Below are 54372 nucleotides of genomic sequence, written 5' to 3' on the forward strand. Positions count from 1 at the left end.
CGTCGTGACGCCGCTCGACGGCAGGCAGCAGGCCGAGGTGAGCGACGCAGTCCGGGGCGGCAGTGGTGAGAAGGCCCGGCTCGCCGGGGTAGCCGCGGCCGCATCAGCGCAGCGTCTCGACCAGGCCCACCGCCGCGAGCGCCACCACGAGCCCGACGAAGGCCGCTGCGCGGCCGGGCCCGAGCGGCGCCCGGTGCAGGCGGGAGGCGACGGCGACCACGGCCACCACCAGGCACACCAGCGCCGCGGCCGGCCAGCTCGACAGCGCGGCGCGGCCGACGATCGCCGCGGTCAGGAGCACCGCGACGACCGTGCGCACCCGGGCGAGCTGGGTCCGCTCCGCGGCCAGGGTCGACGGTGCGCTCACGTCACCAGCAGCGACACCGCCAGGACGCCGCCCGCGACCAGGATCAGCGCCGCGAGGACGAGCGTGGCGGGGGAGCCGCGCAGCTCCCGGCCGGTCCGCATCGCACCCTCGACCGACACCCAGCGGACGAAGGCGAACCCCGCCAGGCCGGCGGCGACGAGCAGCAGCACCACGACCAGCGGCGTGCGCACGGGCGAGGGCACGACATGCGGTGCGAAGGCCTCCAGACCGACCGCCGCCGCGACCAGCCCGAGCGCGGTGCGGATCCACGCGAGGAAGGTCCGCTCGTTCGCCAGAGTGAACCGCGCGTCCGGCGCCTCACCATCGGTGAGGGCGCGCGGCGGCCACAGTCGTCCCACGCCGACAACGCTAGCGGGGTGCATAGAGATTCGCCCGTCACATTCACAGGCCCGTCTCAGACACGACGAATAGTTTCGCGCAGGGCGCGCTCGACGAGGCGCACGATGAGGACGGGAACGCATGCGAGGAGGTGGTCGCCGTGGGTGGTGACGCGCGCTCCCGCGGCCCCTGGCCCGCCGTGGTCCTGTGTCTCCTGGGGATCGGTGTCGTCGGCGCGGGCATCGCATACGCGTTGCACATGTCCGCCGACCTGGGCAGTGCCCGCCGCGTGCTCCCCGCGGCCCAGTCCGCCGGCGTCTCCGTCAGCGATCAGCGCTCCGTCGCCATCACGCCGGGGCGGGAGGTCATCGGCGCGGTGATCTCCGTCGGCGACGGCGCCGTGACGGTGCGCTCGGCGCCCGACGGCCGCACCGTCGTCCTGCGCACCGGCCCCACCACCCAGGTGACCACCACGCACGGCAGCACGCTGTCCGATATCGAGGTCGGCGACGTGGTCATGATCCAGGTGAGCGCCGACGGGAAGTCGGCCCTGGCGATCTACGCGGGTCAGATCTCGGTCGCCGGAACTCCGTCGGTCGGGTGAAGTCCCCGGTCGACGCGCTACTGTAGTGGCGATGTCGTACGTAGTGTTCCTGATCCTCGCGGTGGTCTGCGCGGCGCTCGCCGCCGCGCTCATCTGGTATGAGCGCAACCACACGCCCGCCATGAACTCCGAACGCGCCGACTGGGCCGCCGAGCGCGAGTTCGTCTACAGCGCGGCCGACCCGTCCCTGCACGACGAGTTCCACCGGGGCGGCATGGCCGTCGCCGGTGACCCGCCGATCGTCGACGTCGCCTACGGCAGCTACTTCGGTGCGGCCGCCTACGTCTTCGACCTGCAGGACACCGTCACGGTCGTGGCCGTGAGCCGGGGCGCGACGTCGGGCGCCCTGCTCGACCTGCGGCCCGAGGGCCGGCCCGGTCCCGCCGAGCCCGGCATGGAGCCGCTCGGCGCGCTGGGGCCGCGCGTGCTGTACACGAACAACGCCGAGGTCGCGCGCCGCGTCGCCGATCGCCGCATGATCACGTTCGCCGAGCAGGTGCCCGACTACATCGAGTCGCTGTGGAACGAGGGCGAGTGGACGCTGGCGTCCACGGCCGTGACCGACGACCCCGACGACCTCGACGAGGCGCTCGAAGCCGTGCGCCGCTTCGGCGACCTGCTCCGCGTCCTCCCGCCGGAGGGCCACGCGCGCGTCGTCACGTCGGGCGGGCCCCGCGACCCGGGCCAGCCCGTGCCCGTCCGCTCCGGCAAGGAGTCCGGACGGTGACCGGCGCCGGGAACGGAGTGAGCGGATCGAACGTGAGCGCATCGCTCGACCCGACGGCCACGGCCCGGCTCGCCGAGCTGGTCCGCGCGCTGGCCGTCGTGCACGGCAAGGTCACGCTCTCCAGCGGCCGTGAGGCGGACTATTACGTCGACCTGCGCCGCGCGACGCTGCACCACGAGGCCTCCCCGCTGATCGGCGCGCTGCTGCGCGAGCTCACCGCCGACTGGGACTTCACCGCCGTCGGCGGCCTCACCCTGGGCGCCGATCCGGTCGCCACCGCCGTCATGCACGCGCCCGGCCGTCCGATCGACGCTTTCGTCGTGAGGAAGGCCGCGAAGGCGCACGGCATGCAGCGCCAGGTCGAGGGCCCCGACGTCGTCGGCAAGCGCGTCCTCGTCGTCGAGGACACCACGACCACCGGCAACTCGCCCCTCACGGCCGTCCGTGCGCTCCGCGACATCGGCGCCGAGGTCGTGGGCGTCGCGACCGTCGTCGACCGCGCCACCGGCGCCGCCGACGTCATCGCCGCCGAGGGCCTCGAGTACCGCTCGGTGCTCGGCCTCGCCGACCTGGGGCTGTGACCTCCTCGTCCGACGCCGCGGGGGGCCCGGACGAGCAACTCGGGCCGACCGAGTGGGTGACGGGCCTGCCCGGACCGCACACCGTCGGGCTGGGGCCGTGGGCCGACGAGCACCCCGGCGAGCCCGCCCCGACCGATCCCCGGTACGACCCGCAGCTGCTCGCCGAGGGCGATCGCCGCAACGTGGTCGACGCCTACCGGTACTGGACGCGGGAGGCGATCGTCGCCGACCTGGATGCGCGCCGGCACCCCTTCGAGGTGGCGATCGAGAACCTGGGCCACGACGCCAACATCGGCACCGTCGTGCGCACCGCCAACGCCTTCGGCGCCCGGGCCGTGCACATCGTCGGGCGTCGGCGGTGGAACCGGCGCGGCGCCATGGTCACCGACCGCTACCAGCACCTGCACCACCACGCGGACGTCGACGCCCTCGCCGCCTGGTGCGCGGAGCGCGACCTGCCGATCGTCGCCGTCGACAACCTGCCGGGCTCCGTGCCGTTGGAACGCGCCCCGCTGCCCCGGCGCTGCCTGCTCCTGTTCGGACAGGAGGGACCGGGGGTCTCCGGGGGCGCGCGGCACGTCGCCGGCACGACGGTGTCGATCGCCCAGTTCGGGTCGACCCGCTCGATCAACGTCGGCGTCGCGGCCGGTATCGCCATGCACGCCTGGGTCCGCGAGCACGCCGACCTCGACGCGGCGTGGTGACCGCTCGCTGACCTGCGCGGACGTGCACACGTCGGTGACCCGTGATGTGATGTCATCATGAGTTCGGTCGAGTGGAATCAGCGTGCGGCCGCGGCGCAGGCCGCGGTCGTGGAGCGGCACCTGAAACCCGTCTGGGGCATCCCCGGCACCCTGCTCGGCACCCCCGCGTACCCGGCGACCCGGCGTGATGCGCTGTTCGTCAGCTGGAACTACTGGTGGCAGGCGCACCTGCTCGACGTGGCCGTGGACGCCTACGTGCGGGACGGCGCACCGTCGACCCGGAAGCTGGTGCTGCGCATCGCCCGCGGCCACCGGCTGCGCAACCTGCTGCGCGTCACCAACTCCTACTACGACGACATGGCATGGATGGGGCTCGCGCTGGAGCGCGCGCAGCGGCACGCCGGGCTGAACGCGCACCGCCGGCTGCGGGTGCTGCGCGACGTCCTCTACGACGCCTGGGTGCCCGACGCCGGCGGCGGCATCACCTGGCGGACGAAGGGGCTCTTCCTCAACGCGCCCGCCAACGGCCCGGCCGGGATCTTCCTCGCCCGGATGGGGCGCTTCGAGCGCGCGGAGGAGACCTCCGACTGGCTGTACCGGCGGCTGCTCGACCTGGAGACGGGGCTGATCAACGACGGGGTCGACGGCGACTACGACAGCCCCGAGGTCGGCAAGATCTACCCGGAGAAGTACTCCTACAACCAGGGCGTCACGATCGGCCTGGACACGGAGCTCTCCTCGGACCTGGCGCCCACGCACGCGGTCCGCGCCGCGGGACTCATCGCTGCGGTCGCCGAGCACATGACCGAGGGCGACGTCATCATCGGCGGTGACGGGGGCGACGGCGGCCTGTTCAACGGCATCCTCATCCGTTACCTGGCGCTCGCGGCGCGGTCCCTGCGCGGCCCGGGCGCGGAGGACGCGCGGGACACGGCGTCGGCGATCGTCTTCGCGTCCGCGGAGGCGGCCTGGCGCGGGACCCGCGAGCTGGACGGGCGCGTGTTGTTCTCCGCGGACTGGACCCGCGACGCCCGGATCCCGGGCACTACGGACGCGCCCGCCTACTTCACCGGCGGCACCGTGCGGTCCAGCGAGACCCCGGAACGCGACCTGTCGGTGCAGGTCGGTGGTTGGATGGCGATGGAGGCCGCGGCGGCGCTCGCACGGAGCTGAGCCGGGCGCCGGGACCGAGGAGGTCGCCATGCAGGTCATCGAGGTCGACGGTGCCGCGCTCGCGGTCGACGCGACGGGGCCGGCCCACGGCCCGACGGTGCTGCTCGTCGCCGGCGGCGGGCAGTCGATGGACTGGTGGACACCGGAGTTCTGCGCGCTACTCGCGGGCGACGACCTGCGGGTGATCCGCTACGACCATCGCGACACCGGGCAGTCCGCGGCCTCGCCGCCCGGGGCCCCGGACTACACCGGCACCGACCTCGCGGCCGACCCCGTGCGGATCCTCGACGCGCTCGGCATCGACGCCGCGCACCTCGTCGGCATGTCGATGGGCGCAGGGATCGGCCAGACGGTGGCGGTACGGGAACCCGGCAGGGTGCTGTCGCTGACGCTGATCGAGTCCAGCCCGGCCGGCGGCGACCGCGGCCCGCTGCCCGGCCCGGCGCCCGCAGTGGCCGCGAGCTTCGAGGAGGCGCCGCCGGAGATCGACTGGTCCGACGAGGCGGCGGTCATCGACTACCGCGTCGCCGTCGAACGACCCTACGCCGGCCCCGGTGGCCTCGACGAGGAACGGACGCGGACGATCGCGGCGCGCGAGGTGCGCCGGACGCGGAACATGGCGTCGTCGCTGAACAACCACTTCCTCGCGGAGCCCGCGCCGCCCGTCGATCCCGCGGCGATCGCCGCCCCGGCGCTCGTGATCCACAGTGCCGACGACCCGATGTTCCCGCTGCCGCACGGCGAGGCGCTGGCGCGGATGATCCCGGACGCGCGACTACTCGCACTGCACGGGCCGGGGCACGAGATCCCACCGCCCGCGACATGGGACGTGGTGATCCCCGCACTCCGCGCTCACGTCCTCGGCCGGGAGGCGTGAGCGGCGCCTAGCCCGCTTCCAGGTGCGGGGCGTCCGCGGCGGTGGCCCCGGCCGCGGTGCCGCGGTGCACCGGGCAACCCGGGGCGAAGGTGCCCAGCGCCTCGGTGCGGAAACCCTTCGGGTAGCTGCGGATCCGATGATTGTTCCGCACCAGTGCGGGTGTGCGCCGCGACGGCATCACGGCGAGGAAGCGGGCCCGCAGCGTCATCGCGGCGGTCGAGAGCCGCCGCACGAGCGGCCCGGGATCGTCGTAATGGAAGGCGCGCAGCAGCGGCGGGTCCATGAGGGCGCGGCTGAAGACGCCGATCGCCGGGCGCACGGGCGCGAGGTAGAAGCTCTTGAGTAGTGCGAGGGTCGAGTCGGCGACGCGGCGGGCGCCCTCGTCGAAGGCGAAGTGCTCGGCCTCGTAGCGGTCCATGTAGTCGGCGAACTCGTCGTACGTCGCGGGGATGTTCGGGATCGCCATGTGCTTGCCGAGCGACTGGTAGTAGCGGACCGTCGCCAGCTTCTCGGCCTCGGTGAGCTCGCGCCAGCCGTAGTCGGCGATCCACCGGACCGGCACCACGACGAAGGTGCACAGCACGTAGCGCATGTCGTCGTCGGAGATGTCGTACATCTTGTGCATCTGGTTGATGCGCCGGATCGCGGACTTGCCCTCCGGGCTGGCGAAGCCCTTGAGCAGCGGGACCTCGAGGAGGAGCGCGGTGTCGTCGTAGCGTTTCTGGACCCGCTCGGTGAACTCGCCAGTGTCGGCCAACAGGCGGCCGATGCTGGGCACCGCGTACGTCCGGAACAACGCGAAGCTCAGTGCCTGGGTGATGTCCCACGGGAAGTCGTAGGTCCCGAGGTTCCGGGAGATCTCGACGAAGTCGGTCTCCGGGTCCAGGCCGCGGTTGCGGTCGATCTTCCAGGGCCGCAGCGAGCGGGCCGCAGGTAACTGCATGACGTCTCCTCCGTGGGCTGACCTCACTGTAAGTCGACTTATACAGATGTGCAAGAGGTCACACTCGGTGTGACAACGTGCGTGGCCTGGACCTGATGGCCACATGTACCAATCATTGGTAATCTGCGGGACATGGCGACGAACACTTCGATCAGCCTCGATGACCACATGACCGAGTTCCTCGCTCGAGAGGTGGCGACGGGCCGCTACCGATCCGCGAGCGAGGTCGTCCGTGCGGGACTCCGCATGCTCGAGGATCACGAGACCCGAATGGCCTCGCTCCGCGACGCATTGATCGCCGGCGAGCAGAGCGGTGACCCGGAGCCCTTCGACTTCGACGACTTCTTCGCCGCCAAGAAAGCGTGAACGCGTTTCGGCTCACCCCTGCCGCGCGGCACGACCTCTCCTCGATCTGGGATTACACGGAGGAGCGCTGGGACGTTCGGCAGGCGGAGGCGTACCTCGTCGAGATCCGTGCCGCGATCGAGCGCATTGCCGAGGATCCCGACCGGGGTCGGGCGTGCGACGACGTCCGTGACGGCTATCGGCGATACGCGATCGGGAGCCACCTGATCTTCTATCGAGCACGCAGCGGTGGGATCGATGTCGTCCGCGTCCTGCATCAGCGCATGGACCCCACGCGGCACCTCTGACGGAGCTTCAGTCCTCGGTCAGGGCACCGTCGGCCATGCGCCAGCGCCGCGTCGCGCGGACGGTGTCGAGCATGCGCCGGTCGTGCGTGACGAGGACGACGGTGCCGTCGAAGGATTCGACGGCCTGCTCCAACTGCTCGATGGCGGGCAGGTCGAGGTGGTTGGTCGGCTCGTCGAGCACCAGCAGGTTCACGCCGCGTGCCTGCAGCAGTGCGAGCGCGGCGCGGGTCCGCTCGCCGGGGGAGAGTGACGAGGCCGGACGCAGCACGTGATGCCCGCGCAGCCCGAACTTCGCGAGCAGGGTCCGCACGTCGGCGGGCGGCGTCTCCGGCACCTCCGCGCAGAAGGCGTCCAGCAGCGGACCGTCGGACAGGAAGCGGCCCCGGGCCTGGTCGACCTCGCCCACCTCGACCCCGGCACCGAGTGCGACCGAACCCGCGGACGGGGCCAGACGCCCGAGCAGCAGCCCCAGCAGCGTGGACTTCCCGGCCCCGTTCGGGCCGGTGAGCAGGATCCGGTCGCCGTACTCGACGCTCACCGACACCGGCCCGACGGTGAGTCCCGGGTAGGACACCGTGGCCCCGGACGCGGTCACCACGACCGTCCCGCTGCGCGGAGCGGCCGCGATCTCCATCCGCAGCTCCCACTCCTTGCGCGGCTCCGCGACGACCTCGAGCCGCTCGATGGCGCGCTCGGTCTGCCGCGCCTTCGACGCCTGCTTCTCCGTCGATTCCAGCCGCGCCTTGCGGCCCGCCTTGTCGGGGTCGGAGCCGTTCTTCATCTTCCGGCGGGCGTTGCGGACGCCGTGCTCCATCCAGTTGCGCTGCATCTGCGCGCGCTCCTGCAGGTCGGAGAGCCTGCCCGCGTACTCGTCGTACTCCTCGCGCGCGTGCCGCCGCGCGACCTCCCGCTCCACCAGGTAGGCCTCGTAACCGCCGCCGTAGACGCCGATCTGCTGCTGCGCGAGGTCCAGCTCCACGACGACGGTCACCGTCCGCGCCAGGAACTCGCGGTCGTGCGAGACCACGACGATCGCGGTCGCCGCCTCGGCCACGAAGCGCTCCAGCAGCTCGAGGCCGGCCAGGTCCAGGTCGTTGGTCGGCTCGTCGAGCAGCAGCACGTCGTAGCGCGACGCGAGCACCGCCGCGAGGCCCGCACGGGCGGCCTGCCCGCCCGAGAGCCCCGTCATCGCGGCGTCCGCGTCGTCGAGGCCCACGTCGGACAGGATCGTCGCGAGCCGCTGGTCCAGGTCGGCGCCGCCGAGCGCGAGCGCTGCGGCGTCCATCGCCTCCTGCGCCGCGGCGACACCGGTCCGTCGGGCGACGAACTCCGCGACCGTCTCGCCCGGGCGGCGCTCGTGCTCCTGCGCCAGGTATCCGACCTCTGCGTCGGCGGGGGAGAGCTCGACGGTGCCGGTGACGTCGGGGCCGCCATCCGCGCCCACCCCGGCGAGCAGCTTGAGCAGCGTGGACTTGCCGGCGCCGTTCGCGCCCACGAGCCCGACCACGTCGCCCGGTGCGATCACGAGGTCGAGCCCGGAGAACAGGGTGCGGTCGGCGTATGCGACGGACAGGTCGCGGGTCTGCAGGACGGTCATGCCGGTCGCCCGGACGGCGAGCGGTCAGTCATCGAGGTCGACGGTGACGTTCGGCTTCGACATCTCCCGCCGGTAGCCGACGATCCCGACGATCGTGCCGACCACCAGCATGACGATCATCCCGCGCAGCGCCCAGTCGAGGACCCACTTGTAGTCCTGCAGCGCGGACGAGGCGTAGTAGCCCACGAGCAGCAGGAACGGCGCCCAGATCAGCGAGCCCAGAACCGAGGCGACGGTGAACTTCCGCTTGTCCATGCCGACCGCGCCGGCGACCAGCGGGCACAGCGTGCGGACCCACGGGATCCAGCGGGCGATGAGCACGGAGAAGAATCCGTGCTTGTCCATCAGCTCCTTGACCCGGTGCAGGTTGTGCGCGTTGAGATACCGGCCGTCCTTCTTGGCGAGCACGTGATCGCCCATTCTGACGCCGATGCCGTAGCCCACGTGGTTACCGGCGATCGCTGCGAGGAACGCGGCCACCGCGAGGCCCCAGACGGACATCGCCGAGTGGCCGGTGGTCGCCATCGCGAGCCCCGCGGTGAGGAGCAGCGAGTCGCCGGGCAGGAACAGTCCGATGATGAAGGCGCACTCGCAGAAGACGAACCCGGCCACGACGAGCCAGATCATCACCGGCCCGGCGGTCTGGACGAATTCGAGCACGGACGGGCCTAGGCGCCGGAATCGGCGGCAGCGGCGCGCCGCCCCGCGAGGTACTTCTTCGCGACGCCCCACACGATCGGCAACACCGAGACCAGCACGATGCCGATGAAGATCTTGTCGATGTTCTCGCGGACCCAGTCGATCTTGCCGAGCCAGACGCCGAGCAGCAGGATGCCGTCGGCCCAGATCACGGCGCCCACCGCGTTCCAGATGACGAACTTGGCGTAGTGCATCTTCGCGGCGCCGGCGGCGATCGGCGCGAAGGTGCGCACGAACGGCACGAAGCGGGCGAGGATCAGCGTCGCGGGGCCGTACTTCTCGAAGAACTCGTGCGACTCGTCGAGGTACTTGGTCTTGAGGAAACGCGCATCGGGCTTGAAGAACTTCTCGCCGCCGAACCGGCCGATGAAGTAGCCCACTTGCGAGCCGAGGATCGCCGCGATGGGCGTCGCGATCAGCAGCACCGGCAGCGACATCGCCGAGCCGGTGTACGTCGCCTCGCCGACGGCGGTGCCGGTCCCGGCGGCGGTCAGCAGGCCGGCGACGAACAGCAGCGAGTCACCCGGGAGCACCGGGAACAGCACGCCGGATTCGATGAACACCACCAGCAGCAGGCCCACGAGGGCGATGCCGCCGAAGGCGTTGAGGACGGCCACCGGATCGGTGATGTCCTTGAGGGCGAACGCCTGCATGGTGGTCGAGGCGGCCAGAGTCAGGTCGTTGAGAGGCACGCCGACCAGAATACCGGCCCGGACGCGGGTTCTACTTCAACAGTTCGTCGATGTAGCACCAGCGCCAGGACTCGCCCGGCTGGAAGCTGCGGATCACCGGGTGATTGGTGAGTTCGTGATGGACCGTCGCGTGCTTGCCCTCGGAGGAGTCGCAGCAGCCCACGTGTCCGCAGGTCAGGCACAGTCGCAGGGCGACGGGGTTCTGTCCGGATTCCACGCACTCGAGGCAGTCGGAGCTGAGCGGCACCGGGTCGGCGAGTTCGTCCGAAACGCGAAGATGGTCACATTCGTCCTGCGCCCACGGCGGCGTGAGCAGTTCGGCCACCGCGATGCGCTCGCTGCGCACCGCCGAGACCTCCAGCATCGCCTCCTCCACGTCGAAGTTCGAGAGCACCTGCTCGAGCACCTCGTGATCGCCCTGGCCGGCGTCGCGCATCCGCAGCACCTCGTCGCGCTCGGCGGCGATCATCTGCAGCCGGACCGCGCGCAGCTGCGCGGCCGGGGTGTTCGCGGAGTCCGGGCCGAGGCGCTCCCAGAACGCCCGCTCGCGGTTGATGGTGTGCTCGCGCACCCCGTCGAGCACGGTGGCGGGGACGGTGTTCTCCGGACTCGCGGCGATCTCGTCGAGCCGCGCGAGGCCCGCGTTGAGTGCGGACCGCATCACGACGGCCTGCTGCAGGGCGTCGGTGCGGGCGTTCGGCCCCTGCACGCGCAGCAGTGTGGCGAGCGCGGGCAGCGTCGAGCCCTGGATCAGGAGGCTGCCCGCCACCACGACCATGGCGGCGAAGACGAGGACCTCGCGGTCGGGGAAGTCCATCGGGAGGATGAAGGCGGCGGCCAGGGTGACCACGCCGCGCATCCCGGCCCAGGACAGCACCGTCGTCTCGCCGGCGGTGAGTCGTTCGTTCGCGTCGTCCACCTTGATCGCGATGAGGGCCGACGGCGCGCACCACACCATGCGCGCGAGGATCACCGTGAGCATCACGGCGACGCAGGTGGTGATGATGAGCGGCCAGCCGATGGGGGAGCGGTCAGCGCCCTCGAAGATGGTCCGCATCTGCAGGCCGATGAGGAGGAAGACGGCGTTCTCGAGCAGGAACTGGATGGTGTTCCAGTTGATCCGCGCCGACATCCGGCCGATCGCCGTCTGGTCGGTGGGCGCCTTGTACGCGACGACGAGCCCCGCGACGACCGTCGCCACCACGCCCGACGCGTGGATGTGCTCCGCGGGCAGGTACGCGATCCACGGGCTGATGAGGCTGATGCCGGTGGTGAGCACCGGATCCGTCAGGCGCCGGAGCGCGAACCGGATCAGCAGGGCGGCGGCCACGCCGCCGACCACGCCGCCGACCGCGCTGAGCGCGAACGAGCCCACCACCTGCCAGAATCCGATGGTGCCCGCGACCGCCGCGATGGCGGTGCGGAGCAGCACGATCGACGTCGCGTCGTTGAACAGCGACTCGCCTTCGAGCAGCGTCGTGACGCGGCGCGGCAGGCCGATGCGCCGGCCCACCGCCGTCGCCGCCACCGCATCGGGCGGCCCGACGATGGCGCCCAGCGCCAGCCCGGCGGCGAACGGGATGTCCAGCAGGTACGACGCCACGACGCCGACGGCGGCGGCGGTGAACAGCACCAGCCCGACGGACAGCATCCCGATCGGGCGGATGTTCTCCTTGAAGTCGACGAGCGAGGCCTTCGACGCCGCCGCGTACAGCAGCGGCGGCAGCAACCCCAGCAACACCACGTCGGGGTTGAGCGGCACGTCGGGCACCGCGGGGATGAACGACGCCCCGATGCCGACCACCGTCAGCACCAACGGTGCGGCGAGACCGAGGCGATCACAGAATGCACTGACCACCAGAACCGTGGCGACGAGGGCGACCAGCCCAACAGCGAGCTCCATGGGCGATAGTCTTTCACTGAAACGCCGAACCGCTCAGGAGGACAGACATGCCCATCGCAACCCCCGAGGCCTACCGGGAGATGCTGGACCGCGCCCGCGAGGGCGGCTACGCCTACCCGGCGATCAACTGCACGTCGAGCGAGACGATCAACGCGGCGATCAAGGGCTTCGCCGATGCGGGCAGCGACGGCATCATCCAGTTCTCCACCGGCGGCGCCGAGTTCGGCTCCGGCCTGGCCGTCAAGGACATGGTGGTCGGTGCGGTCGCGCTCGCGGAGTTCGCGCACGTGGTGGCCGCGCAGTACGACGTGACGGTCGCGCTGCACACCGACCACTGCCCGAAGGACAAGCTCGATTCCTACGTGCGCCCGCTGCTCGCCATCTCGCAGGAGCGGGTGGACAAGGGCCAGAACCCGCTGTTCCAGTCCCACATGTGGGACGGCTCGGCCGTGCCGCTGGACGAGAACCTCGAGATCGCGCAGGAACTGCTGGCGAAGTCGAAGGCCGCGAAGATCATCCTCGAGATCGAGATCGGCGTGGTCGGCGGCGAGGAGGACGGCGTCGAGAACGAGATCAACGACAAGCTGTTCACCAGCAACGAGGACTTCGCGAAGACCGTCGACGCGCTGGGGGCCGAGGGCTACCTGCTCGCCGCGACGTTCGGCAACGTCCACGGCGTGTACAAGCCGGGCAACGTGAAGCTGCGGCCCGAGGTCCTCCGCGACGGCCAGACCGTCGCCTCGGAGAAGCTTGGCCTGCCCGCGGGCAGCAAGCCCTTCGACTTCGTCTTCCACGGCGGTTCGGGCTCGCTGAAGAGCGAGATCGAGGAGTCGCTGAGCTACGGCGTGGTGAAGATGAACGTCGACACCGATACCCAGTACGCGTTCACCCGTCCGGTCGCGGGGCACATGTTCAGCAATTACGACGGGGTCCTCAAGATCGACGGCGAGGTCGGCAACAAGAAGACCTACGATCCGCGGTCCTACCTGAAGAAGGCCGAGACCGCGATGGCTGAGCGTGTGGTGGAGGCGTGCAACGACCTGCACTCCGCCGGCAAGTCGATCAGCAAGAAGTAGCTCAGGCCAGGGCCAGTCCGAGGAGGACGGCCAGGACCAGCACGATCATGGCCGCGGCCGCCGCCCATTCCGGGCCGGTGAGCCGCGGCCGTGCGCGTTTCGGAGCGGAGTCGTGCGCCGGCGGGACCGCCGGCGCTGCGGGCGCCGCCCCGGCGGGGGGCGCGGGCCGGGCGGGCGCGTGCGGCGCCTGCGCGGGCCGGGGCTGCTGCGCGCGCGCCTGCTGAGCGGGCGGCCGGTGCTGCTGCGGGCCGTGCGGTGTGTGCGGGCGCGGCGCCATCCGGTGCGGGGCCGCCATGGGCGGGGTCGCCGTGCGCCGCGGAGGCGTCACGCGACCCGCGCCGCGCGCGATCCGGTCGGTCCGGGGCGTCTGCCGTTCCGGCACCTCGGAGTACGCGAGCTTGGGCTCCGACGGTGCCGGCCGCGGCCCCGGCGCGGCCGGAGTCCCGGTCTGGGGTGCGGTCGTGGGCGCGGCCTGCGGCGCGGGTTTCGGGTTGCGGAGAGTGGGCTTGTCCGACGGGGTGCTCATCGCGCTCCGACCCGGGTGCACACCTTCCAGGTGTCCGCGTCCTTCTCCAGGGTCAGCGTGTTGCGCACCTTCGCGCTGGGGTTGTTCGCGTAGTGCACCTGGACCTGCACCTCGGCCTTGTCGCCGCGTACCTCCACCGCCTGCAGCCCGTCGAGCTCGGGGAGCAGGCCGTCGGCCTTGGCGTTGCCGTAGACGCGCTGCCACTGACCGTCGTCCATGCCCGCGTAGTAGGTCTGGGCGTTGCCGCAGGTCTGCTCGCGCAGCGCGGCGAGATCGCCGCGGCCCACGGCGTCGATGAACGACGTCGTCGCGGTGGCCGCCTGCTGCCGAGGATCGCTCGACGAACCCGACCCCGACTTGGGCACGAGCAGCAGGATCGCGCCGACGATGACCACGACCGCCACCACCGCGGCCGCGACGATCCACAGCGTGCGCCTGCTCTTCGGCGGCGCGTCCTGCCCGCCGGACGGGGCGTAGTACTCGGGCGACGGCCGCTCCGCCTGCGGGGCCTCGGCGGCCGCGGGCGGCGCGGGCTCGGGTGCGGACGGCGTCGGCGCGTCGGGGGCTCCGGAGGCTCCGGCCAGCGGTGAGAGCGGCAGCACCTCGGTCTCGGGCGTCGCGTCCGGCAGCTCGTTCTGCTCGGTGTCGATGGTGGCCTGGTCGGGCCGCGGCGCGGTCGGGATCGCCGTCGTCGCGGCGGCGTCGTCGCTCCCGCGCGCCTCGTCCTCGCGCGCCTCGGTCTCCTCCGGCGCGGACGCAGCGGTTTCGACCGGCCCGACGGTGCGCAACGGCGATGCCGCTTCGTCGCTCCCCCCGTCGGTCTCCGGCTCGTCCGCTTCCGCCTCGCCCGCAGTGGCGTCCTCGGTGCCGTCCTGAGCATCGGCGTCAGCGGTCGGCGCGTCCGCGGTCTCGCTGTCGGCGGTCGGCTCGTCGTCGGTGCCGGGCTCCGGCGTGGCGTCACCCTCACCCTCGGGCTCGGACTCGTCGGTCTCCGGTGCGGCGTCCTGGCGGTCGCCCGCGAGCGCTGCGGCGCCGGCGACCACCGCGGCGGTTCCCGCGACGCCGACAGTCGCAGCGCCGACCGACGGTCCGTCGTCGGCGTCCTCCGTGCCGTCCGGGTCGTCCACGGCCTCGGCCTCCTCGGCCTCGGCCTCCTCGGTCGCCTCAGCCTCGGCTTCAACCTCGTCGGTTCCGGCGGTCTCCTCGGTCGCGTCGCTCTCCGACTCCGCAGTGTCGTCGGTCTGCGGGTCCGTGGCCTCGTCGGTGACGGGCTCGGCGGCCGTTTCGTCGGCGCTCGGGTCCGCGCTCTCCTGGTCCGGGCCCGCCTCCGCGACGGCCGGCGCGTCCTCGGCGGGCTCCTCGGGAGCCTCCTCGTCGGGACGGCTCTGCGCGGCGAAAGCGGTGGTCTCGGCGGTGCTGGGGCGTTGCGCGACGGGCAGCACGGTGGTCTCCGACTCGTCGGCGCCGGGGGAAGTGGTCACCACCGGCCCGACGGTGCGCAACGGCGACGCCGCCTCCTCGTTCGTGCCCGTCTCTTCGTCCTCTGTGCCCGTCTCGGCGTCGGCAGGAGCCTCGCTCTCCGCGTCCTCGCCGGCCGAGCTCTCCGCCGCGCCCTCGTCCTCGGCGTCCGCAGCGGCACCGTCGTCCGCAGCAGCGGAGGCGTCCTCGTCGCCCAGCCCGCGACCGGCGGCGGGCAGCACCCGCGTCTCGGCCTCGGACGCGCCGGACGGACCGGGGGTGGCGGCACCGTCGACGGGGATGGCGGTGGTCTCGGCCTCACCGGGCGACGGCGCCGGGGCGGTGTCCTCGACGAGCTTCGCGAGGGAATCGGAGTGCGAGGGCGTCACCGCGTCCGCGGGCGCGCTGCCCAGCGTGCCGGCGGTCTCGGCCTGGTGGTCGTGCAGCGGGGCGGCGGGCCAGGACGCCAGGCGTCCGCGCAGGTCACGAAGTCGAGACAGGGGTCCCCGGTTGTCGTCCCGCGCCATCGCCTCTGCCATCCCCTCGCTCGTGAATCGTTCCTCCTCCGCGGCGGCGCGCCGCACGCGGAACACTTGACACCCTAGCGGGCGCGTACGCGCGGAGACCGGCCCATCGCCCCGCGTCGCACGTCGTCCGCCCGTGCCCCCGCGCAGCATGGAAGACTGGAGCAATGACGTCCTTCGGAGATCTCCTCGGCCCGCCCCCGGTCCTGCTCGACATCGACGAAGAGCCGGAACTGCAACTGCATCAGGGCCGCCCGGCGGTCGAGGTCGCCGCCGATGCGCCGACCTCGTCGCTCGCGTGGGCCGTGCTCGCGGAGAGCGCGCTCGAGGACGGCCAGGCCGTCACCGCGTACGCCTACGCACGCACCGGCTATCACCGCGGCCTCGACCAGTTGCGTCGCCAGGGCTGGCGGGGCTTCGGTCCCGTGCCCTACAGCCACGAGAACAATCGCGGCTTCCTGCGAGCCGTGGCCGCCCTGGCTCGCGCCGCCCAGTCGATCGGCGAGGAAGACGAGTACCTCCGCTGCCTGGACCTGTTGAACGACTGTGACCCCGAAGCCGCCGGCGCCCTCGGACTCGGCGCGTAGCCGGCTCCTCCGGCGGCACAACGCGCTGCCGCAGGTGATCCAGAGCCGCACCAAGCGGCTCTGGAACGCCAAACTGCCGATCCTCCAGTGCGCGGTCGCCGCCGGCATCGCGTGGTTCATCGCGAACGACGTGATCGGGCACGTCTCGCCCTTCTTCGCGCCGATCGCCGCGATCATCTCGTTGGGCCTGTCCCTGCAGCAGCGGCTGCGTCGCTCGCTGGAGCTGGTCGGCGGCGTCACGGTCGGCATCGGCGTGGGCGATCTGCTCATCTCCGTGATCGGCACCGGGCCCTGGCAGCTGGCGCTCGTCGTCGCGATCGCGATGGCCGTCGCGGTGCTCGCCGATCGCGGCCCGCTCGTGCCCATGCAGGCCGCGTCCTCGGCCGTCTTGGTCGCGACCCTGATCCCGCCCGGTTCCACGGGCGGCTGGACCCGGATGCTCGACGCGCTCATCGGCGGCCTCGTCGGTGTCGTGATCGCCGCACTGATCCCGAACAATCCCGCCCGACGGCCCCGCAAGGACGCGGCCAAGGTGCTCGACACCATGCGCCGCGTCGTCGCGTCGATCGCTGCGGGCCTCACCGACCGCGACATCTCCTCGCTCGAGTGGGCCCTCGAGACCGCCCGCGCCACCCAGCCCGACCTGGACCAGCTCACCAGCGATCTCGCCGGCGGCCTCGAGATCGCGAGGGTCTCGCCGCTGTTCTGGAGCTCGCGGCCCCGGATGGACAAGCTGCAGGCGATCGCCGATCCTCTCGACAACGCCGTGCGCAACGTGCGCGTACTGGCCCGCCGCGCGCTCGCCTCGAATCAGAACGGCGAGCGGATCGACCCGGCGCTGGTCACCGAGGTCGGCCGCCTGGCCGAGTCCTTCAAGATCATGCGCGACGTGGTGCTCGCCGAACCCGGCACGCATCCCGACCAGGCCGACGGTGCGCGGGTTCTCCGGTCCGCCGCGCGACGCGCCAATGCGCTGCCCATGCACGACGAGATCTCCGAGAGCGAGTCGCTCAACGAGGTGATGATCTACGGGCAGCTGCGTTCGACGATCGTCGACCTGCTGCAGGTCGCGGGCCTCTCGCGCACGTCGGCCGTCGCGCAGATGCGCGACACGCGCGCCGTCACGAAGCCGCAGCCCGTGATCGATGCCGACCCGGACGTCAGCTGATGAGCAGCCAGTCGTCGGTGTTGCGGTAGAAGGTCGCGCGGGTCACGACGCTGGGATCGGTGCGGCCGTCGCGGGTCACGACGAGCTCGAGCCCGCCGGTCTGCGCGGCGCGACCGGACAGCCACCGTCGGCGCACGCCCTTCGCGAGCCGGGCGCGGACCCCGCCCCCATCGGTCGAGCCGGTCGGCTCGACGATGACGGCCTTCGCCTGTCCCGTGAACAGCTTCTCCGAGTCCACGAAGGTCTCGCCGGTGAGCGGCCCGCCGTCGGGACCCGTGATCTTGGCCTTGCCGACGAGCACGAAACCGCGGTCGTCGCGGATCAGGGGCACGGCGCGCGGGGTGCCGGTGAGCGGATCGCCCGGCGGGTAGATGGCGGAGGCGTGCGAGTTCTCGGTGGGCGAGTACGCCACCTCGACGTCGAGCCGCTCCGACGCCATGAGCCGGGCGATCACCGCCGCCAGCAGCTCATCGGGGCCCGCGACCACGATCCGATGGGGGAACGTCAGCTTCTGCTTCAGTTCCGACTTCACGGAGTCGAGGTCCACGGTGATCGTTTCGAGGTCGCGGAGGCTGCCCGGGATGCGGACATCGGGGGCGCGCACCACGACGGTGCTCTGGGTCACGGAGCTCACCGCACCTACTGTAAGGTTGCGGCACGGCTCGACGTTATCCAGGGGAATCCATCGAGGTGAGTGCGGGCCGGAAGGAGATCGTCCATGCCTGCGATCGTGCTGATCGGCGCCCAGTGGGGCGATGAAGGTAAGGGAAAGGCCACCGATCTGCTGGGGGAGAAGCTCCAGTGGGTGGTTCGCTACCAGGGCGGCAACAACGCCGGCCACACGGTGGTCCTGCCGAACGGCGACAAGTTCGCTCTGCATCTCATCCCGTCGGGCATTCTGACCCCGGGTGTGAAGAACGTCATCGGTAACGGCGTCGTCGTGGACCCCTCGGTCCTGCTCGCCGAGCTCGACGGCCTCGAGGCGCGCGACGTGGACACGTCGAACCTGCTGCTCTCGGCCGACGCGCACCTGCTCATGCCGTACCACGTGGCCATCGACAAGGTCACCGAGCGCTTCCTCGGCAACAAGAAGATCGGCACCACCGGCCGCGGCATCGGTCCCTGCTACCAGGACAAGATCGCCCGTGTCGGCGTCCGCGCGCAGGACGTGCTGGACGAGTCGATCCTCACCCAGAAGGTCGAGGCGGCACTGGAGTTCAAGAACCAGGTGCTCACCAAGATCTACAACCGCCGCGCGCTCGACCCGCGCCAGGTGGTCGACGAGACGCTGGAGCTCGCGGAGAGCTTCAAGCGCCGCATCGCCGACACCCGCCTCGAGCTCAACCTCGCGCTGGAGCGCGGCGAGACGGTGCTGCTGGAGGGCTCGCAGGGCACCCTGCTCGACGTCGACCACGGCACCTACCCGTACGTCACCTCGTCGAACCCCACCTCGGGCGGCGCGTCGGTGGGCTCGGGCATCGGCCCCACCCGCATCACGACCGTGCTGGGCATCCTCAAGGCGTACACCACCCGCGTCGGCTCGGGCCCGTTCCCGACGGAGCTCTTCGACGAGTGGGGCGAGTACCTCGCCAAGCACGGCGGCGAGGTGGGGGTCACCACCGGTCGCGCGCGCCGCTGCGGCTGGTTCGACGCCGTGATCGCCCGCTACGCGACCCGCGTCAACGGCATCACCGACTACTTCCTCACCAAGCTCGACGTGCTCAGTTCCATCGAGAACGTGCCGATCTGCGTGGCCTACGAGATCGACGGCGTGCGGTACGACGAGATGCCGCCCAACCAGACCGATTTCCATCACGCGAAGCCGATCTTCGAGACGATGCCCGGCTGGTGGGAGGACATCTCCGGCTGCCGCACCTTCGAGGACCTGCCGAAGAACGCCCAGGACTACGTGCTGCGGCTCGAGGAGCTCTCCGGCGCGCACATCTCGTGCATCGGCGTCGGGCCGGGCCGCGACGAGACCATCGTCCGCCGCGCCATCGTCTGAGTCGCGCTAGGGCGTCGGGGCCGGGGTGGGCGTCACCGAGGTCGCGGGGGCGCCGGTCGTGGGGGTCACGCGGTGCATCCGCGGTCCCTCGCCGCGGCCGGGGCCGTGCTGCTTGGCGTCGGGGCCGCCCGGCCCGCGGTGGTGCACGGAGTGGGCCTTGTGCGTGCCGGTGACCTCGTTGACCCAGTAGCCGGCGGTGAAACTGACGCCGCTGATCCCGATGAGTCCGAAGACGATCGCCGCGATCAGCAGCTTCCTCGACGGCCCGGTCTTCGACGGTGCCGCGTCCGCGGCCGGGGTCGCGGTGGCCGGCGGGATCGGCGCGGTCGGCGTCGCCTGCGGTTCGGTGGGTTCGGTCATCGGTTTCTCGCTTCGGTCGGTGCGGTCACTGCGACCGCGCTGCACAGATGATGCGACCGCTCCCTGGGGATCGCCTGGCAGCCGCCTGCGAATCCGACCCGCCCGCGTCGCCCCGTGGTGTCTGTGGCCGCCGCGCGGAGTCCGGCCGCTCGCCGAGCGCTCAGCGCAGCGTCGGATCCTGCGCGCGGACCGCCTCGACCTCGTCCATCGAGGGTGCGTAGGCGCCGGCGCGGCTCACGGTGAGTGCTGAGGTGATGACGGCGCGGTGGAGCGCGGGCTGGACGTCGCTCCACTGCGCGGACCGCAGCCGTCGGGCGGCGTACCGCGAGCCCAAGTAGCCGGCGTCGAGCAGGCCGGAGACGAGGCCCGCCATGAACGAGTCGCCGGCCCCGACGGTGTCGCCCACGTCGACGGTCAGCTGGTCCACGTGCAGCATGTCCCGGTTGCCGGCGAGCAGCGCGTACGCGCCCCACGGCCCGCGGGTGAGCACCACCATCGCGGGTCCCGCCGCGATCCAGCGGCGCATCACGTCCTCGACGGGCTCGTCGGGGTGCAGCCAGGCGATGTCCTCGTCGCTGGCCTTCACCACGTCGGACTGCGCGATCATCTCCATCACCCGCGGGAGCACCTCGGCGGGCGTGCCCATCAGTGCGGGCCGGATGTTGGGGTCGTAGGAGACGGTGGCGTGGTCCCGGATCCGGGAGACCACGTCGCGCACACCGTCGGCGCCCGGCGCGAGTGTCGCGGCGAAGCTGCCGGTGTGCAGGTGACCGTAGCGCTCCAGGGAGCCGATGTCGGGCACCTCCCAGGCCAGGTCGAACTCGTACGTCGCGCGTCCCTCGGCGTCGACGTGCGCGTACGCGAGCGGGGTGTTGGCGGCACCGTCGGACCCGGCGACGACCTCGACCCCCGCCCGCGACGCGGTCTCGGCGATGCGGTGCCCGCGCACGTCCCGCCCCCACCACGACAGGATCGACGTCGGATCGCCCAGCGACGCCAGCCCGCACGCGACGTTGAACAGGCTCCCGCCCACGTGCTCGGACGGCTCGGCACCGTCGCGCAGGACCACGTCGACGAGCGCCTCGCCCAGGCACAGCGTCCGATCGGTCATCTCAATGTCCCTTCGCGGCCAGCGGATCCGTGGAGCCGTCGGCGTCGTCGAGGCCCAGCCGCTCGGCCATCTCCTCGAGCGGTATGCCCTTGGTCTCCGGCATCACCTTTATCACCCAGAGCAGCTGCAGCACCATGAACCCGAAGAAGATCGAGAAGGCGACGCCGCCGCCGAAGGCGCCGATGATCGGCGGGAACGCGAAACTCGTGATCGCGGCCCACACCCAGTGCGTGAGACTACCGAGCGCCTGCCCGCGACCGCGGATGCTGTTGGGGAAGATCTCGGACAGGAACACCCAGATCACCGCACCCTGGCCGAAGGCGTGGGAGGCGATGAAGACCATGAGCCCGAGCAGGACCAGGATCGACGAGGTGCCGTCGAACGAGCGGCCGTCGCTCTCGTAGTAGAACATCACGGCCGCCATGAAGCCGAGGGAGATCAGGTAGCCCACCGAGCCGATCAGCATGAGCCGCCGGCGGCCGAGCCGGTCGATCACCGTGAGGGCGGCCATCGTCGCGATCAGGTTCATCACGCCGACCGCCACCGACATCAGGTACGCCGCATCGGTGCTGGCGCCGGCGTCCTGCATGACGCGCGGCGCGTAGTAGAGGATCGCGTTGATGCCGGACATCTGGTTGAAGAAGGCGATGGCGATGGCCAGCAGGATCACCTTCCGGTGGCCACGGGTGTAGAACCTGGTGCGCTCGCGGCCCTGCTCGGCGGCCAGGGACTCCTGGATCTCCGCCATCTGGGCGTCGGCCTCGGCCGGCGTGGAGCAGAGCCGCTCGGACGTGGCGCGCGCCGCCACGAGGTCGCCGTGCCCGGCCAGCCAGCGGGGCGTCTCCGGCACCGTCGGGAGCATGACGAGGAACAGGACGGCCGGAACGACCATGACCCCGAGCATCCAGCGCCAGGCGTGCGGGTCGTCGCCCATGACCGTGCGGATGATCGCGTTCGACGCGTACGCCACGAGGATGCCCGCGACGATGTTGAACTGGACCAGGCCCACGAGTCGCCCGCGGAACTTCGGCGGCGCGATCTCGGCGGTGTAGATCGGGGCGCACACGCTCGACGCGCCGATGCCGAGGCCGCCGAGGAATCGGAAGAGCTGGAGTATCTCGACCGAGGAGGTGGGCGCGAACGCGCAGCCGACGGCGCTCACGACGTAGAGCACGCCGATCGCGTACAGCACCTTCTTCCGGCCGAACCGGTCGGCGAGCCGGCCGGAGACGAGCGCACCGACGATGGTGCCGATGAGCGCCGTCGTGACGGTGAATCCGAGGGCGGCGTCGGACAGGCCGAACTGCTCCTGGATCTGCTTCTCGGCACCGGAGATCACCGCCGTGTCGAAGCCGAAGATGAGTCCGCCGGTCGCCGCGACCACGGCGCTCCTGATCACGAGTGCCTTCATGCTCCGAACGTAGGCGCCCGGCGCGGCGCTCCGCGCGGGAACAACCGAAACGCTCACCACCGCAGAACGATCGGAAACAAACGCGAATCGACAGGTCGGCAGCCGCGCCGCGGTGCTCCGCGTTTGCCAGAATGGACCCATGACGAACCTCAGCGAGACCGGCGGCAACCCCCGGATCGGCACGGCGCTCACCCCCGGTGCCACCAAGGCGCTGATGCTGGGTTCGGGCGAGCTGGGCAAGGAGGTGGTGATCGCCTTCCAGCGGCTCGGCGTGGAGACGATCGCCGTCGACCGGTACGCGAACGCGCCCGCGATGCAGGTCGCGCACCGCAGCCACGTCATCGACATGACCGACGCCGCCGAGGTGCGCCGCGTCATCGAGGAGGAGAAGCCCGACTTCGTCGTCCCCGAGATCGAGGCGCTCGCCACCGACGCCCTCCTCGCCGTCGATGAGGAGGGGCTCGCCGAGGTCATCCCCACCGCGCGGGCCGTCGCGCTGACGATGGACCGCGAGGGCATCCGCAAGCTCGCGTCCGAGGAGCTCGGCCTGCCGTGCTCGCCGTACGCGTTCGCCTCGTCGCTCGAGGAGGTGCGCGCCGCGTCGCGCGAGGTCGGTTTCCCGTGCGTGATCAAGCCGGTGATGTCGAGCTCGGGCAAGGGCCAGTCCGTGGTGCGCTCGGTCGAGGAGCTCGACGGTGCCTGGGAGTACGCCGTCGAGGGCGGCCGCGTCCGGAACGAGCGGGTCATCGTGGAGGGCTTCGTCGACTTCGACTACGAGATCACCCTGCTCACGGTGCGCGTCTACGACACCGATCGCGGCAAGGTGGTCACGCGCTTCTGCGAGCCGATCGGGCACCGCCAGTCCGACGGTGACTACGTCGAGTCCTGGCAGCCGCAGGCCATGAGCCAGGCAGCCTACGACGCGGCGACCTCCGTCGCGGGCCGCATCACCACGGCGCTCGGCGACGGCGGCACGGGTGGCCGCGGCGTCTTCGGCGTGGAGCTCTTCGTCAAGGGCGACGACGTCTACTTCTCCGAGGTCTCGCCGCGGCCGCACGACACCGGCCTGGTGACGCTGGGCTCGCAGCGGCTCTCCGAGTTCGAGCTGCACGCCCGCGCGATCCTCGGCCTGCCGGTGGACACCTCGCTGATGTCGCCGGCCGCGTCGGCGGTGATCTACGGGACGAAGGACAGCAGCTCCGTGGCCTTCGACAGCGTCTCGCGCGCGCTCGACGTGCCCGAGAGCGACCTGCGCCTGTTCGGCAAGCCGGAGGGCTACGCCAAGCGGCGGCTCGGTGTGGCGGTCGCGACCGCCGACACCGTCGAGGTCGCGCGCGCCAACGCCGCCGAGGCGGCGGGCCGCGTCGTCGTGGTCGACAGCGCCGATCCGGTGCAGCAGGGCGCGCCCGAGACCACCGCCGTACCGATCCAGCGGCCGCAGCCGCCCGAGGACCTCTCCACCCGCGCGATGCCGGTCCAGCGGCCCGCGCAGCCCGGACCCGCGCAGCAGGCTCCGCAGCCCCCGTCCGCCCAGCCCCCGCAGGGCCCGCCGCCGCGTCCCGCGCAGCCGGGGCCGGGGCAGCCCCCGGTGCCGCCGGCCCCGCCGACCGCCGCGTCGCCGGTCGTTCCGCCCCAACAGCCGTCCTCGCGCGTGGCCCCGCCGCAGCCGGGTCCGGGCGATCCGGTCGCGCCGACGAGCATGCACCCCGTCGGTGCCCGGCGGCCCGCGCAGCCCCGCCCGATCCAGCCCGCCCCGCGGCCCGCGACCGGCGAGACCGCGACGCGCCCGAAGACTCCGGAGACCGAGGAGTACGACCACAACCCGGCCACCTCCATCGGCCTGCCCCCGCAGCGCCCGCAGGACTAGGCGAACCGCGCGAAGGCCTCCGTCCAGTCCTCCGTGCGGAGGTCGCGGGGGAGTCGGGCGCCGCGTCCGACCGCCCACCTCCGCGCCTCGGCCCGACGATGCCGTGGCGCGACGCCCGCGAGGATCTCCGGGAGCCCGCGGCCGCGGCCGGTGAAGACGGCGTGCACGAAGGCCGCGTACGTGCGGCGCTGCGCCGTCGGCACGAGCGGGGTGCGCCGGCGCGTGATCGTGAGCAGGCCCGCGTCCACCGCGGGCCGCGGTGTGAACGCGGCGGCGGGGATCCGGCCGGCGAGGCCGAATTCGTACCAGGGCGACCACTGCGCGGTCATCATCGTCGCGCCGCCGACGCCTGCCCGCCGCCGTGCGACCTCCCACTGCACGATGAGGACCGCGCCGGTCCAGTGCTGTGCGTGCAGCAGCTTGCGGAGGACGGCGGTGGTGAGGTGGAAGGGCAGATTGCCCACCACCGCATGAGGTTCGGTGGGCAGCCGGTGCTGTAGGAAGTCGCCGTGCACGACGGTCGCCGCAGGCAGTGCGCGTCGCATGCGGCCCGCGTGGCGCCGGTCGATCTCGACGGCGGTGAGTGGACGTCCCAGTCGGAGTAGGGGTTCGGTCAACGCGCCTGCGCCGGGACCGATCTCGACGATGGGGCCGTCGGTGCGGCGGGTGAGGTCGACGACGCGGGCGATGACGGCACCGTCGGTGAGGAAGTTCTGGCCGTGCTCGTGACGGCCCCCGTGATGGGTGGGCATGAAGGAGTTCTCCGGGTAGAGGATCACCCGGGCAGCGCGAATCGCCGCCCAGCGGAAGGATGCTGGGGCGGTGAAGCCGAGAAGGTGGGGAAGGCTCCGCCGCCGCTATGCGCGGCCGCGGTCCACCACTGCCGCCGCTGCTGCGGCGGCTGCTGCCGAAGAACTCACGGGATGCAGGCTAGGCGCGCGCAGTGCGGGGCGCCACCGGATTACCCGCGCTGGAGCCAGTAGGCCTGCGACTTGATCCGTTCCTTGGACAGGCCGAAATCGCGTTTGGCGGCCTTGGTGATCTCGCGCGTGGCCTTGGTCTCGGCGGCGACGAACAGGAAGGCTTCGGTGCCGATTCCCGCGCCGATGACGGTGGACACCAGTGTGGCCCCGCGGTTCTCGCGCGGCACCCAGGTGACGGTCTCGCTGTCCACCGGCAGTTCCCGCTCCGCGTCGTGCTGGTACTCGAGGTACACGCGGCACGGGGCCTGCGCGGTGCGCAGGATGCTGTTGATCGCGGGGATCGAGGCGGCGTCGCCCACGAGCACGTACTCCGACGGTGCCGGCTCCTCCGGGACGGTCAGGTCGGCGCCCATCATGGTGGCGGCGATGCGGTCGCCGGGCTCGGCGTCGAGGGCCCAGCGGGGCGCGGGGCCGTCGTGGATCGCGAACTCGATGCTGAACTCCGAGCCCTCCGGCGCGACGATCGTGTAGCCGCGCTGCACGAGGCTGCCCTCGTCCTCATCGGTCGTGGCGGCGCCGCTCTTGGGGACCCAGAGGCGCACCCACATGGTCGGGAACCAGGGGTTGTCCTGCAGGAAGTCACCGCCGTCGAAGCGGATGCGGTGATAGTGCTCGCTGACGGACTCCGTCGAGAGCACTGTGAAAACGTAGTCGTCCGCCCGCATCGCCTTGAGGATCAGGCCGGTCACTCCTCTACCCATGAGCTGAGGCTACCCTAAATAATCCTGGCCGCCTACATACGTGGTGTGTGCCACGGCCGCGTCGGCGTCGACGGTGCCGGCGATCGCGGCCGCGAACTCGGTGACGGTGGGGAGGGGTCCCTGCGCGCGCCGGGCCTCGACGGCCGCGGGGTCGCGACGCTCCAGGAGGCGGACGATGATCGTGCCCTCGATCATGTCGCCGGAGACGACGCGCAGGTCGAGGTCCCGTTCGGTGGCGAAGGCGCGCAGCGCCCGCTCTCCGGCGAGCTTGCTGGCCGCGATCGGCTCGTAGCCGGCGGGGACCGGGCGGGTCTCGGAGAAGTGGGCCTGGTGGCTGGTGACGAAGACGATGCGCCCTCCCGGCCGCAGGCGTTCCGCGGCCGCGCGGGCGGCCGCGACCTGCGCGTCCCGGTTGAGCCGCATGGCGTAGTCCTCGTCGGCGCCGAGTTCGAGCCCGCCGGAGGCGTTGAGGATCACGGCGTCGACACCGCCGAATTCCGCGACCGCCGCGTCGAGCAGGTGGGCCGGCCCGTCGGGGGAGGTCACGTCGGCGCCCACGGCGATCGCGCGCCCGCCCGCCTCGCGGACCAGCTCGCACACCTTCTCGGCCCGGCGCTCCTTCTCGCGGTAGTTCACCACCACGTCGTGCCCGCGCCCGCCGAGCGCTACCGCCGTCTCGGCGCCGACCCCGCGGGACGCTCCGGTCACCACTACGACCGCCATTACTGAACCTCCGTGCTTCTGATTTAGAACTGTCGACAGAATGCCGCTTCGAAATCAGAAGCGCAAGTAGGCTCTGTTCCGTGTCAGTGCGTGATGTGGTGCCCCAGCGGCGCGAGAACCCGGACGACGAGGTCGTCGCGGCGATGGACCTGCTCGGTCAGCGCTGGGTGCTGCGCATCGTCTGGGAGCTCGAGCCGGGCTCGCTCGGATTCCTCGAATTACGCAGGCGCATGGGCAATTGCAGCTCCAGCGTGCTCGCCACCCGGCTCGCCCACCTGGTCGAGAAGGGCATCGCCCGCAAGCTCCCCGACAAGCAGTACGAGCTCACCTCGCGCGGCGAGGCCCTCGGCCGCGCCCTCTGGCCCGTCTGGGACTGGGCTCGAGAGTAGCGGTCACGCGGCCGGCTCGCTCTGCGGTCGATTTTGTCCGCTCAGCGGGCAAAATCCACCGCACCGCGGCCCGGTTCCGTCGGTTGTGCGGGTGTGCCGTCGGTGGCGGAGAGTTCGCCTACGATGTTGCACATGCAGAACCGGAAGATGCGGGCCTCCCGCGGTGCGCTCGCCGCGGTGGCCGCGGCCCTGATGGTGCCCGGGCTGGTAGGGGCGGGTGCCACCTCCGCCGATCCCACGGCCGGGCGCGAGTGCCGGATGTTCGAGACCAAGCCGGGTTACGAGTGCCGGTTCGGCGAGTGGCGCGTCGACAACTCGCCGCCGCGAGTGGGCAAAGCGTGCGAGACGTTCGATAAGGCGCCGGGGCTCACCTGTCGTGGCGGCACCTGGCGCACGGATACGACACCGGAGGTCGGTGAACCCTGCAAGGCTTCGTCGAGCGACAGGGGGCGCGGGTTGGAGTGTCGAGCGGGGAAGTGGCGTCGCGCGTAGGTCCGGGTGCCATGCGACCGAATTAGAATCATCGTGAGCGAAAAGTGCCGCCGCCCCGAATTATCGGGACGGCGGCACCGTCGTACATGCGCTCCGGACTAGTCCTGCTGGACCTTGCCCGGCTCGGAAGCGGCGAGCATGTCGTCGCGCTCGACGACCTTCACGCGCTCGCGGCCCTCGGCCTCGCCCAGGCTGCGCTCGTGCTCGTCGAGGCGGTACCAACCGTCCCAGGTGGTGTACGGGGTCTCGTGGTCGTCGAGCCAGTTGGTGACGCCCTCGGGCGAGGGGTCCGACGGGGCGTTGAGCTTGCCCGCGTGGAAGTCCTCCAGCAGGCAGGCGATGGTCTCATTGGCATCGCCCTTGGTGTGGCCGATGAGACCGACGGGGCCGCGCTTGATCCACCCGGTGGTGTACACGCCCTCGATGTGCTGACCTGCGTCGATGACACGTCCGGCCTCGTTGGGGATGACGCCGGCCTGGTCGTCGAAGGGGATCTCCGGCAGGTCGTTGGACAGGTAGCCGACCGCGCGGTAGACGGCGCCGATCTCCCAGTCGGTGAACGTGCCGGTGCCGCGCACGTTGCCGGTGCCGTCGAGCTCGGTGCGCTCGGTGCGCAGGCCCGTGACCTTGCCGTCCTCGCCGAGGATCTCGACGGGCGACTCGAAGAGGTGGATGAACAGCTTGTGCGGGCGGTTGGTGGGCTCCCGGATCGCGTAGTTCTCGAGGATCGTGGCGACCTGGTCGGTGATCTTCGACTCGCGGCGGGCCTTCGCCGAGCCCTCGTCGTACTCGATGTCCTCGGGGTTCACGACGACCTCGATGGTCTGCGAGTGGTCGAGCTCCTTGAGCTCGAGCGGCGTGAACTTGACCTGCGCGGGTCCGCGGCGGCCGAAGACGTGCACCTCCTTCGCCTGGTTGAGCTTGAGGCCCTCGTAGACGTTCGGCGGGATCTCGGTCGGCAGCAGCTCGTCGGCGGTCTTGGCCAGCACGCGGGCCACGTCGAGGCCCACGTTGCCGACGCCCAGGACGGCCACCTTCTCCTGCGTGAGCGGCCACTCCCGGGAGAAGTCCGGGTGGCCGTCGTACCAGGCCACGAACTCGGCGGCGCCGTAGCTGCCGTCCAGGTCGATGCCGGGGATCTCCAGGTTGCGGTCGGCGACGGCGCCGGTGGAGAAGATCACCGCGTCGTAGTGGCGGCGGACGTCCTCGAGGGTGAAGTCCTTGCCGAAATCGAGGTTGCCCAGCAGGCGCACCTGCGGCTTGTCGAGCACCTTGTGCAGGGCCGTGATGATGCCCTTGATCCGCGGATGATCGGGCGCGACGCCGTACCGGATCAGGCCGAACGGGGCGGGCATCTTCTCGAAGAGATCGATGCTGACGCCGGGGTCCTTCGCCTCGTCGGACTTCATGAGGGCGTCCGCCGCATAGATGCCTGCGGGGCCCGCGCCCACGATCGCGACGCGCAACGGGCGGTTCTGTTCGGTCATGTGAAGTCGGCTACCTTGTCTGCATACGCGGTTGAAGTTCCCCACCAGGTTAGTGCGGACTTATCAACTGTTCCTAGTGCGGGTGGCGGATTCCACCCCGCCCCAGGAACTGGAACGTGTTCTAGTAGCAGAGGGTAGAGAACTCAGTGAGCGCAGACAAGAGCCCCGCCGGACCGCCTCCCGAGCGCCGCACCACGGCCACGCCCTTCCTCATCGCCCTCGTGGTCGCGGTGCTGCTGATCGGCGGCGTCCTCGCCTGGAACGCCATCCGCCCGTCGGACGAGCGGCTCAGCGACTCCGCGCAGGTCCAGGTCACGATCGGCCAGTACTACGGCGCCCTGAACAAGGGGAGGTACTCGGACCTGGTCGCCAACACCTGCGCGAAGGACCGCGCCGCCGCCGACTTCCCGAAGGAGGCCGGCTTCACCGACGCGCGCAAGGCGGTCGTCGAGAAGGAGGGCGAGGCCAAGCTCGACGAGAAGGGCGTGAAGAATCTCACCGTCAACGGCGATACCGCGTCCGCGGAGTTGACGGTGACGTACGAGAAGGCGGGCGAACGCACCGAGCAGGCGAAGTTCGTCCGCGAGGACGACAAGTGGAAGAAGTGCTCGTGAGCTACGCCGGAGACCTGACCCCGCGCGAGGCCTGGGCCCTGCTGCAGCAGGACCCGTCGGCGATCCTCGTCGACTGCCGCACCGAGGCCGAATGGAATTACGTCGGCATCCCCGAGCTGTCGCAGGTCGGTCGCAACCCCGTGCTCGTCGAATGGCAGCGCTACCCCGACGGTGCGCGCAACCCGACCTTCGTCGAGGAACTCCGCGCGAAGGGCATGACCGACGACGCCCCCGTCGTCTTCCTCTGCCGCTCCGGCCACCGTTCGATCGGCGCCGCGGAGACGGCCACCGCGGCGGGCGTGGAGCGCGCGTACAACGTGCTCGACGGCTTCGAGGGGCCCGTCGACGCACTCGGACATAGGGGCGTCGCGGGCTGGCGCGCCGACGGCCTGCCCTGGCGGCAGTTCTAGGCTGAGGCCATGACGGAGTTCAGTCCCCTGCCCGACGGCCTGCGGCCCGAGACGTACGCCGTGCGCGGCGGCGTCCTGCGCACGAACTACGAGGAGACCTCCGAGGCGCTGTTCCTGAACTCGGGCTACACCTACGAGAGCGCCGAGGCGGCGGAGGCCGCGTTCAACGGCGACATCGACCGGTTCGTCTACTCGCGCTACGGCAACCCGACGGTGGCGATGTTCCAGGAGCGCTTGCGCCTCCTGGAGGGCGGCGAGGCATGCTTCGCGACCGCCTCCGGCATGTCCGCAGTCTTCACCGCACTCGGCGCGCTGCTCAAGGCCGGCGACCGGCTCGTCGCAGCCCGCTCGCTGTTCGGCTCCTGCTACGTCGTCTGCAACGAGATCCTGCCGCGCTGGGGCATCGAGACCGTCTTCGTCGACGGCGAGGACCTCGCCCAGTGGGAGGAGGCGCTTAGCGTCCCCACCCAGGCCGTCTTCTTCGAGACCCCCGCGAACCCGATGCAGGGCCTCGTCGACGTGAGCGCCGTGGCTTCGCTGGCCCATGCCGCGGGCGCGCAGGTCGTGCTCGACGCCGGTTTCACCCCCGTCGGCTACCAGGATTCGCTCGGGATGGGCGCCGACGTGATCGTGCACTCCTCCACCAAGACGATGGACGGCCAGGGCCGCGTCATGGGCGGCGCGATCCTCGGCCGGTTCGACTACATCGACGGTCCCGTGAAGCAGCTGATGCGGCACACCGGCCCTGCGATGGCGCCGTTCAACGCCTGGGTGCTGCTCAAGGCGCTGGAGACGCTGGACCTGCGGGCCGAGCGGGTGAGCGCGAACGCGCAGAAGGTCGCGGAGTTCCTCGACGCCGACCCGCGGGTCTCGAAGGTGCTCTTCCCCTTCCTGCCCTCGCACCCGCAGCACGAGCTGGCGAAGCGGCAGATGAAGGCCGGCGGCACCGTGATCACCCTGGAGCTGGCCGACGGTGCCCTGGCCGGCAAGGAGCGCGCCTTCGAGTTCCTCAACCGGCTGCAGGTCATCGACATCTCCAACAACTTCGGCGATGCCAAGTCACTGATCACGCACCCCGCCACCACGACGCACCGCGCGACGGGTCCCGAGGGCCGCGCGAAGATCGGCCTCACCGACTCGATGCTGCGCCTGTCCGTGGGACTGGAGAACGTCGACGACCTCATCGCCGACCTGGACCGCGCCCTCGGCTGAGACATGCGCTTCCCGGAGCTGGACCTCAGCCGTCCGACGGCCGGCGATGCGCCTGCGCTGCACACGATCCTCGGGGATCCGCGAGTGTGGACGCACTATCCGAGCCTTCGGCATACCGAACCCGATCGGACACGCGGTCTGGTCGAACAGTGGATCGCGGCGTGGGAACGAGACGGATTGGGGCCGTGGGTCGTCCGGGATCACGGTGCGGTAATCGGGTACGGAGGGTGTGACCTGCGCGGAGGTCCGAACGACCGAGCGTTCTGGAACCTGGGCTATCGCCTGGCGGCGGAGGTCCACGGGCGGGGCATCGCGACGGCGGTAGCGCGTCGGGGGATCGAAGCCGTGCGGGAACGGGATCGGGAGACACCGATCGTCGCATACCTGGTGGAACACAATGCCGCGTCGGCGCGCGTGGCGGTCAAAGTCGGTCTGACGGAGGTGCACCGCGGTCCTGACGCCGGCAATCCCGATCCGGGAGCGGTCCGGCTGGTGCTCTCGGATCGTCCGCTGACGGCTGCGCAACTCGCCGCGGCGCTGGGCTGAGCCAGCGCCGTGAGCGTGGTCGGTTTCCTACCGTATCGGTGGGTTTCCGACCGCACTCAGCGGGCTTGCACGTCGATGGCCTTGCGCCACAGACGGACCGCCTCTGCCGAGACCGGTGACTCCCAGCCCTGCGGTCTAGCGGCGCTGCCGATGTGGAAGGCGTCGATCCCCGCGGCCCGCAGCCGCGGGAGGTGATCGAGGCGCAATCCGCCCCCGACCAGGATCTGCTGCGGTCCTTGCTCTTCTGCGGCCAGTATGTCGATGCCGTCGTCCACGCCGTTCGTGGCGCCGGCGGTGAGGATCGTGTCGAGCCCGGGCAGGTCTGCGATCGCTGTGCGGAGCGATTCCCGGTCGGCGCAGTGATCGATCGCGCGGTGGAAGGTCCAGGGAGCGCCGTCGAGTTCGTCGACGATGCGCGTGACTGCCGGCAGGTCTACGGCGCCGCCCGACGTGAGGAAGCCGAGGACGAACTCCTGTGCCCCTGCGCCTCTCAGCTCGTCGGTGCGCCGTAACAGTGCGTTTAGGTCTCCTGGGGCGAAGCCATCGGCGAGCCGGATCATCACGCGTACGGGCAGATCCGTCGCCGTGAGCACTTCGGCGACAACGTCGGTGGAGGGGCTGAGCCCGTCGGCCGCCATGTCGGCGACGAGCTCCACGCGGTCCGCCCCACCCTCCTGCGCGGCGACGGCGTCCCGGGCGTCGAGCGCGATGACCTCCAGCAATGCCATTCGCCCACCCTAGACGTGCTCGGCGCGAGCCGATCGGCACTGCTGAGAAATCACACGGGGTCGTTGAATCGATGGGGCGCGCTGTAGATGTCGAGGTCGAGGGAGATGCCTCGTTCGGCGAGTGCGCCGAGCGTGGTCGCGGAGAGGACCACGCCCTCGTTCCCGCCCTGCAGGAACCATCCGCAGAACAGGCGGAGGGCGTATCGATCGGACAGCTCGCGCCAGACGCCGAGATCGGCGGGGAGTCCGCTCAGCAGCTGTGCCACTTGCGTATCGATGTCGGCGGGCTCGGTGTCCTCGGCTCCGAGGGACCACAGGCCGAACTGGGCGGTCCGGGTTCCGTGTCCGGCCGGGACGAGGTCACCCCGCCCGTAGGACTGCGTCGGCGGGGTGCCGAGTATCCGGGTGATGATCAGCGGGTCGAGGGTATCCCCGCTGAGCTGCAGAGACGCGACGGCGCGGTGTACGGGCGGCATGTGGTCGACGCTAGGTTCCCGTACGCACGGGTTCAACGGAGTATTCGCCGGTGAAACCATTGGCGGCCGGATCGCGAGACGATCTACGGTGCAGCTCATGGAACGGGTTGAGCCTACGAGCCTGCGCCCGCTCACCGACCGTGAGCGGGCCATCCTCGACGGCTTCCTGTCCTTCGACTTCGCTGGCGTCGACGTGCTCCGATGGAGCCACGACGATGGGTGAGGGCGATGGGGTCCGGCGCCCGACCGCGGCGGAGGTCGCCGAGTTCGATGCCGCGTGGCGGAAGAGGTTCGGCGATCTCCCAAGGAGTGCTCAGGACCTTCGGAGTCCCCCGGGCGGTTGGTGGGTTCGGTTGCACAGCCTCCCTGAGAGCAAGCAGTATCCCGACTCGGACGAGGAGTACGCGGAGCTTCTTCGTCGAGACTTCGCCATGCTCGATGAACTGCGCGGGCGCGAAGAGGTTCTCACGGTGGTGACACGCGCGTACTCAAATTCTTCGCGCCCGGTACGGCGATCGACGGCGATAGCCAACCTATTGCCGCGGCCACGCTATTGGCGCAGTGTCTCTGAGGGATACCCCAATGACGAGGAACAGATCTGGGCCCATCTCTACCTACACTGTGTCCGGCGGGATGCGCCGGTGCTGCATGAATTGTTCCGCCTGGTGGCGGAGTGGGGTGTACCTGAGGTCGTACTCACGGGTTCCACCTGGGCCTGGCAGCACTGTCCCTACGACGGTGGCTCGGATCTCATGCTCGAGACTGAGGCCGAATGTGACCGGGTCACCGAGTTGTTCGCGGCTTGGCTGCCTGCGTGGTGAATTTTGCGTCGTCCCTATCGCGATGCCTGCGGCAATCAGAGCCGTCGCTGTTTCGCGGCCCGGACGACGCGACAGTTGCTTCTCGGGCTAGTGCCCTCTCCAGGCGCCAGCGCCTGACCGCAATACTCTTGATCGTGCGCCCCAGGGCGAAAGCCGCAGCCTCATCGGTGTTGGCGACGACGATTGCATCGTCCCCGGGGGTCCAACGCCGTCGGACGACGCCGTAGCGTCCAGCCTTCTCTGCAGGTGGACGCCACTGCGCTACCGATAGGCCGGACTCCTTCTTGCGTTCGATACCGAGAACGTCGGGGCTGGGCCAGATGTAGTCTGCGAGTTGAGCGGCAGGGACATTCGTCACCATGACGTTGAATACGTCGTCCCGTGCGTTCCTACGAAGGGTACGGGATCGGTGAGAGGTCGCGTGGATGGCGCCACCGACGAATTCGGCGAGTTCCGCACTCGCAGTGACGAAGGAGACGAACGGTGTACCAGTCTTCGTGAATCCGACCGACCCGTCTCCGTCGATGATTCCCCGGAGGTAATCGCGATGGGAGAACTCGCATGACGGCGGTCCCACGGACGTCGCCTTGCGGCCCGGCGGCATCCGCATCGTGGCGAGCCAGCGGCGGAACTCCTGGTCGAACACACTGAGGCTGAAGCAGGTGTACTGCTTGCCGCCACTGAAGTTCGTTACTCGTGTTCGCGTGCGGATCGTCGTCTTGAGTGGCAAGGCCTCAGTAAGCGCGCGCAAGATGTCAACGTCGCGTTCAGCCAGCTCGATCGTGACGCGCCCCTTGTGGCCGACGTCTCCATGGTGCGTGCCATCAGTGTGCAGCAGGCCGAGGAAGTAGGCGATGATCGGATCTGAGGGATCGAGGTCTTCCATGCTCGAACGTTAGGCCGGGCGTACGACAGGTTTCATGCGCCCGATCATCGGCTGTGGAAGACGCGGTCGAGGTGGTAGCGGGCCACCTCGACCGCGCGCTCGGGGGTGTGATGGCCGATCACCACGGCGGTGCTCAGGCCGTTGCACAGCGCGATGAGGCTGTCGGTCTCGACGCCGGGATCCGCCCCGGGCACGAGCCGGCCGAGGCGTTCGGCCTCCCGGAACGCGGTGGCGACGCTCTCCCGGAGGCGGCCGACGCCCCCGGCGAGCGGCTCGGCCGCGAGTGTCGGCTCGGTCGTCGCAAGTCCGCTGAACGCGTTGGAGACCAGGTAGAAGTCGCGGCTGGGAGCGTCGGTCGGCAGCGCCTCTGCGACGAAGGCGTCCAGCACCTGCCGGGGCGTGGGATCGGTACCGAGGCGGGCCAGTCGCACTCGCCAGCGGGCGTTCGACTGCTCCTCCAAGTGGCGCAGCGCCCCGACGAGCAGCTGTTCCTTGCTCGTGAAGTAGTACTGCACCAGCCGTAGGGAGACGCCCGCTTCCGCGGCGACGGATCGCATCGACACGGCGTGCAGGCCGTCGCGCGCGGCGACCCGCGCCAGCGCATCCGACAGCTGCGCCCTGCGCTCGTCGTGATCGACGGTCCGTGGCATCGGAACCTCCTTGTTGATACATTCGTATCACGACGTTGATGATACAGCTGACGTACGAACGGAGGCGTGATGCGCGCAAGGGTTCTCGCCGCTGCGTGCCTCGCGCAGCTGATGATCACGCTGGACGTCTCGGTGGTGAACGTCGCGCTCCCCGCGCTTCGCGCCGATCTCGGTCTCGGTGGTGTCGGTCAGCAGTGGGTGGTCACCGCGTACGCCTTGCCCTTCGCCGGATTCCTCCTGCTCGGCGGCCGGATCGCCGACGTGGCGGGGGTGCGGTGGACGTTCGCGGGAGGCCTGGCGCTGTTCACCGCCGCGAGCGCTCTGGGCGGTGCTGCGACAGGCGTGGAATCGATGCTCGCGGGTCGCGCCCTGCAGGGCCTCGCCGCGGCGTTCGTGGCCCCGGCGACCCTCGCGATGCTCACCACCACGTTCGAGGAGGGCGAGCCCCGCATCCGCGCCATGGCGTGGTGGACGGCGATGAGCATCGCCGGCGGCACCGCGGGAAACCTCTGCGGCGGCGTACTCACCGAGCTCTTCGGCTGGCGGGCAGTGTTTCTCGTGAACCTGCCCCTCGGTGCCCTCGCCGTGATGCTGGCACTGGGCGGTCTCCCGACGGTGCCGCACGAAGCGGCCCGCTCGGCCCGCTCGGGGCGTCCGGCGCGCCGCGCTCCGGGGATCGACCCGGTCGCGGCAGCGCTCGCGACGGCGGCGCTTCTGCTCGCGGCCGGGGGATTCAGCGCGGCGGGGGAGCGACAGTGGCAGGCCGCCGTGGCGGCGGGCGTCGTGAGTGCGCTCCTGCTCTGCGCCTTCCGCATGCGTGATCGTGGCACCGAGCGCCCGCTTCTTCCGCCTGCGCTCCTCGCCATCCGCTCGGTGCGCTGCGGCAACGCCGGGATGCTGCTGACCGGCGCCACGCTCGTGCCGATGTGGTTCTTCCTGTCGCTGCAGATGCAGGTGGTGCTGGGCTATTCGGCGCTCGTCGCCGGGCTGGCGTTCCTGCCGCACACCGTGATTCAACTCCTGGTGAGCCTGCGCTGGACCCCGCGGCTGCTCCGGCGCCACTCGGCGCCCGCGATGGTCGCGGCCGGATCCGGTCTCCTGGTGGCAGGGTTCGGGTGGCAGAGCATGCTCGGCCCCGGATCGGCCTACCTCACGGCGATCCTGCTCCCGGCGCTCCTCATCGGCGTGGGATCGGGAATGGTGAATCTCCCGCTCACCACGATGACCGTCTCCGGTGTGCAGCGGGATGAGGCTGGCGCGGCGTCGGGGATCATGAACTGCGCCAAGCAGGTCGGCGGGGGACTGGGGCTCGCCGTGATCGTAGCCGCCACCGCCGCGATCACCGGCGAGGCGGCGGCGTACGGCGCCGCCTTCCTGATGATGGCAGCGCTGGCCGCCGTCGTCGGCGTCGGCGCGGCCCTCGCCGTCCGGCGAACACGTCAGCCGGGGAACGGGTCGTCCGTGTGACCCACCAGGTCGGCGACGGAATCGATCGTGCGGGTGGGGCGGTACGGGAAGGCGGTCACGGACTCGCGGGTGGAGATGCCGGTGAGCACGAGGATGGTGCGCAGGCCCGCCTCCAGGCCGCAGACGATGTCGGTGTCCATCCGGTCGCCGATCATCAACGTGTCCGCGGAATGCGCACCGAGGGCGCGCAGCGCGGACCGCATCATCAGCGAGTTCGGCTTGCCCACGTAGTAGGGAGAGCGGCCCGTGGCCTCGCGGATCAGGGCGGCCACGGCACCGGTCGCCGGCAACAGTCCATCGCGCGACGGCCCCGTCGCATCCGGGTTGGTGGCGATGAACCGCGAGCCGCGGTCGATGAGCCGGATCGCGGTGGTGATCGCCTCGAACGAGTACGTGCGGGTCTCGCCGAGTACCACGTAGTCGGGATCGTTGTCGGTGAGGACGTAGCCCACGTCGTGCAGCGCCGTGGTCAGGCCGGACTCGCCGACCACGTAGGCGGTGCCGTTCGGCCGCTGGTCCTGCAGGAACTTCGCGGTCGCGAGGGCGGAGGTCCAGATCCGCGACTCCGGGATGTCGAGGCCGGTGGCGACCAGGCGCGCCCGCAGGTCGCGAGGGGTCCGCGTCGAGTTGTTGGTGAGCACCATGAACGGCGTCCCGGCCCCCGTGAGCTCCGCGATGAAGGAGTCGGCGCCGGGGATGAGGTGCTCCTCGTGCACGAGTACGCCGTCCATGTCCATCAGGTAGGTCCACTCGGTCATGCCGCGAATCTACTCGCGCCGGGTTTCGCGTCGCCGTGATTCGAACCTTGACGCCGGGCCGGGACGCGGTGCATTCTCGACGCAGGTCATGAGTGCCAGTGACAAGCCCCGGCTCGCTGGTCGGCAACCCTCCTCCGCGGTGGGGTGCTCCGGGTGACGACCTGGCCGCACCGAACGTGTGCGGCAAGCGCGGATTCGCTGCACCGTCGTTTCGGCGCGGCGCGTCCTCAACACGTTGAAGGACTCTCATGAGCATCGCCACCACCGAGCGCACCGCCGTCTGCCTCGCCCCCACCGTCCGCAGCACCCCGCTCGCGCTGGGTCCCCTCGCCGCCGTCACCGGCGCCGACGAGTACGCCCCGCTCCGCGACGGCGCGACCGTCCGCTACGCCAACTTCGACTACGCGGCGAGCGCTCCGGCGCTGGTCGAGGTGCAGGCCGCTGTGCAGGAGGCGCTCGGGGAGTACGCGAGCGTGCACCGGGGCGCCGGCCACCTCTCGCAGCGCTCCACCTCGCGCTACGAGCGGGCCCGGGAGATCGTCGCCGAGTTCGTGGGCGCCCGCGCCGACGACCACGTGATCTTCACCGGCAACACCACCGACTCGATCAACCTGCTCGCCGGCTGCGTGCCCGGCGAGGTCGTGGTCCTCGACTGCGAGCACCACGCGAACCTGCTCCCGTGGAAGAAGAGCGGTGCCCGCGTGATCTCCGCGCCGCTCTCGATCGAGGGCACCCTGGAGGTGCTCGAGAAGGAACTGCGCAGCCGCCCCGCCGCCCTGGTCAGCGTGACCGGCGCGTCCAACGTCACCGGCGAGGTGCTGCCCATCCGCCGGCTCGCCGCGCTGGCGCATCGGCACGGCGCGCGCATCGCGGTCGACGGTGCCCAGCTGGTCCCGCACCGCCGGATCTCGCTGCGCGAGAGCGGCGTCGACTACCTCGCCTTCTCCGGCCACAAGCTCTACGCGCCCTTCGGCTCCGGCGTGCTCGTCGGCCGCGCCGACTGGTTCGACGAGGCCGAGCCGGTCCGCTGCGGCGGGGGCGCGAGTTACGAGGTGATCGGCACGCCCGTCTCGAAGTCGGTCGAGGTGGCCTGGCACACCGGCCCGGCGCGGCACGAGGCCGGCTCGCCGAACGTCCTCGGCGCGGTCGCGATCGCCGCCGCCTGCGAGGCCATCACGCGCCTCGGCGAGGACGCCATCGCCCGGCACGAGCGCTTCCTCACCGACCTGCTGCTGCGCTCGCTCGAGGGCGTCGACGGGATCCGCACGCTCAAGATCTGGGCCGACTCGACCGAGCGGGTGGGCATCGTCGCCTTCACCGTGGCCGGTCGCACCCCGCGCGAAGTCGCGGAGTTCCTCTCGGCCGAGTACGGGATCGGCGTGCGCGACGGGAAGTTCTGCGCCCATCCCGTCGTTAACCGATTGGGCTGCTACGACGGTGCCGTGCGGGCCAGCATCGGCCTCGGCACCGGTGAGAACGACGTGCGCCGCCTGGTGCGCGCCCTGGAGGACCTGACCGCTCGAACGCGCTGACGCTCGATCGCACTGAACCGGAGGAACCATGACCGTCTCCCGCCCCGCACTCGTGGTCACCGTCGACGGTGAGCCGGAGTCCGTGCACCTGACCCGGGTGCGCGCGGCCGACCTGCGCCTGGCGCAGCGGCAGCGCGGCTACCTGCGTGCCGAGGCCGAGCGCGCCGGGCGGGAGCCGGCCGCGGTCGCGCTCGAGGTCGACGTGGTGATCGATGAGCGCGCCGCCGACGCCCGCGCCAGCTACGCCCCGGACGGCGCCGCCCAGGGCATCACCTACGTGGGCACGCCGTCGGGCCTGAAGTCCCTGATCGAGGACGTCTACGCCGCCGAGGTCGCCGATGCCGTCGTGCTCCGCCCCGTGGGCGGCGCCCGCACCAAGGACCTCATCGCCACCCTGCTCGCCGCGTAGTCGTCCGCGCCACGCGGGCGGGCATACTGGTCGCCGTGACCGAGCAGTTCTCCACCCGTACCGAGACCGTCCGGGCGGCACTGGCCGCCGCGGGGCATCCCGACACCGTCCGCCATGTGCCGGACGGCGCCAGGACCGCCGCGGAGGCTGCCGCGGCACTGGGCTGCGAGGTGGGCGCGATCGCCAACAGCCTCGTCTTCCTGGCCGACGGTGCGCCCCTGCTCGTGCTCTCGAGCGGGCGGCACCGGGTGGACACGGCAGGCCTCGCGGAGCGACTGGGGTACGGCGCGATCACCCGCGCGCGGCCCGAGGACGTCGCCGCGGCGACCGGGCAGGTCATCGGCGGCGTCTCGCCCGTAGGGCACCCGCAACCGCTGGTGACCGTGATCGACGAGTCGCTCGCCGGTTTTCCGGACCTGTACGCCGCGGCGGGCACGCACGACACGATCTTCCGCACCGACTTCGCCGCGCTCGTCGCCCTCACGGGTGCCAGAATCGTCCTGACATCGGCGGCATAGGCCGGTTCGCCCGAGTCGACTAGTTCTCCTAATAGTTGTAGGCTGCACGTAGTTTTGCATGTCCGAACACGGCGACGTGAGCGGACGGGACCTGCGGAGGCGTGATGACGGACGAGGAACGGGCGGACCGGATCGAGGGGATCGTCGGCGTGATCGCCGAACTCACCCGGCTCAAGGAACGCCACGCGGTGATGACGCGGCACGCGGTCGCGCCCGACGGCGTCGAGCTCGCGGCGTACACCGCGCTGTTCGCACTGGTGAAGGGCGGGCCGATGCGCTCGTCCGTCCTCGCCGATCAGATCCACACGGACCCCTCCACCGCGAGCCGGTACGTCACCACCCTGACCAATCTCGGCTACGCGGAGCGGACGGCGGATCCCTCGGACCGCCGCGCGGCCCTCGTCTCGGCCACGGAGGCCGGCACCGCGAAGGTCGACTTCATCCGCAAGCAGCGCAACGAGAAACTCCGGCCGCTCATGGAGGAATGGACCGACGAGGAGATCGACCAGTTCGTCACCCTCGGGAACCGGGCGCTGGTGCAGTTCGAGCAGGCCCTGAAGCTGATGCGGGAAGGCGAGTGACCGCCGCGACGGCGCCACAGGAGGAGACCGCGGGCGCGGGTCTGTCGCACAAGCAGATCCTCTACATCCTGTCGGGCCTGATGACCGGCATGTTCCTCGCCGCGCTCGACCAGACCATCGTCTCGACCGCGATCCGGACCATCGCGGACGACCTCAACGGCTACAAGCTGCAGGCCTGGGTCACGACCGCGTACCTCATCACCTCGACGATCGTCACCCCGCTCTACGGCAAGCTGTCGGACATCTACGGCCGCAAGCCCTTCTTCATGTTCGCCATCACGGTCTTCGTGATCGGCTCGCTGCTGTGCAGCACGGCCACCTCGATGTACGAGCTGGCGGCCTTCCGCGCGGTGCAGGGCCTGGGTGCCGGTGGCCTGATGTCGCTGGCGCTCACGATCATCGGCGACATCGTGCCGCCCCGGGAGCGCGCCAAGTACCAGGGCTACTTCCTCGCCGTGTTCGGCACCAGCTCGGTGCTGGGCCCGGTGCTCGGCGGCCTGTTCTCCGGCGCCGACAACATCCTCGGCATCTCCGGCTGGCGCTGGGTCTTCCTGGTGAACGTGCCGATCGGCATCGTCGCCCTGGCCGTCGTCTACCGCGTGCTGCGCCTCCCGCACACGCGCCGCGAGGGCGTGCGCATCGACTGGTTCGGGGCCGTCGCGCTGTCCGTCGGCCTCGTGCCGCTGCTCATCGTCGCCGAGCAGGGGCAGGAGTGGGGCTGGGGCTCGACCAGGGCGATCGCCTGCTACGCCATCGGCGCGGCCGGTGTGCTGGCCTTCGTCGGCATCGAGAAGCTCATGGGCGAGGACGCGATCATCCCGCTGCGCATCTTCAAGAACGTCATCTTCGCGCAGGGCGTGCTCATCTCGATGGTCGTGGGCGCCGCCATGTTCGGCGGCATCTCGCTGCTGCCCCAGTACTTCCAGGTGGTCCGCGGCGCCAGCCCGACCAAGGCGGGCTTCCTCATGCTGCCCATGGTCGCGGGCCTCATGCTCGGCTCCATCCTCGCGGGCCAGATGATCTCGCGGACGGGGCGCTATCGGATCTTCCCGATCATCGGCGCGGTGCTGCTCACGGCGGGCATGTTCGGCATGCACTACATCAGCGCCGACGTCGAGATCGGCTGGGTCATGGCAGGGGCGGCCGTGATCGGCTTCGGCCTCGGCAACCTGATGCAGCCGCTCACCCTGGCACTGCAGAACATCCTGCCGCCGCGCGACATGGGTGTCTCCACCGCCGCCGCGACGTTCTTCCGGCAGATCGGCGGCACCCTCGGCGTCGCGGTCTTCCTCTCCGTGCTCTTCTCCCAGATGCCGAACAAGATGAGCACGCGCATGTCCGACGCCGCCGCGGACCCCGAGTACACCGCCGCGGTGCAGCGCGCCGCCGCCGGCCACGACGGTCCGGCCGCGCAGGACTTCGCCGCCAAGCTCGTCCACGGCGACTCGAGCGCCGTCAGCGACGTCATGTCCGACACCTCCGCGCTGCAGAAGCTCCCCGACACCTTGGTCCACCCGCTCAAGGCCGGGTTCGCGGACTCGATGGACGTCGTCTTCCTCGCCGTCACCGTGCTGGCCGCGATCGGCCTGGTCCTCGTACTGTTCTGGAAGGCGGTGCCCCTGCGCACCGCACCGGCCATCGAGGCGACCACCCCGGAGTCCGGCGCCGCCGCGACGCCTGACAGCATCGAGGCCGCGGAGATCACCGCCGCCGCGGAATCGGTGGCGGGCACAGCAGCGACGGAGGAGACCGTGACCGAACCGCCCACCGGCCCCGTTCCCGCGCCGCCGCCCACGCCCGAACAGGCCGCGGCCTCCCGCTCGGAGATCGACGAACTGCGCGCGCAGAACGCCTCGCTCGCGGCGGAACTCGCGGAGCTGCGCACCGGCTACCGGGCGATCGCCGGCAACACCCGGCTGCGCGCCTCGGGGACCACCGATCCCGTGCGCTTCGCCGTCGAGGCCACCGGGCCGGACGGGGCGCGCGCGGGCCGGATGGTGCTGCCGCGCGGCGAGATCGAGACGCCCGCCTACATCCCCGTCGCGAGCCGCGGCGCGATCGCGGGCCTCACGCCGCGGGAATTGACCGGGCTCGGCGCCGTCGCGCTGACCGTCGACCTGCATGAGCTCTACCTGCAGCCCGGCGCCGACGTCATCGAGGGTGCCGGCGGCATCGGCGCCGCGATGGCCTGGAACGCGCCCACGATCGCCGACACCGGCACGGCCGCCGTCGCGGAACAGCGCAAGACGCGGATCACCGACGAGGGCATCGCCTTCCGCGGCCGGCTCGACGGCTCGCCGCACCGGTGGGACCCCGAGGAGACGGTGCGCCTCGCGCACCGGATGGGCTTCGACATCGCCTTCGCCCTCGCCGACGCCGACGATCCCGTTCGGACGGAGCGCTGGGCGCGCCGGGCACTCGCCGAGCACGCCTGGCAGACCGCCGACCGGCACGACACCCTCTCGCTGTGGGCCGCGGTGACCGGCGGCGCCGACCCCGAGCGGCGACGGTCCGCGGCCCGCGCGCTGCGCAGGCTCGCCGACGAGGATCGCCGAGCCGGGGGACTGGGCTTCGGCGGATACCGGATCGAGGGCGTCACCGCGCCCGCCCAGGGGACCGCGCTGCTGCGCGCCGCCCTCGGCGAGCTCGAGCCGGACCGCCCGCGCTACCTCGGCGACATCACCGGCCCGGCCGACCTGTTGGCCGCGATCGAGGCGGGGGTCGACCTGCTCGACGGCGTCGAGCCCGCGCGGGCCGGTGCCGAGGGCCGGGTCTACACGTCCACCGGCGTGCTCGACGTCACCGATCCCGCCCTGCGCACGGACTTCCGTCCGCTCGACCCCGCCGAGGGGCGCCCCGGCGGCACCAACCGGGCCGACGCCTTCACCCGCGCCTACGTGCACCACCTTTTCGCCGCGAACGAGGGGCTCGCCGTGACGCTGTGCACCCTGCACAACGAGCACTTCTTCGTGTCGCTGGCCGCCGCCGCGCGGCGGGCGATCCGGAACGGCGGTTACCCGGGCTTCACGGCGGCGTTCCTGCGGAGGTTCGGTAAGGTCTAGCCCGATCCGGTACCCGATCGGCAGGAGAAAGCCGTTGCGCCGCAGTGACCCGACCCGTTCCCTCGGCATCCTCGCGGCGATCGCCGCGTCGGGCCTGCTCCTCGCCGCGTGCGGCGGGGGCGGAGACGAGGCCGCCCCGTCGTCCTCCGCCCCGGACGTCGACGTGCCCACCAAGGCCCTCGTGCAGGCGGACCTGCCCGCCGGGCTGACGCTGACCACGGTCCCGCCCGACGACGCCTTCAAGGGCGCGCTGAACTCGGTGGGCCAGGTGCAGGCCGCCGAGATCACGCCCGCGGGCTGCAAGGACAAGAACGTCGCCGCGCAGCAGGAGGTGGCGGAGACCATCAAGTTCGGCGTCCAGCAGAGCCTCGCGAAGGGCGACGCCGCCGTCTATGGCATCACGCTCCTGCCGGGCTCCGCGCGCCTCGAGGTCTTCGAGGCAGCCGGCACCGGGGAGTGCGCGACCGTGAAGTACGGCGACTCGCTTACCCAGACCGCCGTGCGCAAGGACCTCCCGGGCGACCTCGGCGGCACGGGCTTCGTCCTCGAGATGACCCGCAAGATCGGGGAGCAGTCCGCCGCCGCCCGCACCGCCTACTTCAGTAAGGGCGGCGTGGTCGCGATGGTCACCGCCAACCCGGGCGCGGATGGGAAGATCGACCAGGCCGGCTTCGAGGAGATCCTCCGGCGCGTCGCCGGGAAGCTCTGACCCCGGCCCCGAACACACGAAAGCGGCGGCGAGGAATCCTCGCCGCCGCTTCGGGTGTCTCAGAGCGTCAGTGCGCGTCGGAACCGGCCGTCTCGGCGCGGGCGACCGAGCGGGCGATCTCCTCCTCGGCCTCCTGCTTGCCGACCCACGACGAGCCCTTGACGAACTTGCCGGGCTCGAGGTCCTTGTAGTGGACGAAGAAGTGCTCGATGGCGTCCAGCTCGAACTTGTCGATGTCGCCGATGTCCTGGACCGAGTCCCAGCGGGGATCGCCCGCGGGTACGACGAGCACCTTGTCGTCGCCGCCCTTCTCGTCCTCCATCTTGAACATGCCGATGGCGCGGCAGTCGACCAGCGACCCGGGGATCACCGACTCCTGCAGCAGCACGAGCGCGTCCAGCGGATCGCCGTCCTCGCCCAGGGTGTCCTCGATGTAGCCGTAGTCGGTGGGGTAACCGAACGACGTGTACAGGTAGCGGTCCAGCTTGAGGCGGCCGGTCTTGTGATCCACCTCGTACTTGTTCCGCGAGCCCTTGGCGATCTCGACGGTGACCTCGAATTCGACGCTCATTGTTTCCCTTCGCTCGCGTCAACCATGCACGCCGAGGATACCCGGGTCGGGTTGCCGTTAGGGTGGTACGGTGCGACGCTCGCGGATCCGACGGACTCTCCTACGCCTCGCGATCACCGTGATCGTGCTGGCGCTGGTCGTCGTCGGCACCGTCGCGGCGGCGCTCGGGTACGGCGCCTACCGCGATCGGCAGGATCTCGCGGACAAGGTGCCGCCCCGCCCCGCCGAGGTCGCCTACACCCCCGCGATCGCACAGGTCTCCGGCTCCGTCGCCCCGAGCGCGGCCGGGATCACGAGCCAGATCGATGCGGCGCTGCGCAATCCCGACCTGGGCGACTTCACCGGCGTCATCGCCGACGCCGGCACGGGCCAGGTGCTGTGGCAGCGCGACGCCGCGCGTCCCCGCACGCCCGCGTCGACCACCAAGGTGCTCACGGCGGCCGCCGCGCTGCTGACGCTGCCGGCCGACAAGCGGATCACCACGACCGTGGTCGCGGGTGCCGCTCCCGGAGAGGCGGTCCTCGTCGGCGCCGGTGATCCCACGCTCCGCGCGGGCGGGCCGTCCCTGTTCACCGACGCGCCGAAGATCGCCGACCTCGCCGCGCAGCTCCGCCGCGCCGGGACGCCGATCACCCGGATCACGGTCGACACCTCACTGTTCACCGGCACCGACTTCGCCCGCGGCTGGGAGCGCGCCGACATCGCCGGCGGCGACATCACCCCGCTCCAGTCCCTCATCGCCGACTCCGGTCGCGTCCGGCCCGCCGACGACTACTCGCCGCGCGTCACCGACCCCGCGCTGACCGCCGGCCGCGCGCTCGCCACCGCGCTCGGCCTGCCGCCGTCCGCCGTGGCGGAGGGTGCCGCGCCGCAGGGCGCCGCGCAGCTCGCCGCCGTCCGCAGCGCGCCGCTGGTCACTCGCCTGCACGACGCCCTGGTGCACTCGGACAACGTTCTCGCCGAGTCCATCGGCCGCGAGGTCGCGCTCGCGACGAATCAGCCCGCCTCCTTCGACGGTGCCGCCCGCGCCGTCGTCGCCGCGCTCCGGAACGCCGGCTTCGACCTCACCGGGGTGGAGCTCTCCGACACCAGCGGCCTGTCCAGCGCCAACCGGATCCCCGCGGCGGTGCTCGACGGCATCGTCACCGGGGCCGCCGGGGCCGGCAAGCCGCAACTGCGTCCCCTGCTCGACCTCCTGCCCGTCGCCGCCGCCACCGGCACCCTCGCCGACCGGTACGTCACCGTCAACCGGCCCGGCGCGGGGTACGTGCGTGCCAAGACCGGGAGCCTGTCGGGGGTCTCCACGCTCGCCGGGTACGTCCCCGGTCGCGACGGCGCCGTGCTGACCTTCACTCTCATGTCCTCCGGCACGCCGGTCGACGTGGCCCGGCCCGCCATGGACGCCGTGACCGCCGCGCTCCGCGGCTGCGGGTGCCGCTGATCGCCATGGACGAGCCGAAGTCGGTACGCGCGCAGGTGGACTGGGCGGTCGCCGCCGCCTCCGGCCGTCGTGTCGCCAGGCTCCTCGGCGACGGTCCCGCGACCACCGCCTACACGCGCGAGCGCGCCGCCGCCGAACTGCTCGAGGACGCCGTCGCCGCGGAGGAGCACGTCCGGGGCGTCACCGGCCTCGTCACCCCCGGGACCGTGCCGCCCGCCCGCACCGTGGATCGGCGGGCATGGGTCTCGGCCGCGGCCCGGTCCATGGAGGCGCTGGTCGAACCCGACGACGCCCCGCACCCCGGCCTCGGCGCCCGCCTCGCGGGCGTGCAGGCCGGCGCCATGCTCGGCATGGTCTCCGGATCCGTACTGGGCCAGTACGATCCCTTCGGCGTCGAGGGCGGCGAGCTGCTGCTCGTAGTACCCAACGTGCTCGCGGTCGAGCGGGCGCTGCGGCTGCGGCCCGAGGACTTCCGCATGTGGGTGTGCTTGCACGAGGTGACGCACCGCGTGCAGTTCGCCGCCAACCCGTGGCTGCGGGACTACATGCGGGACAACGTCGCCGCGCTCGCGGGCGCCAGCGGCGCCGGTTCCGTGGGCGACCTCCTCGCCCGGACCCAGCGCGCCCTGTCCGGCGGTGCACGGCACAGTGGCATCATCGGCGTCCTCGAGGTCGCCGCCGCGCCGGAGCAGTTCGCGGCGGTCGAGCGTCTCCTGATGCTCGGCACCCTGCTCGAGGGCCACGCCGATCACGTCATGGACGCCGCCGGACCCGCGGTGATCCCCACCGTCGCGTCCATCCGCGCCGCCTTCGACCGGCGGCGCGCGGCACCGTCGAATCCGTTCCAGCGGCTCCTGCGCGCCGTGATGGGCATGGACGCGAAGATCGCGCAGTACGTGCGGGGCAAGAAGTTCGTGGACGCCGTGGTGGCCGAGGTCGGCATGGAACGGTTCAACCGCGTGTGGACCGGGCCCGAGACGCTGCCCCTGCCCGAGGAACTCGACGAGCCGCAGCGATGGATCGCCCGGGTGCTGTGAACCGCCCCGGGCCGGCGGCGCTGCGCGTGCGGCACGCCGTCCGTGCCTGGCTCGACGCCCACGGTCCGGTCCCGGCGGTGGCCGTCGCCCTGTCCGGCGGAGCCGACTCCCTTGCACTGCTCACCGGGGCGCTCGCCGAGGGCCTCGATGTGCGCGCCCTCGTCATCGACCACGGGTTGCAGGAGGGCTCGGCCGCCGTGGCCGAGCGCGCCGCGGCGACCGCCCGTCGGCTCGGTGCGCGCCGGGCCGAGGTCCTCGGTGTCGTGGTCGACGACGCCGGCGGCCCCGAAGCCGCCGCCCGCACCGCCCGGTACGCGGCCCTGGACGCGGCTCGCGACGGCGCCCCGGTGCTCCTGGGGCACACCCTCGACGACCAGGCCGAGACGGTGCTCCTGGGTCTCGGCCGGGGCAGCGGCGCGCGTTCGCTCGCCGGGATGGCGGCCTGGGCCCCGCCCTACGGACGGCCGCTGCTGGGCGTGCGCCGCGCCGACACCCGTGCCGCCTGCGCGGAGCTCGGCCTGACCCCGTGGGAGGACCCGCACAACCTCGACCCGCGGTACACCCGCGTGCGGGTGCGCACCGAGGTGCTGCCGCTCCTCGAAGACGTCCTGGGCGGGGGAGTGGCCGAGGCGTTGGCCCGCACCGCGGCGTCGCTGCGCGCCGACAACGATGCGCTCGACGGGCTCGCCCCCGCCCCGTCGGGCCCGGAGCTGGCGGTCGAAGAGCTCGCGGGACTTCCTGCCGCCCTGCGGATCCGGGCGTTGCGCAGCTGGCTCGCCGCCCGCGGCGCGCGGGCGCTGACGGGGACCCATCTCGCGGCCGTGGACGCGTTCGTCACCGACTGGCGCGGCCAGGGCCCGACGGCGATCCCGGGTGGAAGTGCGGGGCGGCGGCTGCAGGTGCATCGGACAGGTGGCATTCTGAGAGCGTGGTGAACGGCACTGGTGAGTTGTACGCGGGAGACATCGCCTCGGTGGTCCTCTCGGAGGAGCAGATCAAGCAGCGGACCGCGGAGCTCGCGGCGCAGATCGCGCAGGAATACGGCGAGCGGGAGACCGATCTCCTCCTCATCACCGTCCTCAAGGGCGCGGTCATGTTCGTGACCGACCTGGCCCGGGCGCTGCCCGTGCCCACCCAGCTCGAGTTCATGGCCGTCTCCAGCTACGGCTCGTCGACGTCGAGCTCCGGCGTGGTGCGGATCCTCAAGGACCTCGATCGCGACATCGCGGGCCGTGACGTGCTCATCGTCGAGGACATCATCGACTCCGGCCTCACCCTGAGCTGGCTGCTGCGCAACCTCGCGACGCGGCAGCCCAACTCGCTCGAGGTGGTCACGCTGCTGCGCAAGCCCGACGCGGTGCGCGTGGAGGTCGACGTGAAGTGGGTCGGCTTCGACATCCCCAACGAGTTCGTCGTGGGCTACGGCCTCGACTACGCCGAGCGCTACCGCGACCTGCCGTACATCGGCGTGCTGGAACCCAAGGTCTACAGCGAATGACGCTGCTCACCGCTGCGGCAACCGCGGAGCGGGTGCGATCGGGACGGCTCACCGCCGTCGACGCCGCCCGCGAGGCGCTCACCCGCATCGGTGACGACGCCGTCCACGGCTGGCGGGTCCTGCGCGCCGAGCAGGCGCTCGCCGAGGCCGCGGCCGTCGACGCCCGGCCCGACCGCTACTCGCTGCCGCTGGCCGGTGTGCCCATCGCGATCAAGGACAACGTCGCCGTCTCCGGTCACCGGACGTGGGACGGGGTCTCCGAGGCCTGCGGCGCGGGCCTGCCCGTCGAGCAGGCCGACCATCCCGTCGTGAAGCGGCTGCGCGCCGCCGGCGCCGTGGTTCTTGGGCTGACCCGTGTCCCCGAGCTCTGCCTGTGGGCCATGACGGACGACGCCCGCGAGGTCGTGGGCAATCCGCACCGGCCGGGCCGCACGGCCGGCGGCAGCTCGGGCGGCAGCGCCGCCGTGGTGGCCGCGGGCCACGTCGCGCTCGCGCACGGCAACGACGGGCTCGGCTCGCTGCGCGGCCCCGCGGCGTGCACCGGGATCGTCGCGATCAAGCCCGGCCGCGGCGTCGTGCCGGCACAGCTCGGGCCCACGAACTGGTTCGGCATGTCCGAGAACGGTCCGATGACGCGGACCGTCGAGGACGCCGCCCTCGGCCTGTCGGTCCTCGCCGGGCGGCCGGAGCTCGCCGTCGTCGGCGACGGTGCCGGGCTCCGCGTGGGGCTCGGACTCAACCGCCCGACCGCGGTCACGTTCACCTCCCGCGGCATCCGCCGCGCCGTGCGGGGCGCCGCCGACCGGCTCGCCGAGCGCGGCCACGCGGTGCGCGAGGTGTCGGTGCCCTACCCCGCGTCGCCGCTGCCCCTGCTGGCCCGATGGGCGGCCGCCGCCGCGACCGACGCCGACGACATCGTCGCGCGCGGGGCGAATCCGCGCCTGCTGCAGGCCCGGACCCGTCGACACGCGGCGATCGGCCGCGCGGTCGAGCGCCGCGGCCTCGTCCGGCCCGCCGACGCCGCGCGGATCGAATCGGCCCTGGAGCGGTTCTTCGCCGCCGAGGACGTCGACGTACTGGTGACGCCCGTGCTGGCCCGCAGGCCCGCGCCGGCCCGGCCGTACGCCGAACTGCCCTGGGCCGCCAGCGCGATCCCGAGCCTCGCGTACGCTCCCTACCCCAGTCTGTGGAACCTGGTCGGCTGGCCGGCGATGACCGTGCCCTTCCTGGGTGAGGGCGTGCAGTTGATCGCCCGGCCCGGGGGCGAGGCGGACCTGCTCGCTCTCGCGGCGAAGATCGAGGTCTGAGGAGCGCGTCGCGGCCGGCGCGATGCGGACTCCGCGCGTCAGCCGCGGTTGCGCAGCATCGGCACGCCCTCGAACGGGTTCCAGCTGGTGCTGCCGCGCGTGACGTGCAGGAAGTACGCCCAGTTCGCGACGCTCTGGTAGAGGAGTCCGGTCACGATGCCGTACGAGACCGGCGGGAACGTGAAGTTCAGGGCGGTCTCGACCAGGGAGAGGACGACGACGATCGCGACGGCGATGCCGAACAGGCTCAGCCCCTTCCGCCAGGGCCCCTTGATCGCGAAGTAGATCGGGCCGAAGAAGAAGGCCGGACCGTTGAAGCCCAGCCGGAAGCGCTCCCCGAAGGAGAGCTGCTTGAACGCGGCCGTCGCCTCGGGCGAGGACGCCGGCTGCCCGTAGCGGCCGAAGAACTCGAACCGGCTGCGCCACCGTTCCGGCACGTCGACGGCGGCGGGCGCCGGGCCGGGGTAGGGCTGCTGCGCCGCGTACGGGTCCGGCCCGAACGCGGGCTGCGAGTACGGCTGCGCGCCGTACGGGTGCCGCGGATCGGTCGGGTACTGGGGCGGGACGCCGTTCTCGGTCATCGGAGCAGCATAAACTTCGCGAAACGGACGGTGTTCGCTCAGGGCGCACCCACGCGACCGGTTCGGCTGCGGCGCTGCACGGTAACCTGGGAAGTCGACCCTGCGCGGCCCGCCGCGCGCCGGAAGAAGAAGGACTGACGAGCCGCGAGGCGAAGCCATATGAAACGGAAATCACTTATCCGCACGCTGGCGATCATCGCCGGATTCGTCCTGCTCGTGTGGGCGTTCACCATGGTCGGCGGCAGCAACCGCGACTACAAGCCCGAGTCCACCTCGCTGGTCGTGGCGCAGCTCGAGGCCAAGAACGTCACCGATGTCCAGATCGATGACCGCGAGCAGACGCTGCGCGTGACGCTCGCGAAGCCCGTCGAGGGCGAGAACGGCACCGACGGCGGGACCAAGGTCTACGCGAAGTACCCCGCCGGCACCTCCCGCGACATCCTCGGACTCGTCCAGGACGCGCAGAACCCCGACGGCAAGCCGGTCACGTATACCACGAACGTGACACAGGAATCGCCGTGGATCTCGATGCTGCTGTTCACGCTGCTCCCGATCCTGCTGCTCGTCGGCCTGTTCTTCTTCCTCATGAACCGCATGCAGGGCGGCGGTCGCGGGGGCGTCATGGGCTTCGGCAAGAGCAAGGCCAAGCAGCTCACCAAGGACATGCCCAAGACCACCTTCGCGGACGTCGCCGGCGCGGACGAGGCGGTCGAGGAGCTGTACGAGATCAAGGACTTCCTGCAGAACCCGGCCCGCTACCAGGCCCTCGGCGCGAAGATCCCCAAGGGCGTGCTGCTGTACGGCCCGCCCGGCACCGGTAAGACGCTGCTCGCGCGCGCCGTCGCGGGCGAGGCCGGTGTGCCGTTCTTCACCATCTCCGGCTCCGACTTCGTCGAGATGTTCGTCGGCGTCGGCGCCTCCCGGGTGCGCGACCTGTTCGAGCAGGCCAAGGAGAACAGCCCCTGCATCATCTTCGTCGACGAGATCGACGCGGTCGGCCGCCAGCGCGGCGCCGGCCTCGGCGGCGGCCACGACGAGCGCGAGCAGACCCTCAACCAGCTGCTCGTCGAGATGGACGGCTTCGGTGACCGCCAGGGCATCATCCTGATCGCGGCCACCAACCGGCCCGACATCCTCGACCCGGCGCTGCTGCGCCCGGGCCGCTTCGACCGGCAGATCCCCGTGTCCAACCCGGACATGGCCGGCCGCCGGGCGATCCTCAACGTGCACGCGCAGGGCAAGCCCCTCGCGCCCGATGCCGACCTCGACGGCCTCGCCAAGCGGACCCCTGGCATGTCCGGCGCCGACCTCGCCAACGTGATCAACGAGGCCGCCCTGCTGACGGCCCGCGAGAACGGCTCCGTCATCACCGCCCCGACTCTCGAAGAGGCCGTGGACCGCGTCGTCGGCGGCCCGCGCCGCAAGAACCGGATCATCTCGGAACACGAGAAGAAGGTGACCGCGTACCACGAGGGCGGTCACACCCTGGCCGCGTGGGCGACGGAGGGCCTCGACCCCGTCTACAAGGTGACGGTGCTCGCGCGCGGCCGCACCGGCGGCCACGCGCTCGCCGTGCCCGAGAACGACAAGGGCATGTACACCCGTAACGAGATGATCGGCCGACTGATCTTCGCGATGGGCGGACGCGCCGCCGAGGAACTGGTCTTCGCCTCGCCCACCACGGGCGCGTCGAGCGACATCGATCAGGCCACGAAGATCGCCCGCGCCATGGTCACCGAGTACGGCATGAGCGCGCGACTCGGCGCCGTGAAGTACGGACAGGACGAGGGCGACCCGTTCCTGGGCCGCGGCATGGGCGGCGGCGTGCAGTACTCCGACGCCGTGGCCGCGCAGATCGACGAGGAGGTGCGCTCGCTCATCGAGGCCGCGCACACCGAGGCGTGGGCGATCCTCAACGAGTACCGCGACGTGCTCGACGTGCTCGCCGGCGAGCTGCTGGAGAAGGAGACGCTGGTCCGCAAGGACCTCGAGCGGATCTTCGAGTCCGTGGAGAAGCGCCCGCGGATCACGCAGTTCGACGACTTCGGCACCCGCATCCCGTCGACCAAGCCCCCGATCAAGACCCCCAAGGAGATCGCGATCGAGAACGGCGAGCCCTGGCCGCCGGTCGATGAGGAGGCCGAGCGCCGCAAGCAGGAGCAGGAGAAGGCAGCTGCCCTCGCCGGCGCCCAGTCCGCGCAGAACGGCCACCCCGGCCAGTGGGGCGCGCCCGCGCCGGCCGGACAACCCTGGCCCGCGCCGGGCTACGGCCAGCAGGGGCAGCCCCAGCCGGCGTACGGCCAGCAGGGGCAGGGCCAGCCGACCTACGGCCAGCAGGGCCAGCCGACCTACGGCCAGCCCGGCTACCAGTGGGGCGGCCAGCCGAACTACCCCGGCCCCCAGTACCCGGCACCGGGCACCTACGGCCAGCCGCAGGGCCAGCACGGGCAGCAGCCTCCGCAGGGGAGCCGTCCCGATTACGGTGCGCCCGCCGGCTGGTCGGCGCCCGGGTGGCCCCCGCAGGGCCAGCAGCCCCAGGGCCAGGGCGAGACCGGTCAGCAGGGCGGGGAGCAGTCCGGCCCGGACCGATCGAGCGAGAGCTGATGGGCGACCATCGCGGGGCCGCGGTGGCCCCGTTCGATCACGAGCGCGCCGTCGCCGCGGTCCGCGAGCTGCTGATCGCCGTCGGCGAGGACCCGGACCGCGAGGGTCTGAAGAAAACCCCCGAGCGGGTCGCGCGGGCCTTCCAGGAGGTCTTCGGCGGGCTGCACACGGACCCGGACACGGTGCTGGACACCACCTTCGGCGAGGACCACGACGAGCTGGTGCTGGTCAAGGACATCCCGATGTATTCCACCTGCGAGCACCACCTGGTCTCCTTCCACGGGGTCGCGCACGTGGGCTACCTGCCCGGCGAGAGCGGCCGGGTCACGGGTCTGAGCAAGTTGGCCCGCGTCGTGGACCTGTACGCCAAGCGGCCGCAGGTGCAGGAGCGGCTCACCGCGCAGATCGCCGACGCGCTGGTCCGCAAGCTCGATCCCCGCGGTGTGATCGTGGTGATCGAGGCCGAGCACCTGTGCATGGCGATGCGCGGCATCCGCAAGCCGGGCGCGAGCACCACCACCTCCGCGGTGCGGGGCGCCTTCAAGGACAGTGCGACCTCGCGCGCCGAGGCGCTCGAACTGATTCTGCGCCGGTGACCACCAGCCCCGGGACGGACGGCACGACCCTCATCATGGGCGTCGTGAACGTCACCGCCGACTCCTTCTCCGACGGTGGCCGCTACCTCGACCCCGCGGCCGCCGTCGCGCGGGCGCGCGATCTCGTGGCCGACGGTGCCGCGATCGTGGACGTCGGCGGGGAGTCGACCCGGCCGGGCGCGCACCGCGTGCCCGCCGAACTGGAGCGCGACCGCGTGGTGCCGGTGGTCTCCGCGCTCGCGGCCGAGGGCGTCGCCGTCTCCGTGGACACCATGCGGGCCTCGGTGGCCGCCGCCGCGCTGGACGCGGGCGCCAGGATCGTCAACGACGTCTCGGGCGGCCGTGCCGACCCCGACATGACCCGGGTGGTGGCCGACTCGGACGCACCGTGGATCCTCATGCACTGGCGGCCGTCGCCGGGAGCGCCGGGCCCGGTGTGGGCCGGCATCCACCACGAGATCACCGAGTACGACGACGTCGTCGCGGAGGTGCGCGACGAACTGCTCCACCAGGCGGACGCGGCGATCGCCGCGGGCGTCGCCCCGGAGCGGATCGTGCTGGACCCCGGCCTCGGCTTCGCCAAGAACGCGGACCACAACTGGGAGCTGCTGCGCGGGCTTCCCGTCCTGCA

Annotated in this window: 60 protein-coding genes, 1 pseudogene and 1 riboswitch (1 of these 62 cut by a window edge); of the genes and pseudogenes, 37 read left to right on the forward strand and 24 right to left on the reverse strand. The window is 71.5% G+C overall.

Translation table 11 applies throughout. The features are described 5' to 3' along the window. Positions 1–103: 103 nt before the first annotated feature. Entirely contained in the window at positions 104–367 is a 264-nt protein-coding gene (locus FK530_RS04035; RefSeq protein WP_146485702.1) for a DUF202 domain-containing protein, read from the reverse strand. After that, the gene (locus tag FK530_RS04040; protein ID WP_146485703.1) at positions 364–750 is read right to left on the reverse strand and encodes a YidH family protein; all 387 of its coding nucleotides are present in this window, start codon (positions 748–750) and stop codon (positions 364–366) included. The genes FK530_RS04035 and FK530_RS04040 overlap by 4 nt, the downstream gene beginning before the upstream one ends. 116 nt (positions 751–866) lie before the next feature. On the opposite strand from FK530_RS04040, the gene FK530_RS04045 reads away from it, so the two are divergent. The 6 genes from FK530_RS04045 to FK530_RS04070 are packed head-to-tail and all read left to right on the forward strand — an operon-like array spanning position 867 to position 5372. Continuing rightward, positions 867–1310 (forward strand): hypothetical protein, encoded by a 444-nt coding sequence (locus FK530_RS04045; protein ID WP_146485704.1) that lies wholly within the window; start codon positions 867–869, stop codon positions 1308–1310. A gap of 31 nt (positions 1311–1341) precedes the next feature. Then, the gene (locus FK530_RS25755; protein ID WP_158645023.1) at positions 1342–2037 is read left to right on the forward strand and encodes a TtfA family protein; all 696 of its coding nucleotides are present in this window, start codon (positions 1342–1344) and stop codon (positions 2035–2037) included. Between the two features lie 32 nt (positions 2038–2069). After that, positions 2070–2618, forward strand: a complete 549-nt coding sequence (gene pyrE, locus FK530_RS04055) for an orotate phosphoribosyltransferase (protein ID WP_146485705.1) — start codon at positions 2070–2072, stop codon at positions 2616–2618. Next, the gene (locus FK530_RS04060) at positions 2615–3322 is read left to right on the forward strand and encodes a TrmH family RNA methyltransferase (protein WP_410468453.1); all 708 of its coding nucleotides are present in this window, start codon (positions 2615–2617) and stop codon (positions 3320–3322) included. Before pyrE ends, FK530_RS04060 begins: the two co-directional genes overlap by 4 nt. Before the next feature lie 57 nt (positions 3323–3379). Beyond that, positions 3380–4495 (forward strand): glycoside hydrolase family 76 protein, encoded by a 1116-nt coding sequence (locus FK530_RS04065; protein WP_146485706.1) that lies wholly within the window; start codon positions 3380–3382, stop codon positions 4493–4495. 28 nt (positions 4496–4523) lie between these two features. Further along, positions 4524–5372 carry an alpha/beta fold hydrolase gene (locus tag FK530_RS04070; RefSeq protein ID WP_146485707.1) on the forward strand — a complete coding sequence of 283 codons (849 nt, stop codon included), beginning with the start codon at positions 4524–4526 and terminating at the stop codon, positions 5370–5372. 7 nt (positions 5373–5379) lie between these two features. On the opposite strand, the gene FK530_RS04075 is transcribed toward FK530_RS04070, so the two are convergent. Beyond that, the gene (locus FK530_RS04075; protein ID WP_146485708.1) at positions 5380–6315 is read right to left on the reverse strand and encodes an oxygenase MpaB family protein; all 936 of its coding nucleotides are present in this window, start codon (positions 6313–6315) and stop codon (positions 5380–5382) included. 132 nt (positions 6316–6447) lie between these two features. Between FK530_RS04075 and FK530_RS04080 the strand changes: the two genes are divergently transcribed. Continuing rightward, the gene (locus tag FK530_RS04080; RefSeq protein WP_146485709.1) at positions 6448–6681 is read left to right on the forward strand and encodes a type II toxin-antitoxin system ParD family antitoxin; all 234 of its coding nucleotides are present in this window, start codon (positions 6448–6450) and stop codon (positions 6679–6681) included. Then, positions 6678–6968: a type II toxin-antitoxin system RelE/ParE family toxin gene (locus FK530_RS04085; RefSeq protein WP_146485710.1), complete on the forward strand. Its 291-nt coding sequence runs from the start codon at positions 6678–6680 to the stop codon at positions 6966–6968. Before FK530_RS04080 ends, FK530_RS04085 begins: the two co-directional genes overlap by 4 nt. 7 nt (positions 6969–6975) lie before the next feature. Here FK530_RS04085 and FK530_RS04090 read toward each other — a convergent pair whose 3' ends face one another. From FK530_RS04090 to FK530_RS04105, 4 genes are read right to left on the reverse strand one after another with little or no spacing between them, the layout of a single operon-like run. Then, positions 6976–8565 (reverse strand): ABC-F family ATP-binding cassette domain-containing protein, encoded by a 1590-nt coding sequence (locus FK530_RS04090; protein ID WP_146485711.1) that lies wholly within the window; start codon positions 8563–8565, stop codon positions 6976–6978. Between the two features lie 24 nt (positions 8566–8589). Next, a complete protein-coding gene (locus FK530_RS04095; protein ID WP_191834155.1) occupies positions 8590–9225 on the reverse strand; it encodes a DedA family protein in 636 nt (211 codons plus the stop codon). A gap of 8 nt (positions 9226–9233) precedes the next feature. Continuing rightward, complete coding sequence (locus FK530_RS04100) at positions 9234–9956, reverse strand: DedA family protein (protein WP_231706492.1); 723 nt, start codon at positions 9954–9956, stop codon at positions 9234–9236. A 31-nt stretch (positions 9957–9987) separates the two neighbouring features. Next, complete coding sequence (locus FK530_RS04105; protein ID WP_146485712.1) at positions 9988–11859, reverse strand: Na+/H+ antiporter; 1872 nt, start codon at positions 11857–11859, stop codon at positions 9988–9990. Between the two features lie 47 nt (positions 11860–11906). Here FK530_RS04105 and fbaA point away from each other — a divergent pair, with 47 nt between their 5' ends. Beyond that, positions 11907–12935, forward strand: coding sequence for a class II fructose-bisphosphate aldolase (fbaA, locus tag FK530_RS04110; RefSeq protein WP_146485713.1), 1029 nt, complete (start codon positions 11907–11909; stop codon positions 12933–12935). Between the two features lies 1 nt (position 12936). Here fbaA and FK530_RS26845 read toward each other — a convergent pair whose 3' ends face one another. Together FK530_RS26845 and FK530_RS04120 are read right to left on the reverse strand one after the other, a co-directional pair. Continuing rightward, on the reverse strand, positions 12937–13461 hold the full coding sequence (locus FK530_RS26845) for a hypothetical protein (RefSeq protein ID WP_146485714.1): 525 nt from the start codon (positions 13459–13461) through the stop codon (positions 12937–12939). Beyond that, complete coding sequence (locus FK530_RS04120; protein ID WP_146485715.1) at positions 13458–15512, reverse strand: Rv0361 family membrane protein; 2055 nt, start codon at positions 15510–15512, stop codon at positions 13458–13460. The genes FK530_RS26845 and FK530_RS04120 overlap by 4 nt, the downstream gene beginning before the upstream one ends. Before the next feature lie 98 nt (positions 15513–15610). Between FK530_RS04120 and FK530_RS04125 the strand changes: the two genes are divergently transcribed. Both FK530_RS04125 and FK530_RS04130 read left to right on the forward strand, forming a co-directional pair. Continuing rightward, complete coding sequence (locus FK530_RS04125; protein WP_146485716.1) at positions 15611–16030, forward strand: DUF3151 domain-containing protein; 420 nt, start codon at positions 15611–15613, stop codon at positions 16028–16030. Continuing rightward, entirely contained in the window at positions 15990–17198 is a 1209-nt protein-coding gene (locus FK530_RS04130) for an FUSC family protein (protein ID WP_191834348.1), read from the forward strand. Before FK530_RS04125 ends, FK530_RS04130 begins: the two co-directional genes overlap by 41 nt. On the opposite strand, the gene FK530_RS04135 is transcribed toward FK530_RS04130, so the two are convergent. Then, on the reverse strand, positions 17191–17832 hold the full coding sequence (locus FK530_RS04135; protein WP_146485717.1) for a hypothetical protein: 642 nt from the start codon (positions 17830–17832) through the stop codon (positions 17191–17193). The two genes, FK530_RS04130 and FK530_RS04135, sit on opposite strands and share 8 nt — an antisense overlap. Positions 17833–17916: 84 nt before the next feature. On the opposite strand from FK530_RS04135, the gene FK530_RS04140 reads away from it, so the two are divergent. After that, complete coding sequence (locus FK530_RS04140) at positions 17917–19203, forward strand: adenylosuccinate synthase (protein WP_146485718.1); 1287 nt, start codon at positions 17917–17919, stop codon at positions 19201–19203. 6 nt (positions 19204–19209) lie between these two features. Here FK530_RS04140 and FK530_RS04145 read toward each other — a convergent pair whose 3' ends face one another. The 3 genes from FK530_RS04145 to FK530_RS04155 form a co-directional block, all read right to left on the reverse strand. Continuing rightward, entirely contained in the window at positions 19210–19563 is a 354-nt protein-coding gene (locus FK530_RS04145; RefSeq protein ID WP_146485719.1) for a hypothetical protein, read from the reverse strand. A gap of 160 nt (positions 19564–19723) precedes the next feature. Then, the gene (locus FK530_RS04150; protein ID WP_146485720.1) at positions 19724–20674 is read right to left on the reverse strand and encodes a PfkB family carbohydrate kinase; all 951 of its coding nucleotides are present in this window, start codon (positions 20672–20674) and stop codon (positions 19724–19726) included. A gap of 1 nt (position 20675) precedes the next feature. Then, complete coding sequence (locus FK530_RS04155) at positions 20676–22226, reverse strand: sugar porter family MFS transporter (protein WP_146485721.1); 1551 nt, start codon at positions 22224–22226, stop codon at positions 20676–20678. Between FK530_RS04155 and purT the strand changes: the two genes are divergently transcribed. After that, positions 22225–23952 carry a formate-dependent phosphoribosylglycinamide formyltransferase gene (gene purT / locus FK530_RS04160; RefSeq protein WP_146485722.1) on the forward strand — a complete coding sequence of 576 codons (1728 nt, stop codon included), beginning with the start codon at positions 22225–22227 and terminating at the stop codon, positions 23950–23952. The genes FK530_RS04155 and purT overlap by 2 nt on opposite strands. On the opposite strand, the gene erm is transcribed toward purT, so the two are convergent. From erm to FK530_RS04175, 3 genes are all read right to left on the reverse strand, one after another. Next, the gene (erm, locus tag FK530_RS04165) at positions 23949–24704 is read right to left on the reverse strand and encodes a 23S ribosomal RNA methyltransferase Erm (RefSeq protein WP_146485723.1); all 756 of its coding nucleotides are present in this window, start codon (positions 24702–24704) and stop codon (positions 23949–23951) included. The two genes, purT and erm, sit on opposite strands and share 4 nt — an antisense overlap. Positions 24705–24913: 209 nt before the next feature. Then, a complete protein-coding gene (locus tag FK530_RS04170) occupies positions 24914–25636 on the reverse strand; it encodes a siderophore-interacting protein (RefSeq protein WP_146485724.1) in 723 nt (240 codons plus the stop codon). 9 nt (positions 25637–25645) lie between these two features. Next, positions 25646–26359, reverse strand: a complete 714-nt coding sequence (locus FK530_RS04175; protein WP_146485725.1) for an SDR family oxidoreductase — start codon at positions 26357–26359, stop codon at positions 25646–25648. An 80-nt stretch (positions 26360–26439) separates the two neighbouring features. Here FK530_RS04175 and FK530_RS04180 point away from each other — a divergent pair, with 80 nt between their 5' ends. Next, on the forward strand, positions 26440–26748 hold the full coding sequence (locus FK530_RS04180) for a winged helix-turn-helix transcriptional regulator (protein WP_231706494.1): 309 nt from the start codon (positions 26440–26442) through the stop codon (positions 26746–26748). A 132-nt stretch (positions 26749–26880) separates the two neighbouring features. Continuing rightward, positions 26881–27240, forward strand: a complete 360-nt coding sequence (locus FK530_RS04185) for a hypothetical protein (protein ID WP_146485726.1) — start codon at positions 26881–26883, stop codon at positions 27238–27240. A 98-nt stretch (positions 27241–27338) separates the two neighbouring features. On the opposite strand, the gene FK530_RS04190 is transcribed toward FK530_RS04185, so the two are convergent. Continuing rightward, the gene (locus FK530_RS04190) at positions 27339–28727 is read right to left on the reverse strand and encodes an FAD-dependent oxidoreductase (protein WP_146485727.1); all 1389 of its coding nucleotides are present in this window, start codon (positions 28725–28727) and stop codon (positions 27339–27341) included. Between the two features lie 146 nt (positions 28728–28873). Here FK530_RS04190 and FK530_RS04195 point away from each other — a divergent pair, with 146 nt between their 5' ends. The 4 genes from FK530_RS04195 to FK530_RS04210 are packed head-to-tail and all read left to right on the forward strand — an operon-like array spanning position 28874 to position 31509. Further along, positions 28874–29341: an Rv0361 family membrane protein gene (locus FK530_RS04195; protein WP_146485728.1), complete on the forward strand. Its 468-nt coding sequence runs from the start codon at positions 28874–28876 to the stop codon at positions 29339–29341. Further along, complete coding sequence (locus FK530_RS04200) at positions 29338–29751, forward strand: rhodanese-like domain-containing protein (RefSeq protein WP_146485729.1); 414 nt, start codon at positions 29338–29340, stop codon at positions 29749–29751. Before FK530_RS04195 ends, FK530_RS04200 begins: the two co-directional genes overlap by 4 nt. A 9-nt stretch (positions 29752–29760) precedes the next feature. Next, positions 29761–30963, forward strand: a complete 1203-nt coding sequence (locus tag FK530_RS04205; protein WP_146485730.1) for an O-succinylhomoserine sulfhydrylase — start codon at positions 29761–29763, stop codon at positions 30961–30963. Between the two features lie 3 nt (positions 30964–30966). Continuing rightward, complete coding sequence (locus FK530_RS04210) at positions 30967–31509, forward strand: GNAT family N-acetyltransferase (protein ID WP_146485731.1); 543 nt, start codon at positions 30967–30969, stop codon at positions 31507–31509. 56 nt (positions 31510–31565) lie between these two features. Here the strand turns inward: FK530_RS04210 and FK530_RS04215 are convergent, their stop codons facing one another. Further along, positions 31566–32237, reverse strand: a complete 672-nt coding sequence (locus FK530_RS04215; protein ID WP_146485732.1) for a copper homeostasis protein CutC — start codon at positions 32235–32237, stop codon at positions 31566–31568. 50 nt (positions 32238–32287) lie between these two features. After that, positions 32288–32713: a DUF4279 domain-containing protein gene (locus FK530_RS04220; protein ID WP_158645024.1), complete on the reverse strand. Its 426-nt coding sequence runs from the start codon at positions 32711–32713 to the stop codon at positions 32288–32290. A gap of 97 nt (positions 32714–32810) precedes the next feature. On the opposite strand from FK530_RS04220, the gene FK530_RS26850 reads away from it, so the two are divergent. Both FK530_RS26850 and FK530_RS27270 read left to right on the forward strand, forming a co-directional pair. Continuing rightward, a complete protein-coding gene (locus tag FK530_RS26850) occupies positions 32811–32936 on the forward strand; it encodes a hypothetical protein (RefSeq protein ID WP_262406848.1) in 126 nt (41 codons plus the stop codon). Next, positions 32929–33534 (forward strand): DUF3885 domain-containing protein, encoded by a 606-nt coding sequence (locus FK530_RS27270; protein WP_438947239.1) that lies wholly within the window; start codon positions 32929–32931, stop codon positions 33532–33534. Before FK530_RS26850 ends, FK530_RS27270 begins: the two co-directional genes overlap by 8 nt. Here the strand turns inward: FK530_RS27270 and FK530_RS04225 are convergent. Continuing rightward, on the reverse strand, positions 33497–34420 hold the full coding sequence (locus tag FK530_RS04225) for an LAGLIDADG family homing endonuclease (RefSeq protein WP_146485734.1): 924 nt from the start codon (positions 34418–34420) through the stop codon (positions 33497–33499). The genes FK530_RS27270 and FK530_RS04225 overlap by 38 nt on opposite strands. A gap of 44 nt (positions 34421–34464) precedes the next feature. Beyond that, positions 34465–35070, reverse strand: coding sequence for a TetR/AcrR family transcriptional regulator (locus FK530_RS04230; protein WP_146485735.1), 606 nt, complete (start codon positions 35068–35070; stop codon positions 34465–34467). A 69-nt stretch (positions 35071–35139) separates the two neighbouring features. Between FK530_RS04230 and FK530_RS04235 the strand changes: the two genes are divergently transcribed. Further along, complete coding sequence (locus FK530_RS04235) at positions 35140–36537, forward strand: MFS transporter (protein ID WP_146485736.1); 1398 nt, start codon at positions 35140–35142, stop codon at positions 36535–36537. Here the strand turns inward: FK530_RS04235 and FK530_RS04240 are convergent. Next, positions 36510–37295: an HAD-IIA family hydrolase gene (locus FK530_RS04240; protein WP_146485737.1), complete on the reverse strand. Its 786-nt coding sequence runs from the start codon at positions 37293–37295 to the stop codon at positions 36510–36512. The two genes, FK530_RS04235 and FK530_RS04240, sit on opposite strands and share 28 nt — an antisense overlap. Positions 37296–37379: 84 nt before the next feature. Then, positions 37380–37491: riboswitch (SAM riboswitch) on the forward strand. A gap of 52 nt (positions 37492–37543) precedes the next feature. Here FK530_RS04240 and FK530_RS04245 point away from each other — a divergent pair. The 7 genes and pseudogenes from FK530_RS04245 to FK530_RS04270 all read left to right on the forward strand — a co-directional run bounded on the left by FK530_RS04245 (position 37544) and on the right by FK530_RS04270 (position 44106). Then, entirely contained in the window at positions 37544–38827 is a 1284-nt protein-coding gene (locus FK530_RS04245; RefSeq protein WP_146485738.1) for an aminotransferase class V-fold PLP-dependent enzyme, read from the forward strand. A gap of 28 nt (positions 38828–38855) precedes the next feature. After that, positions 38856–39236, forward strand: a complete 381-nt coding sequence (locus tag FK530_RS04250) for a hypothetical protein (RefSeq protein WP_146485739.1) — start codon at positions 38856–38858, stop codon at positions 39234–39236. 35 nt (positions 39237–39271) lie between these two features. Next, a complete protein-coding gene (locus FK530_RS04255) occupies positions 39272–39754 on the forward strand; it encodes a YbaK/EbsC family protein (RefSeq protein WP_146485740.1) in 483 nt (160 codons plus the stop codon). 104 nt (positions 39755–39858) lie between these two features. After that, the gene (locus FK530_RS04260) at positions 39859–40335 is read left to right on the forward strand and encodes a MarR family winged helix-turn-helix transcriptional regulator (protein ID WP_146485741.1); all 477 of its coding nucleotides are present in this window, start codon (positions 39859–39861) and stop codon (positions 40333–40335) included. Beyond that, positions 40332–41993 (forward strand): annotated as a pseudogene (locus FK530_RS26560) (MDR family MFS transporter); the annotation flags it as partial. The gene FK530_RS04260 and the pseudogene FK530_RS26560, both read left to right, overlap by 4 nt. A gap of 285 nt (positions 41994–42278) precedes the next feature. After that, positions 42279–43397, forward strand: a complete 1119-nt coding sequence (locus tag FK530_RS26565; protein ID WP_269434148.1) for a tRNA-ribosyltransferase family protein — start codon at positions 42279–42281, stop codon at positions 43395–43397. A 34-nt stretch (positions 43398–43431) separates the two neighbouring features. Continuing rightward, on the forward strand, positions 43432–44106 hold the full coding sequence (locus tag FK530_RS04270) for a hypothetical protein (protein ID WP_158645026.1): 675 nt from the start codon (positions 43432–43434) through the stop codon (positions 44104–44106). A 67-nt stretch (positions 44107–44173) separates the two neighbouring features. On the opposite strand, the gene FK530_RS04275 is transcribed toward FK530_RS04270, so the two are convergent. Further along, complete coding sequence (locus FK530_RS04275) at positions 44174–44677, reverse strand: inorganic diphosphatase (protein ID WP_146485743.1); 504 nt, start codon at positions 44675–44677, stop codon at positions 44174–44176. Positions 44678–44747: 70 nt separating this feature from the next. Between FK530_RS04275 and dacB the strand changes: the two genes are divergently transcribed. Genes dacB through FK530_RS04300 form a run of 5 tightly spaced genes read left to right on the forward strand, consistent with a single transcriptional unit; the run spans position 44748 to position 49960 of the window. Continuing rightward, positions 44748–46118 (forward strand): D-alanyl-D-alanine carboxypeptidase/D-alanyl-D-alanine endopeptidase, encoded by a 1371-nt coding sequence (gene dacB / locus FK530_RS04280; protein WP_146485744.1) that lies wholly within the window; start codon positions 44748–44750, stop codon positions 46116–46118. Between the two features lie 5 nt (positions 46119–46123). After that, on the forward strand, positions 46124–47155 hold the full coding sequence (locus tag FK530_RS04285; RefSeq protein ID WP_146485745.1) for a zinc-dependent metalloprotease: 1032 nt from the start codon (positions 46124–46126) through the stop codon (positions 47153–47155). Further along, positions 47134–48090, forward strand: a complete 957-nt coding sequence (gene tilS / locus FK530_RS04290) for a tRNA lysidine(34) synthetase TilS (protein ID WP_191834159.1) — start codon at positions 47134–47136, stop codon at positions 48088–48090. Before FK530_RS04285 ends, tilS begins: the two co-directional genes overlap by 22 nt. Then, complete coding sequence (hpt, locus tag FK530_RS04295; RefSeq protein ID WP_410468454.1) at positions 48087–48653, forward strand: hypoxanthine phosphoribosyltransferase; 567 nt, start codon at positions 48087–48089, stop codon at positions 48651–48653. The genes tilS and hpt overlap by 4 nt, the downstream gene beginning before the upstream one ends. Further along, positions 48650–49960 carry an amidase gene (locus FK530_RS04300; RefSeq protein ID WP_146485747.1) on the forward strand — a complete coding sequence of 437 codons (1311 nt, stop codon included), beginning with the start codon at positions 48650–48652 and terminating at the stop codon, positions 49958–49960. The genes hpt and FK530_RS04300 overlap by 4 nt, the downstream gene beginning before the upstream one ends. A gap of 38 nt (positions 49961–49998) precedes the next feature. On the opposite strand, the gene FK530_RS04305 is transcribed toward FK530_RS04300, so the two are convergent. Continuing rightward, complete coding sequence (locus FK530_RS04305; RefSeq protein ID WP_146485748.1) at positions 49999–50541, reverse strand: DUF2628 domain-containing protein; 543 nt, start codon at positions 50539–50541, stop codon at positions 49999–50001. Positions 50542–50700: 159 nt separating this feature from the next. On the opposite strand from FK530_RS04305, the gene ftsH reads away from it, so the two are divergent. The 3 genes in view from ftsH to folP are tightly spaced (at most 35 nt apart) and all read left to right on the forward strand, a layout consistent with a single transcriptional unit that may run on beyond the window. Next, positions 50701–53145, forward strand: coding sequence for an ATP-dependent zinc metalloprotease FtsH (gene ftsH / locus FK530_RS04310; protein WP_146485749.1), 2445 nt, complete (start codon positions 50701–50703; stop codon positions 53143–53145). Then, positions 53145–53741: a GTP cyclohydrolase I FolE gene (gene folE, locus FK530_RS04315; protein WP_146485750.1), complete on the forward strand. Its 597-nt coding sequence runs from the start codon at positions 53145–53147 to the stop codon at positions 53739–53741. The genes ftsH and folE overlap by 1 nt, the downstream gene beginning before the upstream one ends. A gap of 35 nt (positions 53742–53776) precedes the next feature. Continuing rightward, positions 53777–54372, forward strand: the 5' portion of a protein-coding gene (folP, locus tag FK530_RS04320; RefSeq protein ID WP_146486293.1) for a dihydropteroate synthase. Its footprint extends 214 nt past the window's final position; the window shows 596 of its 810 coding nt (coding positions 1–596); it begins with the start codon at positions 53777–53779; its stop codon lies beyond the right edge, outside the window.

It is taken from the genome of Tsukamurella conjunctivitidis (assembly GCF_007858475.1).
GTDB lineage: Bacteria > Actinomycetota > Actinomycetes > Mycobacteriales > Mycobacteriaceae > Tsukamurella > Tsukamurella conjunctivitidis.

Coding starts and splice junctions, on each gene's coding strand:
- FK530_RS04040 (WP_146485703.1), bottom strand. CDS start 750: ATGCACCCCGCTAGCGTTGTCGGCGTGGGACGACTGTGGCCGCCGCGC.
- FK530_RS25755 (WP_158645023.1), top strand. CDS start 1,342: ATGTCGTACGTAGTGTTCCTGATCCTCGCGGTGGTCTGCGCGGCGCTC.
- FK530_RS04065 (WP_146485706.1), top strand. CDS start 3,380: ATGAGTTCGGTCGAGTGGAATCAGCGTGCGGCCGCGGCGCAGGCCGCG.
- FK530_RS04070 (WP_146485707.1), top strand. CDS start 4,524: ATGCAGGTCATCGAGGTCGACGGTGCCGCGCTCGCGGTCGACGCGACG.
- FK530_RS04075 (WP_146485708.1), bottom strand. CDS start 6,315: ATGCAGTTACCTGCGGCCCGCTCGCTGCGGCCCTGGAAGATCGACCGC.
- FK530_RS04080 (WP_146485709.1), top strand. CDS start 6,448: ATGGCGACGAACACTTCGATCAGCCTCGATGACCACATGACCGAGTTC.
- FK530_RS04090 (WP_146485711.1), bottom strand. CDS start 8,565: ATGACCGTCCTGCAGACCCGCGACCTGTCCGTCGCATACGCCGACCGC.
- FK530_RS04105 (WP_146485712.1), bottom strand. CDS start 11,859: ATGGAGCTCGCTGTTGGGCTGGTCGCCCTCGTCGCCACGGTTCTGGTG.
- fbaA (WP_146485713.1), top strand. CDS start 11,907: ATGCCCATCGCAACCCCCGAGGCCTACCGGGAGATGCTGGACCGCGCC.
- FK530_RS26845 (WP_146485714.1), bottom strand. CDS start 13,461: ATGAGCACCCCGTCGGACAAGCCCACTCTCCGCAACCCGAAACCCGCG.
- FK530_RS04125 (WP_146485716.1), top strand. CDS start 15,611: ATGACGTCCTTCGGAGATCTCCTCGGCCCGCCCCCGGTCCTGCTCGAC.
- FK530_RS04140 (WP_146485718.1), top strand. CDS start 17,917: ATGCCTGCGATCGTGCTGATCGGCGCCCAGTGGGGCGATGAAGGTAAG.
- FK530_RS04145 (WP_146485719.1), bottom strand. CDS start 19,563: ATGACCGAACCCACCGAACCGCAGGCGACGCCGACCGCGCCGATCCCG.
- FK530_RS04150 (WP_146485720.1), bottom strand. CDS start 20,674: ATGACCGATCGGACGCTGTGCCTGGGCGAGGCGCTCGTCGACGTGGTC.
- purT (WP_146485722.1), top strand. CDS start 22,225: ATGACGAACCTCAGCGAGACCGGCGGCAACCCCCGGATCGGCACGGCG.
- FK530_RS04155 (WP_146485721.1), bottom strand. CDS start 22,226: ATGGGTCCATTCTGGCAAACGCGGAGCACCGCGGCGCGGCTGCCGACC.
- erm (WP_146485723.1), bottom strand. CDS start 24,704: ATGCCCACCCATCACGGGGGCCGTCACGAGCACGGCCAGAACTTCCTC.
- FK530_RS04170 (WP_146485724.1), bottom strand. CDS start 25,636: ATGGGTAGAGGAGTGACCGGCCTGATCCTCAAGGCGATGCGGGCGGAC.
- FK530_RS04175 (WP_146485725.1), bottom strand. CDS start 26,359: ATGGCGGTCGTAGTGGTGACCGGAGCGTCCCGCGGGGTCGGCGCCGAG.
- FK530_RS04185 (WP_146485726.1), top strand. CDS start 26,881: ATGCAGAACCGGAAGATGCGGGCCTCCCGCGGTGCGCTCGCCGCGGTG.
- FK530_RS04190 (WP_146485727.1), bottom strand. CDS start 28,727: ATGACCGAACAGAACCGCCCGTTGCGCGTCGCGATCGTGGGCGCGGGC.
- FK530_RS04205 (WP_146485730.1), top strand. CDS start 29,761: ATGACGGAGTTCAGTCCCCTGCCCGACGGCCTGCGGCCCGAGACGTAC.
- FK530_RS04210 (WP_146485731.1), top strand. CDS start 30,967: ATGCGCTTCCCGGAGCTGGACCTCAGCCGTCCGACGGCCGGCGATGCG.
- FK530_RS04215 (WP_146485732.1), bottom strand. CDS start 32,237: ATGGCATTGCTGGAGGTCATCGCGCTCGACGCCCGGGACGCCGTCGCC.
- FK530_RS04220 (WP_158645024.1), bottom strand. CDS start 32,713: ATGCCGCCCGTACACCGCGCCGTCGCGTCTCTGCAGCTCAGCGGGGAT.
- FK530_RS26850 (WP_262406848.1), top strand. CDS start 32,811: ATGGAACGGGTTGAGCCTACGAGCCTGCGCCCGCTCACCGACCGTGAG.
- FK530_RS27270 (WP_438947239.1), top strand. CDS start 32,929: ATGGGTGAGGGCGATGGGGTCCGGCGCCCGACCGCGGCGGAGGTCGCC.
- FK530_RS04225 (WP_146485734.1), bottom strand. CDS start 34,420: ATGGAAGACCTCGATCCCTCAGATCCGATCATCGCCTACTTCCTCGGC.
- FK530_RS04230 (WP_146485735.1), bottom strand. CDS start 35,070: ATGCCACGGACCGTCGATCACGACGAGCGCAGGGCGCAGCTGTCGGAT.
- FK530_RS04235 (WP_146485736.1), top strand. CDS start 35,140: ATGCGCGCAAGGGTTCTCGCCGCTGCGTGCCTCGCGCAGCTGATGATC.
- FK530_RS04240 (WP_146485737.1), bottom strand. CDS start 37,295: ATGACCGAGTGGACCTACCTGATGGACATGGACGGCGTACTCGTGCAC.
- FK530_RS04245 (WP_146485738.1), top strand. CDS start 37,544: ATGAGCATCGCCACCACCGAGCGCACCGCCGTCTGCCTCGCCCCCACC.
- FK530_RS04250 (WP_146485739.1), top strand. CDS start 38,856: ATGACCGTCTCCCGCCCCGCACTCGTGGTCACCGTCGACGGTGAGCCG.
- FK530_RS04260 (WP_146485741.1), top strand. CDS start 39,859: ATGACGGACGAGGAACGGGCGGACCGGATCGAGGGGATCGTCGGCGTG.
- FK530_RS04275 (WP_146485743.1), bottom strand. CDS start 44,677: ATGAGCGTCGAATTCGAGGTCACCGTCGAGATCGCCAAGGGCTCGCGG.
- FK530_RS04285 (WP_146485745.1), top strand. CDS start 46,124: ATGGACGAGCCGAAGTCGGTACGCGCGCAGGTGGACTGGGCGGTCGCC.
- tilS (WP_191834159.1), top strand. CDS start 47,134: ATGGATCGCCCGGGTGCTGTGAACCGCCCCGGGCCGGCGGCGCTGCGC.
- FK530_RS04300 (WP_146485747.1), top strand. CDS start 48,650: ATGACGCTGCTCACCGCTGCGGCAACCGCGGAGCGGGTGCGATCGGGA.
- FK530_RS04305 (WP_146485748.1), bottom strand. CDS start 50,541: ATGACCGAGAACGGCGTCCCGCCCCAGTACCCGACCGATCCGCGGCAC.
- ftsH (WP_146485749.1), top strand. CDS start 50,701: ATGAAACGGAAATCACTTATCCGCACGCTGGCGATCATCGCCGGATTC.
- folE (WP_146485750.1), top strand. CDS start 53,145: ATGGGCGACCATCGCGGGGCCGCGGTGGCCCCGTTCGATCACGAGCGC.